Annotated in this window: 43 protein-coding genes and 1 other annotated feature (2 of these 44 cut by a window edge); of the genes, 29 read left to right on the top strand and 14 right to left on the bottom strand. The window is 35.5% G+C overall.

Annotation, left to right across the window (positions count from 1 at the left end; all coding sequences use genetic code 11):
- The 5 genes from RZ55_RS05940 to RZ55_RS05920 form a co-directional block, all read left to right on the top strand.
- Positions 1-463 carry the 3' portion of a hypothetical protein gene (locus tag RZ55_RS05940; protein WP_057175973.1) on the top strand. 398 nt of this gene lie to the left of the window's left edge, so 463 of the gene's 861 nt are visible here — the last part of the coding sequence; its start codon lies off the left edge, out of view; its stop codon occupies positions 461-463.
- A 15-nt stretch (positions 464-478) separates the two neighbouring features.
- Positions 479-1,363 (top strand): beta-1,6-N-acetylglucosaminyltransferase, encoded by an 885-nt coding sequence (locus tag RZ55_RS05935; protein WP_057175972.1) that lies wholly within the window; start codon positions 479-481, stop codon positions 1,361-1,363.
- 59 nt (positions 1,364-1,422) lie between these two features.
- Positions 1,423-2,529, top strand: a complete 1,107-nt coding sequence (locus tag RZ55_RS05930) for an O-antigen ligase family protein (protein ID WP_143444208.1) — start codon at positions 1,423-1,425, stop codon at positions 2,527-2,529.
- A 68-nt stretch (positions 2,530-2,597) separates the two neighbouring features.
- Positions 2,598-3,815 (top strand): MFS transporter, encoded by a 1,218-nt coding sequence (locus RZ55_RS05925; RefSeq protein WP_057175970.1) that lies wholly within the window; start codon positions 2,598-2,600, stop codon positions 3,813-3,815.
- Between the two features lie 36 nt (positions 3,816-3,851).
- Positions 3,852-5,261: an oligosaccharide flippase family protein gene (locus tag RZ55_RS05920; RefSeq protein ID WP_057175969.1), complete on the top strand. Its 1,410-nt coding sequence runs from the start codon at positions 3,852-3,854 to the stop codon at positions 5,259-5,261.
- A 175-nt stretch (positions 5,262-5,436) separates the two neighbouring features.
- Here the strand turns inward: RZ55_RS05920 and RZ55_RS05915 are convergent, their stop codons facing one another.
- Positions 5,437-5,784, bottom strand: a complete 348-nt coding sequence (locus RZ55_RS05915; protein WP_053792079.1) for a hypothetical protein — start codon at positions 5,782-5,784, stop codon at positions 5,437-5,439.
- A gap of 402 nt (positions 5,785-6,186) precedes the next feature.
- On the opposite strand from RZ55_RS05915, the gene RZ55_RS05910 reads away from it, so the two are divergent.
- From RZ55_RS05910 to RZ55_RS05875, 8 genes are all read left to right on the top strand, one after another.
- Positions 6,187-7,824, top strand: a complete 1,638-nt coding sequence (locus tag RZ55_RS05910; RefSeq protein ID WP_057175968.1) for a peptide ABC transporter substrate-binding protein — start codon at positions 6,187-6,189, stop codon at positions 7,822-7,824.
- Positions 7,825-7,879: 55 nt separating this feature from the next.
- Positions 7,880-8,116: a binding site (T-box leader), on the top strand.
- Positions 8,117-8,292: 176 nt separating this feature from the next.
- Positions 8,293-9,093: a 2-keto-4-pentenoate hydratase gene (locus RZ55_RS05905; protein ID WP_057175967.1), complete on the top strand. Its 801-nt coding sequence runs from the start codon at positions 8,293-8,295 to the stop codon at positions 9,091-9,093.
- 244 nt (positions 9,094-9,337) lie between these two features.
- Positions 9,338-16,048: a glycoside hydrolase family 70 protein gene (locus tag RZ55_RS05900; RefSeq protein ID WP_057175966.1), complete on the top strand. Its 6,711-nt coding sequence runs from the start codon at positions 9,338-9,340 to the stop codon at positions 16,046-16,048.
- 195 nt (positions 16,049-16,243) lie between these two features.
- The gene (locus tag RZ55_RS05895; RefSeq protein ID WP_057175965.1) at positions 16,244-19,663 is read left to right on the top strand and encodes a glycoside hydrolase family 70 protein; all 3,420 of its coding nucleotides are present in this window, start codon (positions 16,244-16,246) and stop codon (positions 19,661-19,663) included.
- A gap of 237 nt (positions 19,664-19,900) precedes the next feature.
- Positions 19,901-24,202, top strand: a complete 4,302-nt coding sequence (locus RZ55_RS05890; protein ID WP_057175964.1) for a glycoside hydrolase family 70 protein — start codon at positions 19,901-19,903, stop codon at positions 24,200-24,202.
- Positions 24,203-24,292: 90 nt separating this feature from the next.
- The gene (locus tag RZ55_RS05885; RefSeq protein ID WP_171823260.1) at positions 24,293-25,093 is read left to right on the top strand and encodes a CPBP family intramembrane glutamic endopeptidase; all 801 of its coding nucleotides are present in this window, start codon (positions 24,293-24,295) and stop codon (positions 25,091-25,093) included.
- Between the two features lie 222 nt (positions 25,094-25,315).
- Entirely contained in the window at positions 25,316-26,653 is a 1,338-nt protein-coding gene (locus RZ55_RS05880; RefSeq protein ID WP_053792986.1) for an FAD-dependent oxidoreductase, read from the top strand.
- A gap of 106 nt (positions 26,654-26,759) precedes the next feature.
- Positions 26,760-28,274 carry a hypothetical protein gene (locus RZ55_RS05875; protein ID WP_057175962.1) on the top strand — a complete coding sequence of 505 codons (1,515 nt, stop codon included), beginning with the start codon at positions 26,760-26,762 and terminating at the stop codon, positions 28,272-28,274.
- 47 nt (positions 28,275-28,321) lie between these two features.
- Here RZ55_RS05875 and RZ55_RS05870 read toward each other — a convergent pair whose 3' ends face one another.
- The 7 genes from RZ55_RS05870 to RZ55_RS05840 all read right to left on the bottom strand — a co-directional run bounded on the left by RZ55_RS05870 (position 28,322) and on the right by RZ55_RS05840 (position 36,556).
- Entirely contained in the window at positions 28,322-29,782 is a 1,461-nt protein-coding gene (locus RZ55_RS05870; RefSeq protein ID WP_057175961.1) for an APC family permease, read from the bottom strand.
- 200 nt (positions 29,783-29,982) lie between these two features.
- The gene (locus tag RZ55_RS05865; RefSeq protein ID WP_034532439.1) at positions 29,983-31,305 is read right to left on the bottom strand and encodes an amino acid permease; all 1,323 of its coding nucleotides are present in this window, start codon (positions 31,303-31,305) and stop codon (positions 29,983-29,985) included.
- A gap of 366 nt (positions 31,306-31,671) precedes the next feature.
- Positions 31,672-32,994, bottom strand: a complete 1,323-nt coding sequence (locus RZ55_RS05860; RefSeq protein WP_057176097.1) for an amino acid permease — start codon at positions 32,992-32,994, stop codon at positions 31,672-31,674.
- 362 nt (positions 32,995-33,356) lie between these two features.
- Positions 33,357-33,803 (bottom strand): MarR family winged helix-turn-helix transcriptional regulator, encoded by a 447-nt coding sequence (locus RZ55_RS05855; RefSeq protein WP_057175960.1) that lies wholly within the window; start codon positions 33,801-33,803, stop codon positions 33,357-33,359.
- A 156-nt stretch (positions 33,804-33,959) separates the two neighbouring features.
- Entirely contained in the window at positions 33,960-34,775 is an 816-nt protein-coding gene (locus tag RZ55_RS05850; RefSeq protein ID WP_054483832.1) for an ABC transporter permease, read from the bottom strand.
- A gap of 123 nt (positions 34,776-34,898) precedes the next feature.
- Positions 34,899-35,642 (bottom strand): ABC transporter permease, encoded by a 744-nt coding sequence (locus RZ55_RS05845; RefSeq protein ID WP_054483831.1) that lies wholly within the window; start codon positions 35,640-35,642, stop codon positions 34,899-34,901.
- Positions 35,642-36,556, bottom strand: coding sequence for an ABC transporter ATP-binding protein (locus RZ55_RS05840; RefSeq protein WP_034532392.1), 915 nt, complete (start codon positions 36,554-36,556; stop codon positions 35,642-35,644). The genes RZ55_RS05845 and RZ55_RS05840 overlap by 1 nt, the downstream gene beginning before the upstream one ends.
- Before the next feature lie 240 nt (positions 36,557-36,796).
- Between RZ55_RS05840 and RZ55_RS05835 the strand changes: the two genes are divergently transcribed.
- The gene (locus RZ55_RS05835; protein ID WP_054483829.1) at positions 36,797-37,369 is read left to right on the top strand and encodes a hypothetical protein; all 573 of its coding nucleotides are present in this window, start codon (positions 36,797-36,799) and stop codon (positions 37,367-37,369) included.
- Between the two features lie 110 nt (positions 37,370-37,479).
- Entirely contained in the window at positions 37,480-38,169 is a 690-nt protein-coding gene (gene trhA, locus RZ55_RS05830) for a PAQR family membrane homeostasis protein TrhA (RefSeq protein ID WP_081034524.1), read from the top strand.
- A 37-nt stretch (positions 38,170-38,206) separates the two neighbouring features.
- Here the strand turns inward: trhA and RZ55_RS05825 are convergent, their stop codons facing one another.
- A complete protein-coding gene (locus RZ55_RS05825; protein WP_041153081.1) occupies positions 38,207-38,530 on the bottom strand; it encodes a DMT family transporter in 324 nt (107 codons plus the stop codon).
- A 164-nt stretch (positions 38,531-38,694) separates the two neighbouring features.
- Between RZ55_RS05825 and RZ55_RS05820 the strand changes: the two genes are divergently transcribed.
- Positions 38,695-39,297, top strand: a complete 603-nt coding sequence (locus RZ55_RS05820; protein ID WP_054483828.1) for a nitroreductase family protein — start codon at positions 38,695-38,697, stop codon at positions 39,295-39,297.
- Positions 39,298-39,357: 60 nt separating this feature from the next.
- Here the strand turns inward: RZ55_RS05820 and RZ55_RS07205 are convergent, their stop codons facing one another.
- Positions 39,358-40,665 carry a DUF3290 family protein gene (locus tag RZ55_RS07205; RefSeq protein ID WP_081034523.1) on the bottom strand — a complete coding sequence of 436 codons (1,308 nt, stop codon included), beginning with the start codon at positions 40,663-40,665 and terminating at the stop codon, positions 39,358-39,360.
- Positions 40,666-40,907: 242 nt separating this feature from the next.
- On the opposite strand from RZ55_RS07205, the gene RZ55_RS05810 reads away from it, so the two are divergent.
- From RZ55_RS05810 to RZ55_RS05775, 8 genes are all read left to right on the top strand, one after another.
- Entirely contained in the window at positions 40,908-41,507 is a 600-nt protein-coding gene (locus tag RZ55_RS05810; RefSeq protein ID WP_241772094.1) for a C40 family peptidase, read from the top strand.
- Positions 41,508-41,608: 101 nt separating this feature from the next.
- The gene (locus tag RZ55_RS05805) at positions 41,609-42,094 is read left to right on the top strand and encodes an MGMT family protein (protein WP_057175959.1); all 486 of its coding nucleotides are present in this window, start codon (positions 41,609-41,611) and stop codon (positions 42,092-42,094) included.
- A gap of 27 nt (positions 42,095-42,121) precedes the next feature.
- Complete coding sequence (locus RZ55_RS05800; RefSeq protein ID WP_057175958.1) at positions 42,122-42,589, top strand: PH domain-containing protein; 468 nt, start codon at positions 42,122-42,124, stop codon at positions 42,587-42,589.
- Complete coding sequence (locus tag RZ55_RS05795) at positions 42,579-44,048, top strand: PH domain-containing protein (protein ID WP_057175957.1); 1,470 nt, start codon at positions 42,579-42,581, stop codon at positions 44,046-44,048. The genes RZ55_RS05800 and RZ55_RS05795 overlap by 11 nt, the downstream gene beginning before the upstream one ends.
- 103 nt (positions 44,049-44,151) lie before the next feature.
- On the top strand, positions 44,152-44,496 hold the full coding sequence (locus tag RZ55_RS05790) for an iron-sulfur cluster biosynthesis family protein (RefSeq protein ID WP_034532401.1): 345 nt from the start codon (positions 44,152-44,154) through the stop codon (positions 44,494-44,496).
- 156 nt (positions 44,497-44,652) lie between these two features.
- Positions 44,653-45,303, top strand: coding sequence for an SDR family oxidoreductase (locus RZ55_RS05785; RefSeq protein WP_057175956.1), 651 nt, complete (start codon positions 44,653-44,655; stop codon positions 45,301-45,303).
- Between the two features lie 135 nt (positions 45,304-45,438).
- Complete coding sequence (locus RZ55_RS05780) at positions 45,439-47,061, top strand: ABC-F family ATP-binding cassette domain-containing protein (RefSeq protein ID WP_034532404.1); 1,623 nt, start codon at positions 45,439-45,441, stop codon at positions 47,059-47,061.
- Between the two features lie 173 nt (positions 47,062-47,234).
- A complete protein-coding gene (locus tag RZ55_RS05775; RefSeq protein WP_054483822.1) occupies positions 47,235-48,116 on the top strand; it encodes a C39 family peptidase in 882 nt (293 codons plus the stop codon).
- A 36-nt stretch (positions 48,117-48,152) separates the two neighbouring features.
- On the opposite strand, the gene RZ55_RS05770 is transcribed toward RZ55_RS05775, so the two are convergent.
- The 4 genes from RZ55_RS05770 to RZ55_RS05755 all read right to left on the bottom strand — a co-directional run bounded on the left by RZ55_RS05770 (position 48,153) and on the right by RZ55_RS05755 (position 53,893).
- Positions 48,153-49,958, bottom strand: coding sequence for a M3 family oligoendopeptidase (locus tag RZ55_RS05770; protein ID WP_057175955.1), 1,806 nt, complete (start codon positions 49,956-49,958; stop codon positions 48,153-48,155).
- Positions 49,959-50,045: 87 nt separating this feature from the next.
- On the bottom strand, positions 50,046-51,257 hold the full coding sequence (locus RZ55_RS05765; RefSeq protein ID WP_057175954.1) for a DUF2075 domain-containing protein: 1,212 nt from the start codon (positions 51,255-51,257) through the stop codon (positions 50,046-50,048).
- 14 nt (positions 51,258-51,271) lie between these two features.
- Complete coding sequence (locus RZ55_RS05760; protein WP_057175953.1) at positions 51,272-52,069, bottom strand: methylenetetrahydrofolate reductase; 798 nt, start codon at positions 52,067-52,069, stop codon at positions 51,272-51,274.
- Positions 52,070-52,159: 90 nt separating this feature from the next.
- The gene (locus RZ55_RS05755) at positions 52,160-53,893 is read right to left on the bottom strand and encodes a phospho-sugar mutase (protein WP_057175952.1); all 1,734 of its coding nucleotides are present in this window, start codon (positions 53,891-53,893) and stop codon (positions 52,160-52,162) included.
- Positions 53,894-54,054: 161 nt separating this feature from the next.
- Between RZ55_RS05755 and RZ55_RS05750 the strand changes: the two genes are divergently transcribed.
- The 5 genes from RZ55_RS05750 to RZ55_RS05730 form a co-directional block, all read left to right on the top strand.
- Positions 54,055-54,711 (top strand): NAD(P)H-dependent oxidoreductase, encoded by a 657-nt coding sequence (locus RZ55_RS05750; protein ID WP_054483817.1) that lies wholly within the window; start codon positions 54,055-54,057, stop codon positions 54,709-54,711.
- 272 nt (positions 54,712-54,983) lie between these two features.
- Positions 54,984-55,958, top strand: coding sequence for a beta-ketoacyl-ACP synthase III (locus tag RZ55_RS05745; protein WP_034532414.1), 975 nt, complete (start codon positions 54,984-54,986; stop codon positions 55,956-55,958).
- Positions 55,959-55,996: 38 nt separating this feature from the next.
- Complete coding sequence (locus RZ55_RS05740) at positions 55,997-56,239, top strand: acyl carrier protein (RefSeq protein ID WP_034532415.1); 243 nt, start codon at positions 55,997-55,999, stop codon at positions 56,237-56,239.
- 33 nt (positions 56,240-56,272) lie between these two features.
- Complete coding sequence (gene fabD, locus RZ55_RS05735; RefSeq protein ID WP_034534262.1) at positions 56,273-57,172, top strand: ACP S-malonyltransferase; 900 nt, start codon at positions 56,273-56,275, stop codon at positions 57,170-57,172.
- A 2-nt stretch (positions 57,173-57,174) separates the two neighbouring features.
- Positions 57,175-57,671 carry the 5' portion of an SDR family oxidoreductase gene (locus tag RZ55_RS05730; protein WP_034532417.1) on the top strand. The gene runs 244 nt beyond the window's last position, so only the first 497 of its 741 coding nucleotides appear in the window; the start codon lies at positions 57,175-57,177; its stop codon lies beyond the right edge, outside the window.

The following is a 57,671-nucleotide window of genomic DNA, read 5'->3' as shown; positions in this document are numbered from 1 at the left end:
CTACAAAAGAGTATGGACTGCTTTCCCATTCGTTAAAGTATGCATGTTATTAAACCACTTGTTAGGTGTTGAAAGAATTGCTAGTGAAGATGTCGTAAAGGGATGTCCTTACTTCTCACTACCAAGAGAATATGTAACCGAATTAGATGAACAAAAGGTTGATAACTATCGTCATACCATTAATCCAAAGAACTTCTTTGCGCAAACCGCATTGAAGAACTTAAAGACTAATAATCCTGAATACACAATGAATTCTAACCGCTTTAACTTAATGAAAGCTTACGGTGATTCAGCTAGATATGCGAACTATGTCAAAACTAAAAAGATTAATTGGTTCGATGAAAATGCTTATCAATTCTCTGATGAAGACAAAGACGAATTGGGTAAAGTCGTTAATTCAGACTATGCCTTTGCACACAATGTAACCTACGGTGACGACTTAGCGTCATTATTGAAATATTAAGATTGGGAGGAAACTATGAAACACGCAGTTATGATTATGGGATACGGAGACGGAAAGATTGTTCAAAATACCATCGATGTATTAGATGATCCAGAAATTGATTTTTTCATCCATTGGGATAAGAAATTTGACATTCCAGAATTTAAGAGTGTTCACTCTCAAATCTACTTCGTTAAAAATCGCCGCAAGGTTTATTGGGGTACCGATACCCAAACAATGGTTGAACGCATGATGTTAGAAGAGGTATACAACACTCATCGTTATGATTATGTCCACCTAATTTCATCAAACGACATGCCATTAATGACACCTGATTACTTCAAGTCATACTTCGAAAAGAAACCATATGCGATCGGTTTTCTAGATTACATCGATAGACAAATTTATAACCGTGCCAAGTACTATTACCCAATTCGATATATGAAACTAAAGACCGGTGTTAGATTCTACATGATTATTAAGAATCTGGAATACATCAACACAATCCTAGGTGTGGATAGATTAAAGCACAAGATATTGGAAAAGGGATGTAACTGGTTCTCAATGGACATTAAATACGTCAAAAGAGTGCTTGATTTCAAGGACTTCAATATGTTTAAGAACACATTTACTGGTGATGAGTTCTTTATTCAAACCATCTTACGCGATTTAAAGCCAAAAGGTCTTACTGAAAAGTATGATTATTATTCTGATGATTACAGAATGACCAGATCAAGTGCCATGGCAAGTCGTTATATCGATTGGCTTAATGGTCATGGTAAACCATACGTCTTTACTACCGATGACGTTGATCGTCTAAAGACAGTCGTTAATACCGATTATGCATTTGGTAGAAAGATTGATGATGAAGCGGTCATCACAGACACCTTTAAAGACTACTTAGCTAATAAAGGAGAATAAACGTGGATACGATAGACATAATAAAACAACGATTATATCTTTTTTCGTATATAGTTTTAATGGCTACATCAATGCTATATATGTACAGTGAATTTAATAGTGTTGATCAACTTCCAGAACCTGGATATGTAAAAATGATTTGGTGGGCTGGAATTGCCATTTTTATTGTTTTGCAAGCCACGCTTTTATTGTTAAACATCAACAATCGCCTCAAAATGAGTTGCCTAATCATTTTAGCTGGTTTGTTTTTGCTTGATATGATTGGTTTTAAATCGATTAATTTTCAGATTATTTGCCTGTCATTTTTAATCATGAATAGTGAATCGGTTAGCTTTAAGAAATTTATTAAGGTCGATTTTGTCACCAGACTTGTCTGCATTTCTTCGGTTTTAATAATGTTTTTCTGTGGTATTTTTCCCAGTCAATACGATGTATATGTTCCAAGAGGGGACACTATCAGAAGTTCATTAGGATTTAACCATCCTAATTCATTTGGCGGGTACTGTTTATACATCCTAATTTCATTTTTACTTTTTTTCTATAGTACGGGACGTCTACAAAACTTAAAGAAAATCAGTAACCTATTCTGGTTCTTACTTATGTTTATCACAGGATTCTTTATTGAATTCATATATGCAGATTCAAGAAGTTCACAAGTGGCATTTATCTTAATGGTGCTACTAATTATTCCGCTCGTATTCAACAAGAATATTAAATCTTTTAAGCCATTTTTGGGAATTTTCATCCTATTAATTATGACTTTAACCTCTGTCATGGTGGTCTTCTACTATAATCAATTCAGTACCTTTTTCGTGAAGTTAAACGATTTAACTTCCAACCGTTTATTCCTCCAAAATGAGGCTTTTAAGGTATTCGGTTTTAATCTATTCAACGTTAGCGATTTCGCACAAGGTAATCCAATTTGGGTAGATAACCAATACGTTTATAACCTGATTTCGACTGGTATTATCGGTTCTCTAATTTATACATATATATACGCAAAGTCATTCGTTAACGCACATAAGGCTAATTGCTATATTTTGTATATTGTTTTAATTGCGCTAATCTTCAAGGGTAGCTTTGAATCAACACTAATTGATTACTATGCACTGCTACCAATTATCTGTTCATTCTTCATGGTAAATAAAATTAGCATGAAGCAATAATTGGGTATTATTTTTTCTTTGGGTATATGTTATTATAGACAATTGCTTTAAACAGAGGAGGAATAATTTTGGACGATAATAAACATTGGCGTAAGAATCTTTGGATATTGCTATTCGGTACTTTTCTAACAGGAATTGCCTTTAGTGAAGTTATTCCATTTCAACCGCTATATATTTCTGAATTAGGCGATTTTAGTAAGAGCCAACTTTCACTACTTAGTGGAATTGTGTATGCTTCTTCTTTTATTGTCGTAATTTTTACATCGGCCATGTGGGGACGATTTGCTGATCGTCATGGACGAAAAAGAATGGTGTTACAAACATCATTCGGTTCAGCTGTTACGCTATTCTTAATGGCTTTTTGTACCAATGTCTGGGAACTTCTAATCCTAAAGTGTCTACAAGGATTCTTTGATGGAGTTATCCCTAACTCAATCGCATTGGTTGCAACTAGTACACCTAGAAACAAGACAGGTTACGCATTAAGTTGGTTATCAACTGGTTACACAAGTGGCTTCTTAGTTGGACCTATTTTTGGTGGTTTATTAGTACGATTATTGAGTATTCGTGTTTCATTTATGGTAACGGGATTACTGCTATTTTTGTTCTTTTTACTAACTTACTTCTTCGTAGAAGAACACTTCAAGCCAGATCCAGCTAAGCTAAAAGAAAAGAAGGAATCGTTTGTTAAAATCATCAAGCGCTTTCCAAACACACACTTTGTTGTGTGGATTTTAATTATCTCAATTGCGCTTCAAATTATGAACAACTCAATCAATCCATTGATTACCTTATACGTTAAAGAGTTGATGAATAACTCTGGAAATGTATCTGTTGTATCAGGGATTGTTGCAGCTATGCCAGGTATTGGTATGGTACTTGTTTCTCCTTGGTTCGGAAGAATAGGGGACAGATACGGTACTAACAAGATCCTAACGCTTGGTTTCATCTTGGCAATTCTATTTATCTTCCCTCAAGGATTTGCACCAACAGTTCTATTCTTTGGTGTATTTAGATTCCTAACTGGGGTTTCCAATGCAGCAATTTTTCCATCTGTTCAAACATTGTTGGCAAAGGGAACACCATCAGAATCTACAGGGATGGCATTTAGTCTAAACCAAGGTGCCCAAGCTGTTGGTATTTGTATTGGTTCATTAATGGGAAGTATTATTTCATCTATCTGGGATTACAATGTGGTCTTCTACGTTAGTGCCTTAGTGGTATTAGTCACATTCATCCTAGTTAAGATTAAGGTGCCGGAATTGAGAGATTCAAACGCTGAATAAGTATTTTTCATTAAGAATGTAGGTGTAAAAGTATAAATGAATAAGGGGTTTGTTAAAAATATAATCAATCTAATGATCAGTAACTTAATATCACTGATGATTAGTGTCTTATCATCATTTATTACGCCTGTTATCTTGGGCCATGATGGATATGGTTACTATAAAATATTCTCACTATATACGACGTATGTACCATTGCTTCACATCGGATTTATCGATGGGATTTTAATTCGAAATGCCGGTAAAAGACTAGAGGATATCTCGTTTAAGAAGTTTAGAACATATACATTATTCTTGTTAATATTTGAGTTGTTCTTAAGTATTGTAATGAGTATCTTCGCATGCTTAATCAATATCCCGCAAATTAATCGAGAAATCATTATTGCGATTGCTATATATTCATTCTTATTAAATGCACTAACATACTTTCAGTTCTTCTCTAAGTGTATTATGCGCTTTAGTGAATTGGCATCTATCGCAAGACTTCAATCATTTATCAATCTATTCTTTTTACTATTAGCTTTGTATCTATATAAATTTACAGCTTTCAATGTAAACGTCACTTACTACATGTTTTACATGAACTTTGCTGTGTTTATACTACTTTGCTATTACCTCATTAGATATAAGAAAATTATATTAGGTAAACGAAAAACAATGGCTAGCCAATTTAAAAGCATCCGGGTTTTTTTTAGAGTTGGTTTCGCGATTATGATCTCGTATCAAATTACAATGGTGATGGTTAACGCTGATAATCAATTTATATCAATGTTTTTCAAGGTTAGTGAATATGGTAAATATGCATTTGCTTACTCACTAGCGGCCTTGTTATTAACAGTGTTTAACGCCGTTTCTTCAGTAATGTTACCGTACATGAAAAAGGCGGGGAAATCAGCGGTTGTATCTAATCATGATTCAAACATGGCAGTCATGAACGCAATTGTCTTTTTCGTCATTGCTTCATACTATCCAATTGCTTGGATTGTTAACAACTTTATTGCTAGTTATAGTGAATCTGTTCAATATTTAAGTATCGTTTTTCCAGGAGTCGGAATTACTTGTATTGTTCAGTCTTATATATTCAATGACTACATCATGGCGAAGAAAATTAAGTACTTCTGCTATATCTCATTAGCCAACTTAGTATTTGACTTTGCCGTTTACTACGTTGGATTTAGATTGAGTCATAGTACGCTTAAGATTGCGCTATTATCAATTCCGTTGTTAATGATATGGTATCTAACTCTCGAATGGTTTATGAACGCTGAAGCTGGGGTGAAGTTCATCAAAAACTTCTATTATTTGATGATCATGGCTTTTGCATTCATTGTCATTAGCCACATTAGTAATATCTGGATCAGTTTGATTGCATATGCCATTACGTATGTCGCTGTTACATTAGCGTTTTATTTTAAAACATTTAAAACTATTATTTTAAATTTATAAAGTAGCATTAAAAACTAATCCTAAAATAATCGACGTTTTTTAGGGAATTAATTATCAGATGTTATATTAATTTATGAATAGGTAAGAGAAGATAGATTACTTTATTCCAGGGACTTTGTCCCACGTTTATTAATCCATAATTAAAAAAGAGACCTCCACAGAGGTCTCTTTTCTTTTATTTAACGTCTACATCAGAAGATAGCACGTAAGTATTATCGTTGATCTTGTAGAAGTTTGTTTGTTCATCTTGGACTAACTTGGTAGATGTTAGTTTAGTTCCTTTTTTATATGTGTCTTTCTTCAATGAATCAAGACGAGGAAAACTGTATTGACTGGTTTGATCGTTTTTGACAACTAGTTCATATTTACCATCGTGTTTTTGCTTTGTTACAGCGACGGTTTGGTTAACTGCCTTCAATGTGGAATCAACGTTACTATTCTTGGTAGCAATACTAATAGCAGCGATGATGGCAATGAATAACAAGATAATGACGATTACAATTTTTGAAAATGTACTTTTCATTTTTTTCATTCCTTCTCATGTTTACTTTTCTACTTCATAGTATACAACTTTTATTGATAGGGCAATGAAAAAGTGGTCACTTTTACTTTATATTAAAAATTGATGAGAATTAATCATTGACTTCTCATTTGTAAGCATGTATTATTCAAGATAATCAATCTGTACGAAAGAAGGTTATCCATTTGAAGAACGTAATTTTAATTTCATGTTGTTGTCAAACTGTCGTTAGCACAAATGTGGTAACCTTTTTAATCGTGTAACTCGAGATAGTTTGACAGAAATTAATAAAAATTGAGTTATACGAATAAGAGACCACTGTTTGAGGCTAACATTATTGTTAACCTCAGGCAGTGGTCTTTTTCTTTTGATTGAGCACATACAAAGACATAGGAGTGAAAAAATATGAAAAAGTTATTAGTAGCATCAGCAATGACGGCGTTAGCAGGGGTAACGCTAGCAGCATGTGGTAATAATTCAGGCAGCAATGATGCCAAGACACAAACATTGAACTTAGCAGCCACATCACAATTAAGTACTTTAGACATCTCAACATCTACAGGATACGGATCAACAGGAAATGCATTTAGTAGTTTTTACAAGCTTGGTGATGATGGGAAACCAACACTAGATTTAGCGCAAAGTGCTAAGACTAGTAAGGATGGTAAGACATGGACATTTAAGCTAAGGGATGCCAAATGGAGTAATGGCAAGGACATCACTGCTAATGACTTCGTATATTCATGGCGTCGAACTGTAAAACCATCAACTAAGGCTGAATACTCATACTTATTCAATGATGTTGAAAACGGTGAAGCTATCACTAACGGTAAGATGAACCCTAATAAGTTAGGGATCAAAGCTCTTAACAAACATACAGTTCAAATTAAGTTAACTAAACCAATCGCATACTTCAAGACCTTAATGGCTTATCCATTATTTGGGCCACAAGACCAAGCTACTGTTAAGAAGTACGGTGATAAGTATGGAACTAATGCTAAGTACATGGTTTACTCAGGACCATTCTCAATTGAAGGATGGAACGGAACCAATGATACTTGGTCATATGTGAAGAACAATAACTACTGGGATGCTAAGGACATCAAACTAAAGAAGATTAACTACACAGTTGTAGCTAACCCAACCACTAGTTTGAACCTATACAACCAAGGCAAGATTGACGTGACCGCATTATCATCAGAACAATTAAAGAACTACAAGAATAATTCAGAATTGCATGATTACTCATACTCAATGACTACATTCTTACGTTACAACTTTAACGACCCTGATGAACAAAACAGAAAGATTATTAACAACAAAAACATTCGTAAGGCAATCTCTTTAGCAATTGATAGAGACCAACTAAACGAAAGTATTCTAGGTTTCAACACTAAGAAGATTACTGGATTCGTTCCTTATGGATTAGCTAACGATCCAAAGACGGACAAGGATTTTGCCGACCAACAAGGTAACAAAGACTCACTAGCTTACAACAAGAAGTTAGCTAAGCAATACTACGAAAAGGGATTGAAGGAATTAGGCATCAAGAACGTATCATTATCATTAATGGCTTCAACTGACGATGCCAATACCCCAGTTGCGACTCAATACTTGAAGGCACAACTAGAATCAGTTCTTCCTGGTTTCACTTTAAACCTAAGAACCATTCCTGGGAAGTTAGCAAACGATAACTTAACTAAGGGTAACTTTGAAATTTCACTATCATCATGGGGTGGAGACTTCAAAGATCCAATCACCTTCTTACAAATTCCCGAACAAAACACACCTTACAACTTTGGTAAGTATAACGATACTAAGTTCAATGCACTATTAAAGAAGGCCGGCACTACTGATGCAAATGATGCAAGCAAACGTTGGCAAGACCTAATCGATGCAAGTAAGGAACTAAACGATGATCAAGGAATTTCTCCACTATATCAAGTAAGAACTTACTACCTACAAAAGAGCTACGTCAAAGACGTTATTCACAACACTGCTGGTCCACAATGGAACTATACGAAAACTTTTATTAAAAAATAATTAAAAAGCATTGACTTTTCTAATTGAGCTTTTATAATAGGGTCAATTAGATAAATAAATAGCGATTATAAGAACAACTAATCAGAATCGTTTTAAGAGAGTGCTGGGTTGATGTGACAGCATAACGAACCTGATCAAAAGTTATCATTCTTTAGTTAGCCCACTGAAACAACAGTAAGTGGCGCCGGTAGCAACCGTTAAGTTGACAGCGTATCGATTTTTATCCGTACGTAGAGGATAGTCTTTTTAGACTATTAAATTAAAGGTGGTAACACGCGGAAGCGTCCTTAGACCCATATTAAGTATGGGTTTGAGGGCGCTTTTTTTTATTTATCAATCTGGATTAGGAAAGGAAGTGGTGACAATGCAATTACCGATTAGTGAATTAGATGATGGACAGATTAATATTTTATTTTGGATTGCAGCGTCACCAGATAAGGTACGCTGCTAGAAAAGGAGCGTATTATTATGACAACTACAACATTAGAATTAACCGCAACCGAAGAAAGATTAGCAAACGCATTATTTGAAGCTTACAAGACCAAGAAGCCATTAAAGATGGATGAATGGGAAGACATGGTGTCTGACGAAGAGGCATCATACAGAGTTCAAAGAAGACTAATGGAACTAAAAGGTGAGGATCTGGGAGGGTACAAGGTCAGTTTGACCAGCAAACAAACCCAAGACATGTTTGATTCAAATGAACCATTATACGGAGCCCAAGTTAAATCACACTTCGTCCAATCACCGGTATCATTATCACTGAACAGTGAACTAATGGATCCACTTGCAGAAGTAGAACTGGTCTTTAAGGCCAAAGAGCCGTTATTACCAACTGATAGCCTAGAGGACCTGGCCAATAAGACCACTGTATCCTCAGGAGTTGAGGTCCCAGACTCAAGATTTTCTGACTGGTTCCCATCACTGTCTAAGTACATGGTCATGTCAGACGCCGCGGTCGGCGGATACTTAGTCTATGGAGAGGAGTTCGATACCAATAGTTTCTCACTGGAAAACCTAGAGAACGTGACAACTACACTAACCCATGACGGTAAAGAGGTGGCAAATGGAACATCTTCAGAGGTGTTAAGTAATCCACTGAATGCTCTTCAATGGTTGGTCAAAAAACTAGACGAGCAAGATCTAAGACTAGAGGCAGGCCAAAGGGTATCTTCAGGAACCTTCCTGTTACCACCACACCTAACCAAAGGAAAGTGGCGAGCAACCTTTAATCAAGTCTTTAGCGATGTAAACCTAGACGTTAAATAAAAATAAAAGAGAGAATACCTTAGAGGTATTCTCTCTTTTATTGTATTGTTTGTAATATTTGTAATATTTAACTTAATTTCGTTTAAGAAAAAGTAAAGGATATAAATGCTGCGGTAAAAGTATTTTAAAACAAATTAACATCTGAACCTTAAATAAAAATTAAATTTTTCTTAACTTTTTTATGTGTTTTTGTTACAATAATGTTGCAAAAATAATAACTTTATCATTGAATTAGGTGGTATTTATGAACAATAATCAAGAGAAAAAATTACATTATAAGATGTACAAAAGCGGTAAGCAATGGATTGTAGCAGGTATTTTATCAGCTACAATGTCAGTTGTGTTTGCTGAACACGTTGATAATCCAACAGTTTCCGCTAAAGCTGATCAAAATAACGTTACATATACAGGTAGTTACGCATCCAGTAATTCCGATAGCGGAAAAAGTGCGTACTCAGCATCATCATACATAAGTGGAACTGGTTCATTACCAGATTCCGCAAAATCTTCTATTGCATCCAGTGCAAGCTCATCAAATAGCGTAAGCTCTTCTGCTTCTTCATTATCAAGTTCATCAAAAACAGATACATCATCATCTAGCTCCAAAAACTCTGAACAATCAGTGAGTTCAAGTTCTTCATCTCAAAATGAAAGTTCACAAGCTAGCAATTCAAGTGAATCATCAAGCGTAAGTGCTAGTTCATCACAATCATCAAATGCAAGTGACAGTTCAGCGCAATCATCATTTGCATCTGTTTCTTTGAGTGTGCAATTAGCTTCAAATGCTTCAGGAAGTTTGAAAGCACATACAAAAGAAATTGATGGAAAAACATACTTCTATGATTCAAACAACAATCAAGTGAAATCAGCATTGATTGAAGACAATGACACATATTATTATTTTGGCACTGATGGTTACTTAACTACATTCAATTCTAAATTCTCAGATGGATCAATCAATTCATCAGATAAGTTATCTATTTACACTCCTGACGGAAAATCAATCACAAATATTGATGGATTTTTAACTGCTAACTCTTGGTACCGTCCAAAGCAAATTCAAGTTAGCGACACTCAATGGAGAGATTCTACTAACGCAGATTTTCGACCATTGTTAAGTGTATGGTGGCCTAACAAGACTGTTGAAATTAATTACTTAAATTACATGAGTAAAAACGGCTTAGTTAGTGGTCAATTCGACAGTAATAGTTCTGCTAATGACATCAATAACGCAGCTGCCACTGTTAGATTGAACATTGAAAATAAGATTAAAGCTGATAACGGTAGTTTAGACGAAATCAAAGCTTTATTTACTACTTTTGTGAACTCTCAAGATGAATGGAATATTAATAGTGAAGACTATAATTCCGGTGATAGTTTACAAGGTGGGGCTCTTCTATACGGAAACAACAGTCAAACGAAAGATGCCAATTCCAATTACAGATTACTTAATAGAAACCCAACTGAACAAGATGGAAAAGTAGATTATACACACACAACCGATCCAGGTTTTGAATTCTTATTAGCAAATGATGTTGATAATTCCAATCCTGTTGTACAAGCTGAAACGTTAAACTGGTTACATTATTTAATGAATTTCGGTTCAATTGTTAACAATGATAGTTCAGCCAACTTTGACGGTGTACGTGTGGATGCCGTTGATAATATGGACGCTGATGTTTTAAATATTATCAGTCAATACTTTAGAGATGCATACAAGATTAATGCAAATGACGTTAACTCAGACAATCATCTTTCTATTCTAGAAGACTGGAGTGGAAATGATCCATACTATCAAAAAGATCATGGTACAAATCAAATGACCATTGATAGTGGTTACTTGAACTCATTGCGTTCAATTTTAATGTATAACCCTGCAGTAAGATCTGATATGTCCACAATCATTAATGCTGGTGTTGTAAATAGACAAGATGATAATACAACCAACCAAGCAATTCCTAATTATGAAATTGTTAGAGCCCATGATGCCGGTGTTCAAGACATTATTTCACAAATTATCATTGATAATATTGATCCTCACGCATCAGCTTCTAACCCTACATGGGAACAAATGAGAGAAGCGTTCAAGATATATGATGCAGATGAAAATAGTGCTGTTAAGAAATATACACAATACAACATTCCAGCATCATATGCTTTGACTTTAACCAACAAAGACACAACTCCAAGAGTTTATTATGGTGACATGTATACCGATGGTGGTCAATTTATGGCCCAAAAGACACCATATTATGATTCAATTGCCGAAATGCTTAAATCAAGAGTTAAGTATGTTGCCGGTGGTCAACACATGGAAGCTGTTAAGGTTAACAATGGCGAAGATACTATTCTTACGTCCGTTAGATATGGTAAAGATGCATTAAATGCTGATGATTTAGGTGGCAGTTTAACCAGAACATCAGGAATTGCTGTTGTTGAAAGTAACAATCCTACTTTGACTCTTTCTGCTAAAGATAAGGTTGTTATCCACATGGGTGCAGCACACAAGAATCAAGAATACCGTCAGCTATTAACAGCCTCAAATTCAGGTATTGATACTTTTGATAGTGATAGCTCTACTGGCTATGCAGTTGTTCGTACTGATGACAATGGTGACTTAACATTAGATGGAAGTACCATTAAGGGATACTCAACTCCACAAGTATCCGGATATCTATCAATGTGGGTTCCTTTAGGAGCTGCAGATAACCAAGATATTAGAACTGCTCCAAGTTCAACACCAACAACCGATGGCCAATCAATTCATTCTAATGAAGCATCAGACTCAAATGTTATCTTAGAAGCATTTTCTAACTTCCAAGATTTTGCCCAAACGCCTGACCAATATGAAAATGTCGTTATTCAAAAGAATGCAGAAGATTTTAAGAATCTAGGATTTACCTATCTAGAATTGCCACCACAATATCGTTCAACAACTGATGGTTCATTTATTGATTCAGTGGTACAAAATGGTTATTCATTTAACGATAGATATGACCTAGGATTTGGCACACCAACTAAATACGGTACTGCTGAACAACTAATGGACGCCATCAAGGCATTACATGCACAAGGTATTAAAGTGTTAGCAGATATTGTTCCTGATCAAATATATTCATTACCTAACCAACAAATTGTTAATGCAACTAGAACAAATGCTTATGGTAATGCGGATGCTAATTCAGATCTTATTAATAGTTTGTATGATGCATTCAGTAAGGGTTCCGGAACTGACTATCAATATAAGTATGGTGGGGAATTCCTAGAACAACTACAAAAACTATATCCTGATTTATTTACTACAAAACAAATTTCAACAGGTCAACCAATTGATGCTTCTAAGAAACTGAAAGTTTGGACCGCTGAATACCTAAACGGTTCTAACATTCAAGGCCGTGGAGCTGGATATGTATTAAGTAGTACTCCAAATTCAAACTACTTTACTGTCACAGATGACGGAAATACCAACATCAAGACTTCTAATTTACCAAATGAATTATTAGGTAATAATGTCGAATACGGTTTGAAAGTTATTGATGGTAAGAGTAAATATGTATCAACTAGTGGTTACATTGCTAAAAACACCTTTATCCAAGATGATAATGGTAATTGGTACTATGTAGATAATGACGGTGACTTTGCTACTTCTCCACAAGTAATCAATGGGAATAAGTATTTCTTCCTATCAAATGGTGTTAACTTAAGAGATTTTGTTGCGGTTAATAGTGATGGAACAATGAACTACTACCAAAATAATGGTTACATGGCTAAAACTTCAGCATATTACTTCAGTAAGAACATAAATCAAATGCTATACGTAAATGATAATGGAACATTGGATACTGGAATTGTTGATATTCATGGAAATACTCAATATTTTGATGAAAATGGATATCAAATTAAAGGTGACATCGTTAACTTTAATGGTACCAGTATGTATTTTGATGATGGATCTGGAAACTTAGTTACCGATAGATTCATTTCATTCAACAATGGCTGGTATTATGCAGATTCAAATGGTGCCTTGGTAAAAGGATTACAACGTGTAAGACATCAGACCCTTTACTTTGATAACACTGGTATGCAAATCAAGGGCGCAATAGTAACGTTGAACGGTCACAAAATGTACTTTGATGAAAATAGTGGGGAACTATCTCAAGGTAAGTTTGTATTATTCGATGGAAATGTATACTATGCTGACGACAATGGCTACCTTGTTACTGGTTACCAAAACATCAATGGTAAAAATTTATACTTCAATTACGATGGAGTACAAGTTAAAGATCAATTTATTAATGTTTCCGGTGAAAATGTTTACTTCAACGGAAAAGATGGTTCAGAGGTTATGAATGACTTTATTATTCATGATGGTAAAGAATACTATGCCGATAACCAAGGACATCTTGTAACTGGATATCAGTTAATTAATGGTCAACACATGTACTTTAATGAAGATGGATCACAAATCAAGGATGTTATCGTTAATCTGAATGGAAAGCTAATGTACTTTGATAAAGATACAGGATCTCAAGTTAGCAACCGTTTTGTTTTATATAATGGAAACGTATTTTATGCGAATAACGACGGTAATTTAGTAACTGGATATCAACATATTGGTGACCATTACCTATACTTCAATTCTGATGGAACTCAAGTAAAGGGACAATTTGTCAAAATTAACAATGAAGACAAGTACTTCAATGAATCAGACGGATACCAAGTTACAAATAACTTTGTATTTAACGATGGTAATATTTACTATCTAGATGCAGAAGGACTTAAAGTGACTGGATACCAACAAATCGATGGACAAGAAATGTATTTTGATAATAATGGTATTCAAGAAAAAGGTAAGTTTGTAAACATCAACGGTAAGAACCTTTATCTAGACGGACAATCAGGTGCGGTTGTATCTGATAGATTCATTATTAATGATGGAAATGTTTACTACGCTGGGAATGATGGACAACTTGTTAAAGGTGTTCAACATATCCAAAATCATCAATTACTATTTGATCAAAATGGAGTTCAAGAAAAAGGTAAATATGTATTTAATGATGATGGAACCATTTCATACTATGATGCTAAAGATGGTTATTTAGTTACATCTGACATGACTGTAGATGGAAGCACAATTCACTTTAACTCAAATGGCCAAATGAACATGCCTCAATACTTCATAACAATAAATAGCAAGACTTATCATTTGGATGGCAATAACAAGACAACTAAGGGTCTTATTGTTATTAACGGTGATAAATACTTCTTTGATGAAAATGGGGTTATGAAACAAAGCCAAGACGTTGTAGTAGGCGGCATTACTTACCATGCTGACAATGATGGTGTATTGACAACTACTAGCAACGAAACCAATGGATCATCAACTGGTAATGGAACACAAACAAGTTCATCTGCTAATAGCAACGCAGCAAGTGACAAAGCACAAACAAGTTCAAGTGCACAAAGTGGTGCATCAAGTCATGAAGCACAAATAAGTTCAAGTGCACAAAGCAGCTCAGTGAGTCATGAAACACAAACAAGTTCAAGTGCCCAAAGTAGTGCTTCAAGCCATAACGAACAAAGTAGTTCAAGTGCACAAAGTAGCTCAGCAAGCCACGATGAACAAGCAAGCTCAACTGCACAAAGCAGTTCAGCAAGCCACGAAGAACAAGTAAGTTCAAGTGCACAAAGCAGCTCAGCAAGTCATGAAGAACAAACGAGTTCAAATGCCCAAAGTAGCTCAAACGCTCAAAGCAGTTCAGCAAGTCATGAAGCCCAAAGTAGCTCAAACGCCCAAAGTAGCTCAGCAAGCCATGAAGCACAAACAAGTTCAAATGCCCAAAGTAGTTCATCAAGTCATGAAGCACAAAGTAGCTCAAACGCTCAAAGCAGTTCAGCGGGTCATGAAGAACAAAGTAGTTCAAGTGTGCAAAGCAGCTCAGCAAGCCACGAAGAACAAGTAAGCTCAAGTGCCCAAAGCAGTTCAACAAGCCATGAAGCACAAACAAGTTCAAGTGCCCAAAGCAGTTCAGTGAGTCATGAAGCACAAACAAGTTCAAGTGCCCAAAGCAGCTCAGTGAGTCATGAAACACAAACAAGTTCAAGTGCCCAAAGTAGTGCTTCAAGCCATAACGAACAAAGTAGTTCAAGTGCTCAAAGCAGCCCAGCAAGTCATGAAGCACAAGCAAATTCAAGCGCCCCAAATAGCGCAGCTAGTCATGAAGCACAAACCAGCTCATTAAGTCATGGTGAACAAGGTAAAACAATCGCTCATGAGAACGGAAATGGTGTTAGTCAAAACAAACCATCTCAATCTCATGCCAATGACGATTCTGATAAAGTATTGAGTAATAGGGAATTAACAACTAATAATCGATTTTCCAACGATCATAGCGTTAATAATCAAACTACTCAACACGTGAGCGATGTAAATACTCTATCAAGAACTCAAACTCGTGAAAATCAAAAGATTCAAAGCAAGATGTTAACCACTAAGAGTTTGAAACAGGTTAATAAACAAGCTTCTTCACAAGAAAAATTAGTGAAGAAAGAGTTGAAGCAATTAGATAAACTAAAAGCTGAACTTAAGAAACACAGTTCAAAGAAACTCAAAAAAGAATACAATGCTTTGTTACAAAAATATAAGGCTAATAAGAAGTACTACTTAGCGCTTGTTGCTGAAGAAAACACTGTTGAAAAATATTTAAAGAGTGCCAAGAATCTTAAAAAAGATCAAAAGGCATTGAATAGCTTAAACAAAAAGATAGCTAAGGATAAGAAAGAATTAAAACACCATAGTAGTAAGAAGTTGAAGAAGACATATGAAAAAGATATGAAGGACAAAAAGAAACTTACTAAAGCCATTAAGAAGTATAAGGGTGACGAATCTAAGATGAAGAAGTCCATTGTTAATAACTTTAAGAAAGCCTCTTCTATGAAAAATAAGAAAAAATAATCACTTTTTATCTGTTTATATTATTAAAAAAGAGGATACCCAAAAGGGTATTCTCTTTTATTTTGCTTTGCCAAATTACTAAATTGTTTTATTAGATAATAATTAATTATTGATTTTAATTTTGTTTAAAAAAGTATTAAAAATTGATATAATCAAATTAATGTTTTTTAATAATTGTTAAAGCAGGGGGATTACATGAAAGCAGAACATAATAATTTAAAATTACATTTCAAAATGTATAAATCTGGAAAACAATGGGTTATTGCGGGACTAACAACTGTGGTAGCTTCAATTGCTATCTTCAGTGGAAACCAACTATTTAGTGGGAATGTTGTAGCAAAGGCAGACGGGGTAACAACAACCCAAGTTTCTCAAAATAGCAATAGTAGTAATGGAATTTCTACACTTCCAAAAGATGGAAAGTATGTATCTAGTGATAATGGAAAAACATGGAAGTATGTTTCTCAAAACAATGCTGCAAAAGGATTATATAGTGATGGTTCAAACATTTTCTACTTTAATGAAAGTGATGGAACTCAAGTAAAAGGTAACATTATTAGTGTTGGAAAAAACACTTATTATTTCGATAGCAAAACTGGTCAAGGAACAAAAATATCAGATTATACTGGTGGAAAGTACACTAACCCAAGTACTGATAATAAAGCTGCTTGGACCTACCAAGATAAGAGCAATAACACTGTAAAGGGTGTTGCAACAATTGGAGATTCAGTTCAATATTACGATGAAAAAGATGGATTTCAGCTAAAAGGTGGATCTATTAACTTAGGAAACACAAATTATTATGTAGATTCAAACCAAGGAAATGTAACTAGTAAAGTAAATAGAGTTGTTTCTTCTAATGACGGGACTTTAAAAGGATTAAACGTCGTAAATGGTAATTTACAGTACCTTGATTATAAAACTGGAAAACAAGTAAAGAATAAACAAGTAGCAGTTAATGGTGTTACATACTACTTTGATGATAATGGAAATGGTTCATATTTATTTACCAATTTAGGTAAATCTGTTCGTACTAATTTTGATAAATATAATGCTGTTAATGGTGTAAATAAATCTAATTTCACAAACACAGTTGATGGATTCTTAACAGCAGATTCATGGTATCGTCCTAAACAAGTTTTGGCTAACGGTAAGAAATGGCGTAAGTCTACTTCTAAAGATTTTAGACCATTAGTAACAGTAGCATGGCCAAACAAAGATGTTCAGGTTAATTATTTAGCTTTAATGCAAATGAACGGTTTGTTATCTAATAAGGAAAAGTACACTGTTTTCTCTGATCAACAAACATTAAATGCTGCTGCTCAAAAAGCCCAAGTTAATATTGAGAAACGCATTAGTAAAAAGAAAAGTACTAAATGGTTAGACAAGTTGTTATTCCAAGGTACAACTACTGAACCATCATTTATAAAGAGACAATATGTTTGGAGTTCTGCATCTGAATATCCTGGACAAGGGGATGCTCAATGGTTCCAAGGAGGATACTTGAAGTATGGTAATAATCGTTTAACTCCAAAAACTAATTCAAAGTATCGTCAAATTGGTAATGCTTTTGACTTTTTATTAGCAAATGATGTTGATAACTCTAACCCATCAGTTCAAGCTGAAGATATTAATTGGCTACATTATTTAACTCACTTTGGTTCAATAACTGCTAAAGATCCTAAAGCTAATTTCGATAGTATCAGAATTGATGCTGTGGACTTTATCAGTAATGATATAGTTCAAAGAAGTAATGATTACCTAAGGGATTTATACAAACTTACAAAGAATGATAGCAATGCTGATAAGCATATTTCATTGGTTGAAGGTAGTCTAGAAGCGGCAACAAGTTATTCACATTCAGATTCTCTAATTGAATCTCCTTATAGAAATGATATTGATGGACTATTAGGAAACTCAGGAAATTCTGCAGACTTAAGTAAATTAATTAAAGAGTATGATTCTGGAATCATTATTTCAGATCATTCAGGAACTACTAACAATAGTTCTATTCCAACTTATTCTATTGTTCATGCCCATGATAAGGGAGTTCAAGAAAGAGTTGGACAAGCAATTATGGATAATTCTGGTATAACTGATTGGGCAAACTTTACTCCTAAGCAATTAAGAGATGGATTGAAGTTATACTATGATGATCAAAGAAAAACTGTTAAGAAATACAATGACTATAACGTTCCAAGTGCCTATGCAATAATGCTAACTAACAACAACACTGTTCCTCGTATCTACTATGGTGATATGTATCAAGATGATGGACAATTCATGCAAAAAAAGAGTCTATATTATGATGACATCGTTAGTTTGATGCTGGCTAGAACCAAATATGTTGCCGGTGGTCAAAGTATGAGCATGGATTCAAATGGATTCCTAACAAGTGTTCGTTATGGAAAAGGTGCTAATAATGTTAATTCACAAGGTACATCTGAAACTAGAAATGAAGGAATTGGAGTAATTGTTGGTAACGACACTAATAAAGTTCTTAATGATGGACAAACAGTTACTTTAAATATGGGTGCAGCTCATAAGAACCAACAATATCGTCCTGTTTTATTAACAACCAAAGATGGAATCAAGACATATTCTTCTGATAAAAATGCGCCTGTTGTAGAAACTGATTCAAATGGGGTTCTTACATTTAGCAATAAAGATGTTAATGGACAAAGTGACACAAGTGTAAGGGGAACATTAAATCCACAAGTTTCCGGATATTTAGCTGTATGGGTACCTGTTGGTGCTAAGAATGGACAAGATGCTAGAACAAAACCATCAAAGAAAGCCAGAAATGATGGTAAAGTACTTCATTTAAATGATGCTTTAGCTTCTAACTTGATTTTTGAAGGATTCTCAAACTTTCAACCTATGCCAAAAAATAAGAGTCAATACACTAACGTTGTAATTGCCAAAAATGCTAAAACATTTAAAAAATGGGGTATTACAAGTTTTGAAATGGCACCTCAATATCGTTCTACCAACGATAAGAGTTTTGTCGATTCAACTATAAAAAACGGGTATGCATTCTCAGACAGATATGATTTAGGTTTCGGTAAGCCAACCAAATACGGTACAGATAAAGATTTAAGAAAGGCCATTAAGTCCCTACATGCTCAAGGCATGCAAGTTATGGCTGATGTTGTATATAATCAACTATATAACCTTCCTGGTAAAGAAGTAGTATCTACTTCTCGAGCTAGTGCTTATGGTAATAATGTTGATGTTCCATTTGGAAACCAATTATATGTTGTAAATACTATTGGTGGTGGAAAGTATCAAACTAAGTTTGGTGGAAAATACCTTAAAGAACTAAAGAAGAAATATCCTAGTTTATTTAAGGCAAAAACATATAAATACTATTACAAAGACAATCAAAAAGATGGCTCAGTTAAATTAGCTCTTACTTCAAGCAAGAGATCAAGCATTCCAGCAAACAAACCTATTAAGGAATGGTCTGCTAAATATATGAACGGTACAAATGTATTGGGATTAGGAATGGGATATGTCTTAAAAGATTGGAATAATGGTAAATACTTTAAGATTAATGGGACAAAGACTTCGTTACCAAGTTCTATTTATTACAAAAGTACAAAAAATAAGTAATTGATTTATTTGAACAAGAAAAAATAACTAATTAAAAAGCATTGCATAGGTGATTTTTTGAATCTATATGCAATGTTTTTTATACAGTTTGTTTACTAATAAAATTATATTAATATCATTTTAATTAAGTTAAAATATTAAGTTTCTTAAAACAATATTAAAAAGTACTTATTTTTGTGGACAAATTTGATATAATTTTTTTATATCGTATATTGAAAATTGATTTGGAGGAAAATTATGAATTTCAGTAAAAATGATAGAAAATTACATTTTAAAATGTATAAATCTGGAAAACAGTGGATTACTGCCGGTATTTTGACTGGGGCTGTTGTTGTGACATTAACAGGAATCAATAATCAAGTTTCTGCTAAAGCTGATGCGACAACAAATAATAGTACAACAACTAGTAATGCACCAACAGCATCAACTCACAGTGCTTCATCACTGAACTCATCTTCAGCAAGCACAAACTCAACAAATGTAGTGAGTTCTTCCGCTGCAAATTCAGCTACACCATCATCTGCTGTATCTTCTAATTCTAGCAATTTTGCTGTTGAGTCTTCAGCTGTAACTGTAGCTGGATCTAATGATAATTCAGCTACACCATCATCAAATGCATCTAATGATAATTCTTTATCATCAAATGATAAAGAAATTCTATCAAATGCTTCTGCTGACTTTAAGTCTCATACTAAGATTATTGATGGAAAAGTTCATTACTACAATGGTAATGTGGAATTAAAGGGTCAAGTTATAACAGATAATAACGTTACATATTACTTTGGAGCAGACGGTGCTTTAGATAATACAAGTATTAATACATCAAATAGTTTCGAATCTGGAACAATAGCTGCTACAGATAAGACTGCTATATACTCTGCTGATGATAATAACATTACTAATGTTAACGGCTTTATAACTGCTGATTCATGGTATCGTCCAAAACAAATTCAAGTTAGCGATAGTCAATGGAGAGATTCTACCTCTAATGACTTTAGACCACTATTAAGTGTATGGTGGCCATCTCAAAAAGTTCAAATTGATTACTTGAATTACATGAGCAAACAAGGACTAGTTTCAGGTACTTTTAGCTCAAACAATACTTCTGATCAATTAAATGATGCTGCTGCAACAGTTAGATTAAATATTGAAAAAAATATTCAATCTAACAATGGAAATGCAGATAAAATTAAAACTATCTTTAACAACTTTGTTAATTCACAAAGTCAATGGAATATCGGTAGTGAAAACTATGATATGAATGACGGTTTCCAAGGTGGAGCACTAAAATATGGAAATAACAGTCAAACAGTTAACGCAAATTCAAACTACAGATTAATAAATAGAACACCAACACAACAAGATGGAAAAGTTAACTATAAAGTAAGTGGATATGCTGGTTACGAATTCTTATTAGGTAATGATGTTGATAATTCAAATCCAGTTGTTCAAGCTGAAACATTGAACTGGTTACATTACTTAATGAACTTTGGAAGCATTACACAAAATGATAAAAATGCTAACTTTGATGGTGTTCGTGTTGATGCCGCTGATAATATGGACTCAGATATTTTAAATATTATCGGAAAATATTATAGAGATGCATATGCCATCAATAAGAATAACAAGAATGCAAATGATCATATTGCTATCCTTGAAGATTGGAGTCAAAATGATGCCTACTATCTAAAAGACCATGGTGCTGACCAAATGTCTATAGATGGTGGATATCTAACTGCATTGCAATCTAGTTTGATGGCCAAACCTAATGCAAGAAAATCTATTTCAAGATTCATTAATTATGGATTAGTTAATAGAAGAAAAGACTCAGCTGATAACGTAAATATTCCAAACTACCAAATCGTAAGAGCTCATGATAATGGCGTACAAGATGTTATTGCTAAAATCATTAAAGATCATATCGATCCAAACTCAACTGGATATACTCCTTCTTGGTCACAAATCAATAAAGCATTTAAGATTTACAATGCGGACCAAAGAAGTACAAACAAAAAGTATACACAATACAACATTCCGGCAGCTTATGCTTTAATGCTAACTAATAAAGATACAACACCACGTGTTTACTATGGTGATATGTATACTGATAATGGACAATTTATGGCAACTAAGACACCTTACTACAACTCAATTAGTGCAATGCTAGAGGGTAGAGTGAAGTATGTAGCCGGTGGACAAGCTATGAAGACAGTTTCTGTAAATAACGGTAAAAATAGCGTATTAGTATCTGTTCGTTTTGGTAAGGGTGCACAAACCGTAAATTCAAAAGGAACAAAAAATACTAGAAAATCTGGTATTGCTGTTATTGAAAGTAACAATCCAAAACTTAAGCTAGGTAAGAAAGATAAAGTAGTTATCTACATGGGTGCTGCCCACAAGAACCAAGCATATCGTCCATTGGTTAATACTACTAAGAAGGGTATTGCCACATATGCTACTGACAAGAGTGCCAAGAAGAGTGTTATTTACACAGATTCAAAGGGACGCTTAGTTCTTACCGGTTCAGCAATCAAGGGATATGCTAATCCACAAGTATCAGGATACCTATCAATGTGGGTACCAGTTGGAGCATCAGCAAAACAAGATGTTAGAACAGCACCAAGTACTAAAGCAAGCAAGGATGGTAGATCATTCCATTCAAACGCTGCTTTGGATTCAAATGTTATCTTTGAAGCATTTTCTAACTTCCAAAGTATTCCAACTAAACAATCTCAATATTCAAATGTTGTAATTGCTACAAAGGCAAAGATGTTCAGCAATTTAGGATTTACTAACATTGAATTACCACCACAATATCGTTCAACAACAGATGGATCATTCTTGGATTCAACAGTTCAAAACGGGTATGCATTTAATGATAGATATGATTTAGGATTTAATACTCCAACTAAGTACGGTACTGCTGAACAATTAGCAACAGCTATTAAAGCTCTACACGCTAAAAACTTGAAAGTATTAGTTGACTTTGTTCCTGACCAACTATATACGCTACCAAATAAACAAGTTGTTTCAGCTACACGTGTTAATACAGTTGGAAAGACTAGTCCTAAGACTAACTTAATTAATGTGCTATATGAAGCAAATAGTGAAGGTTCTGGAACAGATTACCAATACAAGTATGGTGGAGAATTCCTAAGTGATTTACAAAAAATGTACCCTGACTTGTTTACTACTAAACAAATTTCAACAGGTGAAACAATTGATCCATCTAAGAAAATTAAAGTATGGGATGCTCAATACTTGAACGGTACAAACATTCAAGGACGTGGTGCAGAATACGTTCTAAGTAATTCATATGGTTCAGACTACTTTACTGTTAAGACAGCAAGTAATCCAAATATCGCGGCCACAATTTTACCAAAAGAATTATTAGGACAATCTGTAAATTATGGATTACAAACAGTTAATGGAAAACCACAATATGTTACTACAAGTGGATACACTGCTAGAAATTCATTCCTAAGAGATCAATCTGGTAATTGGTACTATGTTGATGAAAATGGAAACTTTGTAACTACACCAACAGTTATTAATGGATATGAATATTACTTCCTACCAAGTGGATTAAACGTAAGAGACGCAATTGTTAAGGAAAAGGATGGATCTTTATCTTATTACCAAGCTAATGGTATCAAAGCTACAGATTCTGGATATTTCGTTAGTGATACAATTGGTCAAATTATTTATATCGATAAAAACGGTAATGTTCATACCGGTATGTTAACTTCAAATGGAAGTAGTCAATATTTTGATGATAATGGTTATCAAGTTAAGAATGCAATGGTATGGGTTAATGGTAAGAAGGAATTCTTTAACAATGGCTCTGGTAGTCTAGTTAAAGACAGTTTCTTCTCATACAACAATAACTGGTACTATGCTAATAAGAAAGGTTATGTTGTTAAGGGACACCAAACTATTAATGGTAAGAAGTACTACTTCTACAACAGTGGTGTTCAAGCTAAGAACAAGATGGTCGTAAACAAAAACAAGACCATTTCTTACTACAATGCACATAATGCACAACTTGTTACCAAGTCATTCAAGTACAAGGGTAAGAAAATTACCATTAAGAAGAGTGCTGTATACGCTCCTAATCAATTAATTGTTACTCCTGCAGGTAAGTTCTTGCTAAATGCAAAGAGCCAAGTTAAGTCAGGTGTTCACAAAATTAAGGGTCACTACTATTCATTTGATGGTACTGGAAGAATGAAAACATCAGGTACTGCTAAAGTTAAATCAGTCACTTACAATGTAAGAAAGAACGGAACTATTAACTTTAATACTGGTAAAGTTGTTAACGCAAAAGACTTAAAAGCTGTTAAGAAACAATTAGCTGCTAAGAAGAAGGCTGTAAAGACTGAAACTAAGAAAGTATCAGCTGCCAAGAAAGCAGTTAAGAGAAACAACTCTAAACAAAACAAAGCAGCTTACAAAAAAGCTTCAAAAACATTGAAAGATTTAAAATCATCAGTAAAGCAATTTAACTCTTACATTACGAAGTTTAATAAGCGTAAGTAACCTAAAAAAAGAATGCCCACTCGGCATTCATTTTTTATGCTATGATGTTTTTATTAAAAAAAGTGAGGGAAAAATATGAGAATAATAAAAATGTGGACCAAAGTATTACTAGTATTAATCGTGATGCTTATTGCGTTGGAAATTGTGTCTAGTTTTGAAACAACTTTTAATATCTACACTACTAGCCACCAATTATTTGGAAAGGTAGAACCTGAGTTCATAGAAGGAATATTTGCTATTCTTTTTTACTTTATTGCTAGACGTTATTTAAAAATAGATATTTTCCACCAAAAAGGTGGATATTCCCATATCTTCAAAGAAGGATGGCTTGGGATTTTCTACATTTTTAGTAATATCTTTTTAGTAGATAATTCTGAAAATTGGAATGTGTTTATGCACCATATGAATGCTTTTAATTTATTGATGATATTTGTAATTGCATTCATTCAGGCATATTCTGTAGGAATGTTTGAAGAAATTTCAGTTCGCGGTATTATCATGGGTATTATGCTTAAGAACTTTAAGAAATATCCAGTAATGAAAAGTATTTTCTTTTCCAGTGTAATTTTTGGATGTCTTCATGCAGCAAACTTTTTTGAAGCTCCATTCTGGGATACTGCAAATCAGATTATTTATGCAGTTGGACTAGGATTCGTTTTTGGAACAATCTATTATGTAACCAAAAACATTTGGGTCTCTATTCTTTTGCATTCCTTGATAGATTATTCTAATTTTGTTTTATCAGTACCTTTAACCAAGTACACTGCAACAAGCTCATACAGCGGTATTAGTCTAGTAACCATTTTAACCTTAGTATTAGGGTTAATATCATCTTACCTATTCCTTATTCGCTACAATCGTAAGCAAGGTAAGAAGGATCTACTATTTTAAACACTTAAGCAACGGAATCATTCCGTTGCTTTTTTATACTTTTGTGAAACTCAGTGAGATGTTACACAAAGTACAAAGGCGCTATAACTACTGTTAATATATCAAATGTTAAATTTATCTTAAGGGCAAATAAAATTATTGTGTTTTTATTCACAATACATATAATTAGAGTTGTAGAGAAAATATAAATGAAAATTTACAGAATAGAGAAGGTATTACAATATGAAAGTTATTGTTATTGGTTGTACACATGCAGGTACATTCGCTGTTAAACAAATTTTAAAAGAACATCCAGACGCAGAAGTTACTGTATACGAAAGAAATGACAACATTTCATTCCTATCATGTGGTATCGCTTTATACCTAGATGGTAAGGTTAAGGATCCTCAAGGTTTATTCTACTCAAATCCTAAGGAACTATCCGATTTAGGTGCAAACGTTAAAATGCTACACAGTGTAAAGTCTGTAGATACTGACGCTAAGACAATCGAAGTTGAAAACTTAGATTCTCACGACGTATTTACTGATAAGTACGACAAGCTAGTTATGACAACAGGTTCACGTCCTGTTCTTCCTCCAATCGAAGGTCGCGATAACAAGAACGTCTTCTTCTGCAAGAACTGGCACGATGCTCAAATCCTATTTGAAAAGGCTAAGGACCACAAACGTATCGCCGTTGTTGGTGCTGGTTACATCGGTGCTGAATTAGCAGAAGCATTTTCAAACCACGGTCACGAAACTACTTTAATCAACAGTGACAGTCACGTACTATCAAAATACTTCGACAAGAAATTCACTGACAAGATTGAAGAACTATACGCTGACCACAACGTAAAACTAGAATTAGGTGTTCGTGTTCAAAAGTTCTCAGGTGATGACGAATTAACATTATCAACTGGTGATCACGACATTAAGGCTGACATGGCTATCCTATGTGTTGGTTTCCAACCAAACACTGAACTATTAACTGGTAAGGTTGATATGATGGATAACGGTGCCATCATCACTAACGAATACATGCAATCATCAAACCCAGACATCTTTGCTGCCGGTGATAGTGCTGCTGTGCACTTCAACCCAAGTGAAACTAACGAATACATTCCACTAGCAACTAACGCTGTTCGTCAAGGTATTCTAGTTGGTCAAAACATCGAAAAGACAACAACTAAGTACATGGGTACTCAATCATCATCTGGTTTACAACTATATGATTACGCAATTGTTTCTACTGGTATGACAGTTGGTATGGCAGAAAGAAAGGGCATGAAAGCAAGCTCAGTAGTTGTTGAAGATAACTACCGTCCAGAATTCATGCCAACAACTGAAAAGGTATTAATGGAACTAGTATACGACCCAAGCACTCGTCGTATCTTAGGTGGATCATTAATGAGTCGTTACGACATTTCTCAATCAGCTAACACATTATCAGTTCTTATCCAAAACAAGAACACAATCGATGACTTAGCTATGGTTGATATGTTATTCCAACCCAACTTTGACCGTCCATTCCACTACCTAAACATTTTGGGTCAAGCTGCTCAAGCGCAAGAAGAAAAGTAAAATTCTTAACTAAATTTGAAAAATTCCCTAAAAAATTTCATTTTAGGGAATTTTTTTATAGCTATTTTAATTTTATTGGATTATTATTACAAGATGAGGTGAGAAAATGAAAAAAATTATAAATAGACTAACCGCTAAAAACATTTTGATGTTAGTGATTAGTTTTGTTTGTATGTTCTTTTTAACAACAGCTTCGCCGTTCTACGCATTTAACAAATCAGTAGACGCGAATACAATGTATACTGTTGGAAAAGGATTACTACACGGATTACTTCCCTACAAGGATTTATTCGATAATAGGGGACCATTAATTTACTTAATTCATTCCGCAAATGCGATCTTTTCATACAACTCTTTTACATTTATCTATGTAATTGAATCATTGTTGTTGTTCCTAGATATCGCGTACATTAACAGAATTCTATCAATGAAATTAAGTGCTAGAACAGCAATGTTCTGCAGTTTCTTATTTATCCCATTGGCATTTACCAGTCGTATCTTCTACTATGGTGACTTACCAGAAGAATACGCTATGACATTTGTATTAATCTTGCTTTACTCATGTATTAAATATAACTGGTTTGATATGCCACGTCGTTACTACATAGTTAATGGATGCTTTGTTGCAATTCTATTTTGGATTAAATATTCATTAGTTATTCCATGGGTAATCTTCTTTATTTATGTTGGTTTAGCATGTCTATTCACTAAACGCTTTAAAAAGTTATTTGTGATCATCTTAGACGCGTTAATCGGATTCTTATCCGTTACATTACCAATCATTATTCTTTATTGGGCCACAGGAGCCTTAAAATTCCTATTTAACGACTACTTCTATCTAAACTTGACACATTACCATGTGCAAAACGCATCGTTCGCATACACGCTATTTAAGATGGAATACCCAACATTTGGTTTTTCTCATCACTTAGTCATTATCCGAACTGTTTACTACCTAATGATTGCACTATTCATTTGTGCAGTTGTTAGATACATGCGTGAAGCAAAGATGCACGATAGTAACAAGGTTCTACTTGTTCTAATCGTCTTCATCGACATTCTAGCAACTTATGAAGTTGGTGGAGCTAGTTTTTCATACTACCTATTCGCGTGTGAACCATTCATCATCTTCTACTTGTTCGAATTAGGATTACTAGTCGATAAGTATCTATATAACAAGAAGTATCTAATCTGGGGATTGTCAGTAATTGCTTTATTAGGAATTTTCGTTACAAACAGAAATTACCGTACAAGCTTACATTACTTAAAACCTAGTCAATCATATCAATATGAATATTCAAAGATCATTAACAAGTCTAAGGATAAGTCATTATTGAACTACCGTTTCCTAGATGTTGGTCTATACACCTACACAGGAACCCATGCTGATAATCGTTTCTTTATCAGAAATAACATCCAATACAAGCCAATGTATGATGCACAACGTGATTACTTACATTCACTAAAATACAAGTTCGTAGTTACTAAGTACCGTAAGGGCTGGAGACTATGGAAGGTTGATACTAGATTCCTAAAGGAACACTACATCAGACTTCGTCATATGAGATTTAACTATCAAGATCATAGTGAAGGTTGGATTGACCTATACGTAAGAAAATAGCACAAAAAAAGAGGACTCAAACGAGTCCTCTTTTTATTTGGTTTTAATTATTCATTATCATTTGATTTAACTTCGACTTGTTGGTTTCTAGTGTTATGATGCATACCATATACGAAGTAGATAACCATACCGATGATGAACCATACAAGCGCATAAATCTTAGCGTCGTTGTCTAGACCCCAGAATACTGCTAGTGATGCTAGGAAGCCTAAAGCAGGCATAACAGGGAAGAGTGGTTCTTTGAATCCAGGCATGTTGATGTCTTTTCCTTCACGTTTTCTAAGTGGGTAAATACCGATTGAAACGAACATGAAGGCGATCAATGTACCAGCTGAAATTAGTTGTGATAGGAAAGTAAATGTTAAGAAGGCACCGATAACAACTGAGATAACAGTCATAGTAATGATTGCATTTAGTGGGAGGTGGCTCTTCTTATTAATCTTACCAAGGAACTTAGGTAGCATACCATCTCTACCGAATGAGTATAGTAGACGTGAACCAGCCATCATCATACCGATTAGGGCAGTGAACATACCAACAACGGCAATGATTTGAACAACTGAAGCAACGATTGGGTGACCAGCTTGACGTAGGGCCCAACCAACTGGTTCTGCGTTACCAGCGTAGTTAGTGTACTTGAACATACCAACTAGAACTAATGATACGGCAACAAATAGTGTAACGGCAATTACTAGAGAACCAATGATACCTCTAGGCATTGTCTTTTGAGGGTTCTTTGCTTCTGCTGAGTTTGCAGCAATTGAATCGAAACCAATGTATGATAGGAAAATTACTGAAACACCAGCATAAATTCCGCTGAAACCACCGAAGCTAGTACCATCGGCATTAACATGGTGAGCAGGAATAAATGGAACGTAGTTGGCGAAGTGAATGGCGGTAGCACCGACAACAATAAATACTAATACAGCAGCTACCTTTAAAATTACTAATACATTTTCAACACGAGAAGTTTGCTTGTCACCACGTGTAATTAAGAACATTACAATCAAAATTACAACAACGGTACAAATATCAACTAATCCGCCTTTGGCACTGACAGGGTTAGCTAAATATGTAGGGAAATTAATTCCAAGTGGTGCAATTAGACCTCGGAAGTTAGCCGATAATCCAGCTGCAACAAAGGAAACAGCGATGAAGTATTCTGCTAGAAGTGCCCATCCGGCTACCCAGCCCCAGAATTCTCCAAAAACAACGTTAATCCATGAATATGCAGAACCGGCAAACGGCATGGCTGAAGCCATTTCTGCGTAAGATAAAGCAACCAACCCAGCAACAATCGCTGCAAGTAAGAAAGAAATAGTTACCGCAGGACCTGCGTTGTTTGCAGCCACGATACCAGGAAGGGTGAAAATAGCAGTAGAAACAATTGTTCCAACTCCTAAAGCTAAGAAATCCTTTGTGGTCAATGATCTGACCAAGTTAGAATCCTTTTGCTCATAGACACTAGGGTCTTCTTTTCGATTCATTCGTTTGAATAGATTCGCCATAAAAATTACCTCTTTTCGTATGTATAAACAAGATGGCATCTTGTTTATTAAAAAATGATTAGAAATTGATTATATTTTAATCGTTTTTGTTAATTTGTCAAATACGGTTTGTAAATAATAGACAAACGTAACTAATATTTTAACATGAAAATAGCCACCCTTGAATAGCAAAAGGGTGGCTAAATTAGTTTTAATATGAATTATTTTGCTTTCTTATTAAATCTAACAAAGTATAGGAATGTCATTAATGCTAAGAAGACGATCCCTACAATCAATGGAATTCTTGTATCATCATTGAAGAACATAAATACTAAAGTAACAAATAGTACTAGTAATGTTAGATAGTTTGAGAAAGGTGCTAGTGGCATCTTGAATGGATGACCAACTAGTTTTTCAGGATGTTGCTTTCTAAACTTAAGTTCCGACATGATAATTACGAACCATGGAACCATACCTGGAAGAACAGATGAACTGTATACGTATACGAATACTTGGTTTGCTCCCTTGTAGAATAGAGGAAGAACTACGTTTAGAATAACTCCCAATAAAATACCAGTAGCAATTGAGATAACAGAGATGTATGGAACACCGTGCTTGTTAATCTTGTTGTATCTGTCAGGTAATTGACCTTGTTGTGCTAATAGGTATGACATACGGCTTGAACTGTAAATTGCTGAGTTAGAACCTGATAGAGCGGCTGTTAAAACAACAAAGTTAATGATTGAAGCCGCAGCAGTAATACCTACTTGTGAGAATGTTTCTACGAAAGGTGAACCAATGTTTGCAATCTTATCCCATGGGTAGATTGAAAGCATTACGAAGATTGATCCGATGTAGAAGATTAAGATACGACCAATAGTGTCTTGGATAGCTTTAACTAGAGTCTTCTTAGGGTTTTCAGCTTCACCAGCAGTAACACCAATTAATTCGATTCCTTGGTAAGAAGCGAATACGATTGATAGTGCGAAGAAGAACCCTTTGAAACCACCAGTAAAGAATCCGTGTGACCATAGGTTAGAAATACCAGTAGGTCCGACTCCATTGAAACCTAAAACAACGATTACTAAACCAACAATGATCATTGCGATAATAGTAACCACTTTAATTAAAGCAAACCAGTATTCCAATTCACCAAAGGCACTAACCGAGATTAAGTTGGCAATACATAAGAATACTACCGCGATAATACCAGGTACCCAAGATGGAATTGATGGCCACCAGAATTGCATGTAAGTACCAATAGCAATCATTTCTGAAATACCAACAACAACCCATTGGAAAATGTTAGACCAAGCGGTCAAGTAACCGAAAACGGGGTGCATGTATTCAGAAGCGAAATGTGAGAAAGAACCACTAATTGGGTTATCGTATAACATTTCACCTAAAGCTCTCATAATTAGGTATAAGAACACACCAGCAATTGCATATGCTAGCAATACAGAAGGACCAGTCCATGCAATTGTGGACTTGGCACCCATAAATAGACCAACCCCGATTGTTCCCCCAAGGGCGATCATTTGCATCTGTCTAGAACTTAATTTACGTTCTAGTTTCTTTTCTTGCTTTTCTTCTGCCAATATATTTCACCATCCTGTAAGAAATTATGTAATAAAAACCCTAGTACTACATTATCTATTGTACTAGGGTTTTTATAAAAATGCATAACCAATACAATATATTTAAATAATCTTTAAATAATCAAAAAAATGCTGATATATTGCATGGGTTTGACTTCACGACGATCTTGCTGACAATCGTTAAAAATTCCCCAGTAAGATTTTTACTTACATAATTCTAATGTTTATTATTTAAGAAATGTTATTACATATTAAAATTAATGTCAAGGAATTTAACAATTGATGAATTTTGTTCAACAATTGTCGAACTTCTTATTTGTTGTTTTGATTGAATTTTACGAAGTATAGAATTGTCATTATTAATAGGAAGAAGATTCCGATAATCAAAGGAATTCTAGTAGAAGGATTAATGAACATGAACACCAAGGTAATTGCTAAGAAGATTAGCGTAATGTAATTACTGATAGGTGATAGTGGCATCTTGAATGGATGGTTCACTAATTCTTCTGGATGTTGCTTTCTGAAACGAATTTGAGATACCAAGATAACAACCCATGGAACCATACCTGGTAGTACAGATGAACTGTAGACGTATACAAAGATTTGGTTTGCTGATGGGAAGAAGATTGGTAGTAAGACGTTTAGGAATAGTCCAATTAAAATCCCAGCTGAGATACTAATTACTGAAACGTATGGGACACCGTGGCGGTTTAACTTCTTGAATACCTTTGGAAGTTGACCTTCTTCAGATAGTAAGAATTCCATACGACTAGCACTATAAATTCCAGAGTTAGATCCAGATAGTGCAGCTGTTACCACAACGAAGTTAATGATTGAAGCAGCTGCGGTGATACCTACTTGTGAGAATGTTTCTACGAAAGGTGAACCGATTTGGCTAATCTTGTTCCAAGGGTAAATACTTAGGATAACGAAAATGGCACCGATGTAGAAGATTAGGATACGACCAATAGTGTCTTGGATGGCCTTCACTAATGTTTGCTTGGGATTTTCAGCTTCACCAGCAGTCACACCAATTAATTCGATTCCTTGATATGATGCAATGACGATTGCTAGGGCAAAGAAGAAACCTTTTAAGCCGTTTGCGAAGAATCCGTGACTCCAAATGTTGGAAATACCAGTAGGGTGAATACCATTAAAACCAAAGACGATGATGACCAAACCAATGATAATCATGGCGATGATGGTAACCACTTTGACTAGGGCAAACCAGTATTCTAATTCACCAAAGGCACTTACTGATACTAAGTTGGCAATACATAGGAAGACAATGGCGATAATTCCTGGCAACCAGGTTGGTAAATGTGGCCACCAGAATTGCATGTATGTACCAATAGCGATTACTTCTGAGATTCCAACAACGATGTATTGGAAGACATTACTCCAAGCGGTTAAATAACCGAAAACGGGGTGTAGGTATTCTGAAGCGAATTGTGAGAATGATCCAGTAACTGGATGAACATACAACATTTCACCTAGCGCACGCATGATTAGGTATAGAAATAATCCTGCAATTGCGTAGTCTAGTAACACGGAAGGACCAGTCCAACCGATTGTGGACTTGGCACCCATGAATAGGCCGACCCCGATAGTTCCACCTAGCGCAATCATCTTCATGTGACGTGCGCTAAGCTTTCTTTCTAACTTATCATTATTTTTTGACAATACTTCCACCTTCTTGAATTTATTTGAGGTGGGGAAACAAAAAAACGCCTCTGACACTTATGTGTCAGGGACGTTAGTATTAACGTGGTTCCACCCATCTTTAGCACTACGGTTAATTCCATAATGCCCTCATATTAGTCATTAAAAATAATATCGATTTAATAGAAGAGAAAAGTGGTAACTATTTGGATGCGATAGATTACTTACAGAAAAATGTAATCCTCTCTGGAAAGCACCATCAAATAGACATGTCTTTTCTTAACAACTAATATTGTACATTCATGAAAGACAGGTGTCAATTAAATAGTGACAAATTATTGATCATTTCCGTTAGTTTTTTCCAAACGGTGTTGTAAATCAACGATGGTGTCCATTGCATCAGCGAATTCATCATCACTGTAGTTTAGACGATTTAAGCAACCTTGAACTGATTCCAAGATGGGTTCTTTGTTGTCCTTACCTAATTGTGTTAAGTGAATTAAGACGCGACGTTCGTCAGTTTTATCACGGTTTCTGGTAATCCAGCCAGCTTTTTCAAGACGCTTTAATAGAGGAGTCAAAGTACCGTTAGAAAGACCTAGCTTTTGGCTTAGGTAGTTAACAGTCACTCCGTCGTTTTCCCATAATGATAATAGTGTAATGTATTGAACGTATGTTAGGTTGAATTTTTCTAGAGGTTCTTGATAGAACTTGTTGAATAGTTGATGTGCACGAGAAATTTGGAAACAAATTTGATCGTTTAGAGTTACTTCTTTTGGCATAATGCAAAACTCCTTTCTTTCGTTCGGTGGATTTTGTCTAGCAAATGATTATATTGTATACAATATTAAAGAATATCACTAAATTGAAATTGGTCAACAAAATAGGCACTGTGATTTTACTCACGGTGCCTATTTGAGTGCAATATATAAAGGATATTATGCAGTTTGTAGTTTTTGCTTTTTATTTTTCTTAGCTTGGCGCTTTGCGATTAGTTCATCATCTGTTTTGAACTTTCTGATGAAGACAAAGATGATAAATCCAATTACGAAGAAGATTCCTGCATAAACAATTGAACCGGCAATGATTTGGTTCAATGTTAGACGGGTCATCATGTGCTTCATACCATCTTGAATTTGTTTTTCAACGAAGAAGAAGTTGAATGGGTTCCAAATTAGTTGACGGTTGTTGTAGATGAAGATCATGAAGATTCCGGCAATAATTTCTGTAATATAGTTTAATGCAACACCGAAAGCGATGGCACCGTACCAAGTCTTACAAAAACCGATAACCATGATTACGAATGATTCAAAAATGAATACGTAAGCAATGTTACCTAATGTTGCCCATTGTAATTCTAATGCTAATTTACCAGCAAACGCACTTTCAGGAAATACTAGGTACTTCATAAAAATGATGGTTAGAACTGAAAGAGCTAATAGGATGAAGTATCCAACCATGCAAGTGATAACCTTTGAGAAGAAGATTGTAATCTTGCTGTGTCTTTCCATGTTTTGTCGAACTTGTTTATTACTGTCGACACCAGCAAATCTGGTTGCAGTAATGATAGTAGCGAGTAACTCGATAACAGGGGTGATTCCACCAAATGTGTTCATTAGCTTGTAACCATCTAAGGTTCTAGTGTCTTTACCAATAACAGCCATTAGGATAGTAACAATAACTAAGAAAAATGCCATTGAAAGAAAAATAAGACGATTTTTCTTGTTCATTTCTTGTTTTAATAAATCAACCAATACGTTGGCCTCCAAATCTTTATTCGAAATTAATCAATAACAAGAGTTTATCACTTTTATGCCGTTCATTCCAATAAAAAAAGCGACTAAACAATAATTAAGTCGCTTTTTTCTACTATATTATTAGACATTACGACGGTTGTAAACAACGTAAGTAATTAATAGGAAGACAATTCCCCAAATGATTGATCCAACTCTCATTTCATTCAATGATAGCTTAGTCATTTCTGACATCATTGGGCTGATTGTTTGTGAGTAAACATTTAAGAATGTTAGGGGAACGTATTTAACCCATGAGTGGTAGTAAATGAAGATACTTAGGAATGGATTAATGATGTTAACTACGAAGTAGAAAACAATTCCGATGGCGATTGCTACGGCGTTACTCTTGAATAGGCAACTAATTAGTAATACAAGAGATAACATTAGGAATAGGTAGAAACTCATACCACTAATTCTGTTACCAAACACATCAAAAGGCATTGAGCGCATCTTGTTGAAGATTACGTTTGCGATGAAAGTTGAAACAAATGAAACAACTAGTAGGTAAACGTACATAACAACGATTGTTACTAGTTTTGATAGGAAAATCTTGCCACGTGAGAATTGACGAGCAAACAAGTACTTAACAGTGTTGTTTGAAAAGTCAGTAGTAAGAATTGAACTAGCAAAGACGATCATAGCAACCAAGACAACGATGATGGCTGATGAGAAGATTGGGCCGTTTGCGTTGATTTGGCTTAATTCTTTAGATGAGTGGTATACAAATCCAGCAAATAGTGCCATTACTAAGGTAACAATACCCCAGCCAATGTAAAACTTACCGTGTAATTGTTTGTATAGTTCTTGTCTGATTAAAGTTAACATTATTTAGCCTCCTTGTTGTTATCACTTGATAGAAGCTTCAATAGTGATTCTTCTAGGTCAGTTTGGTTTCTAGAAACGTTTTCAATTTCAATTCCTGCTTGGTTCAATGCTGATAGACCAGCGTTCATTGCAGTTGAATCGTTGTTATCTTCGATTTCAACAGTCTTGTCGTAAACAGTGGCAGTTAAACCGGCAGCGTCAAGAGCATTCTTAGCAGCGTCAGTGTCTTTAACTTCGAACTTAATAGTCTTAGGACCTTCTGATAAGAATGACTTAGCGTCTGACTTCTTGATTACCTTACCGTGGTTAATTACTACGTAGTAATCAGCTATACGTGATAGTTCATCAAGTAAGTGACTTGAGATAAGGATACTAATGCCACGTTTTGATAGTTTTACAAGTAGGTCACGTAAATCATGAGTTGATTGTGGATCTAGACCGTTCATAGGTTCATCTAGAATTAGTAGCTTAGGGTGGTTAAGCAATGAAATGGCAATCCCTAGACGTTGCTTCATACCTAATGAGTACTTTTTAGCCTTACGATCGGCAAATTCGGTGATTTGAGTTTCTTCCATAATTTCTTGCATTTCTTCGGCGGTGGTAGAACCGTCATTGAAAAGCTTTAGGTTTTGACGACCAGTTAGGTTCAAGTATGGAGCAGGTGATTCAATCATTGAACCAACGTTTTCTAGACTGCTACGTTTATTTTTAGTTAATTCTTTTCCATCAATTTTAATGCTACCTGAGTTGTAATCGGTTAGACCAACAATACTCTTCATAATAGTAGACTTACCAGCACCGTTTGGTCCGATTAGACCAAGAATGGTACCAGGTTCGATATCAAATGAAACATCGAATAGAGCTTGTTTTCTTCCGAAGAACTTGTTTAAACTTTGAACTTCAAGAGTTTTCATAGTGCATCTCCTTATAATAATAGTTAATTACTTATGTAACTAACTGTATACATTTTTCTTTTAAAAGTCAATTATTTTTCATGAAAATTAAGAAAGTCTTAAGAGCTTTCAAATCAGACTTAAAGATAGTTTTGTTTCACGGATGAAATAAAATGTAACATTCCTGTAACATAACTCTAACAAGATAGTAAAACTGGTTCGTTATGTTATTCAAGTAATTTTAAGGAGGGAAAACATTATATGCATTCGAATAATAAGATGATTACCTTTGCAGTATTGGTATCATTATTGATTGCGACATTGTTTTTAATACCACAAACCGCAAAAGCTGATTCAGTTGCTACACCAACTACACCAGCTCAAACAAAGACTGTTCAAGGAACCGCTAAGAAGAAAGCTGCTAAACATGTTAAAAAGGTACGTAAACACAAGAAAGTATCTAAGAAGGCTAGAAAAGTAGCAAGAACTCACAAGAAGGCAGCTAAGAAACACACTGTAAAACGTGTTAAGAAGCATGCCGTAAAGAAGATTGTTAGTTCAAGACGTATCAAGAAACATTCAACTTACAAAGTAAGAAAGCATTTATCAAGAGCAAACGCTGCTGCAAAAGCATGGATTGCTAACCATGAATCAGGTGGTTCATACACCGCTTCAAACGGTTCATGTTACGGTAAATACCAATTATTAATCAGTTACTATGGTGGTAACTTATCTCATAAGAACCAAGAACGTACTGCTAATAACTACGTTAAGAGTCGTTATGGATCATGGGTAAAGGCCAAAGCATTTTGGTTATCACATAACTGGTACTAATGAAAAGAACCCCGAATAGGGTTCTTTTTTTGTAGTCTTTTACATCTAGTATTGAAAACTAGATTACATAGTTATATAATTAAATAAACATTAATTGAGGTACTTTATATATGAACAACGACTTAAAACAAAAGACCACCGATTCAGTTAAGCAAAAGTTTAACTGGATTAAGGATAAAACATACTACCTATTAAACGAAATCTTTAGTGCAATCACACACGGAATTGGGGAACTACTTGCAATCATAGGTGCAATCGCATTGATCATTCACGGTGTTCATGTTGGTGGGGCAATGAGAATTACTAGTTTCGTCATCTACTCAATCACTCTAGTAGTTTTCTACATTGCTTCGACCATGTTTCATAGTCTATATTTCACCCGTGTAGAAAAGTTATTCCAAATCTTTGATCACTCAGCAATCTACCTACTAATTGCTGGAAGCTACACACCATACTGTCTAATCGCAATTGGTGGCTGGCTAGGTTGGGTTATCCTAACTGTAATCTGGATCATGACAGTGCTAGGAATTATCTACAAGTCATTGTGGATGGGTAAATTAAAGACACTTTCTACTATTATCTACGTTGTGATGGGATGGATGTGTTTACTAGGTATCGTCAAACTATATGATTACCTAGGAATTCATGGTTTCCTATTACTACTATTTGGTGGAATCGCATTTACTGTTGGAGCTTTAATCTACAGTTTCCCAAGAATTCCATTTGGCCACGTCATTTGGCACGTTTTTGTAATGATTGGTACCGTCTTGATGTACTTCTCAATTTATTTCTATGTATAAAAAATAACGCTAGGTTAGATATTCTAACTTAGCGTTTTTATTTTGCACTGAATAGGTTTAATAACACGACACCGATAATAATAAAGACGATGCCAATCATGCTCATGACGTTAATTTGTTCCTTGTACACCAAAGATGCGATTGCGGTGGTGGCAAGAATTCCTAGTGCGCTCCAGTTAGCGTAGGCAATGTTTAGCGGAATCTTAACCATCGCAATTGATAAAAAGTAAAAACATAGTGCAAATGAAATTAGCGATCCGATTGTTGGCAGTATCTTAGTAAAACCCATCGACATCTTTAATAGGTTTGTACCGATGAGTTCACCAATAATAGCGAGCGCTAAAAATAAATAATAGAACATATTAATTTACCTCATCGAAAAATAATATTATGCTGATACTTAAATAATATCACTTAACTTTTTATTTGTTCATCAAAAAAATTTGAGCAAAAAGGTTTACTAACTAAAAGTAAGTGATATAATATAAATTAATCAATCAGATATGACAAAAGGAGATACTTAACATGAAAACAGAACTACTAGATTTACAAAAGAACCGTCGTACTATTTACGCTTTAGGCCGTAACGTTGAACAAAGCCAAGATGAATTAGCAAACTTCATCAAAGCTTCAATTAAGGAAGCTCCATCAGCTTTCAACAGTCAATCAACTCGTGCCGTTATTCTATTTAACGACAATCAAGATAAAGTATGGGACATTACTTTAGATAACTTAAAGCCACATTTAAAGGATGAAGATGCATTAAAGGCAACTACTGACAAGATTAACGGCTTTAAGAATGGTTACGCTACTATCCTATTCTTCACTGACATGGATGTTGTTCATGGCCTAGAAAAGAACTTCCCAGCATACGCTGACAACTTCTACGACTGGTCAGAACAAGCTCAAGGTAACGCTCAATACGCTGTATGGACTGGTTTAGCTGAAAACGGTTTAGGTGCTAACCTACAACATTACAACCCACTAATCGATGAAGACGTTGCTAAGGAATTCGATATTCCTGCTAACTGGAGACTACGTGCTGAAATGGTATTCGGTTCAATCGAAGCACCAGCACAATCAAAGGATTACATGAACGACGAAGATCGTTTCAAGGTATTCAAGTAAGAATAATCCCAATAAATAAAAATATAAATAAAAAAGATAGGTCAAACGACCTATCTTTTTTTATTGTTGTTTTGTTCCTTTTGTACCACGTTGGTTAGTAGGCTTCTTGTCATCTTTATTAGATTTATCACCTAAATGACGTTTCTTTGAAAGTTCCTTAAGTTGTTGTAATGCCTTCGCATTCTTAATACTTTCAGGTGTTAGCTTGTGGTTGTGGGAGAAGTTTTCAACACGTTCACCCAATTGATAGTACCAAGGACGAGTCTTGTGAGTAGGATATGGAATGATTACCAAATGATCATCAACATATTGGCCTAGGTAGATTTGAGTAATTTCTTTGTGTGAATCCTTCGCTAATTGTTCAATCCAATCCATGTCGTGGCCCATCTTTTCTAAGACTTCGGCATTAACTGTCCCATCGGTGATGATAGGGTAGCTTAGTGATTCATCACCGAATGTGGTAACAGTAAGTTGCCCATTTTGTTCTAGGACGGCTGACTTAACGTCTTGGAAGTTACTGATACCCTTAGTTCTTAGTTTGAATGCTAAATCGGCAGCTGACATACCATTCTTTAGGGCAGTATCAACGTTAACGATTCCGTTGGTAATAATGTTTTGAGGTTCACCATTGAAAATACGGTGGAATAGCGAGAACTGACGACTAAGGATACGACTAGTAAAGATAACCAATGACCAGATTAACAATACGATGAAGAATTGTAGTGTGGTGATTTGTTGGTTGTAAATCATACCCCCGATGATACCCCCGAGAACGTAGTTTTGAATTTGATCAACCGCGTTAGAAGGAGCCAAGTTTCCTTTACCAGAAATGTTAATTTGAATTACCAATACGACGAATCCGATTAAGAACTTAAATAAGATTACTAAGTATTCCTTGTTCAAATCACCAATTTGAAGTGATGGCTTGTCGTGATAAGTAATATTGGTAGGAATTAGTTGAATTGGTTGAAGTTGATAACTGTTAAAGCTGGAGTTGAAAGTTGCTTGGTAGAACTTATCGCCAACCTTTACAGTCATACCATTAATTAATTGAGGTGAGCTAACGTAAATCTTTGATGTTGAAATATGTTTGCTTCGACTAATGGCCTTAACCATTTCAGTAGTTTGAGAATTTTGCGACGAAGAGTTGCGTTGTTGCAAAATATTACTGAAACCGATACTAATTGATAATATCGCAATCAAAATCATGGTAATAAATATATCACGATATTTTAAGTTGGTTCTATCGCGCATGTATTTAAAACCGTTAAAAATAATCATTAATCCAACAATTACCGCTAAAGCTAATAGTAAATATGTAACGATAGTATTTGGATGGATTAAGTAGTCATATGAATATAAATCCATGAAATCACCTTATTCTTAAAAGTTGTTAAGTACAGTTCTCATTATAGAACGATTTATATTATAAAACCATTGGATGTAACATTTAGGTAACATTTTTTCATGTTTTTGAAATACTTTTGTTCCTGTTATGTAGCATTTTGTAGCTATACTTTAGTCATAAGTTAAGAAAGTATAAAATTTTTAAAAGCGGGGAATAAAGTGCTATGAACAAAACAAAAACGAAAAAAACAATCATGTTAATAATGTTGACTGTTTTGGCGATGGCTACATTGTTTGCAACCGATGTTACCAACGCAAGCGCTAGCAAAGTTCATCATAAGAGAACACATAAGGTATACAAAAAGAAGAAGGCTAAGAAACGTCACGTCGCAAAGAAGCCTAAGCATAAGAAGAAAGCCAAGAAGGTGGCCTACAAGAAACCAGCTGCTAAGAAGAAGGCACGCAAGGTTGTTAAGAAGGCTACACATAAGAAGGCTCGTAAGTCAGGATTCTCAAGTCTATATAGATCAGCTTCAAGTAAGTTAGGTCACCCATATGTATATGGTGCCGTGGGTCCATATAGTTTTGACTGTTCTGGTTTTACCCAATATGCTTACCGTCATGGTGAACACAAATACTTGGCAAGAACAGCCCAAATGCAATACAACACCAACAGACATGTAAGTAGAAAGCATGTTAAGAAGGGTGATCTAGTATTCTTTGGTACTAGCCGCAGTAACATTTACCACGTAGGTATCTACATTGGTCATGACAGAATGATTGATGCACAAAACCGTGGAGTTGTAACAGAAAAGATTCATGTTCCTTGGTGGCATGAAGTTGGCTACGCTCGAGTAGCTTAATACTTTAAAAGACACGACATTGCGTCGTGTCTTTTTTTGTCTAAAACCCAAACTAAGTTATGGTAAGATATTAATAATACTAGAAATTAGGAAGGATACCAATGGAAAAACTATACTGGGATCAAGTCGAATACCAAAAGCAAAAAATCTATTTTACCTGTACCAGAAATGGGATTAACTTCATTAATAACCCCAATACAGGAATTTCCAATATTTATAACTTTTATCCTAAATTAGATGCGGAATTCGTATTTAATCGTAAGGAAACAGAAGAATACAAAATTCAACTTCGCGAATACATCGATGGCACCCGCAAACACTTTGAGGTACCAGTCGATTTATCAACTAGCGAATTAAATGAACAAATCTATCAAAAAATTAATGATATCGATTATGGCGACACCATGGATATCAAAGAGTTCTGTGATACATATGACTTCAAGGAGGCCGATGTTAGGGATGCAGTAGTGACTAATCCATTAATTTTGATTATTCCAACTCATCGCCTTCTAAATGTCGACTATTCAGAAGGCTACCGCAAGCTAGCTGATTTCAACAACTTGTTACTAGATTTAGAGAGAGATTAAAATAGAAACATCGAGGAGAGAATATAAATGAAGAAACTACCTGAGAGTGTCAAAACAGTATGGCTATACTCGGCCATTATTACCATTATCGTCGAAATAATCATCTTTACCGTCGCTACAATCGTCGTGAAACATCTAGACTGGAAGTATGTTGAATACATCTTGCCGGTATTAGGTACCATTTTAGTGGTGTGGGCACTAGTGGACATGGTTTCAATTCCATACCGCTATGCTTTTCATCAATATTCTATCCATGAAGATCGCGTTGAAATCAAAATTGGTTTTATCTTTAGAGAACAAGCCACCGTTCCGATTGCCCGTGTGCAAAACGTTGATATCGAACAAGGTCCAATTCTAAGACATAAGAAACTATACAAGATTAGTATTTATACTTCTGCTGACAGCCATGAAATTGCTGCAGTAACTAAGGAAGAATCAGAAAACATTAAGACCAAAGTGATGAGATTAGCGATGGAGGCCAGAAATGCAAGATAAACATCTAAGTCCACTAAACTTAGTGAATCGTCTTCAAGACATCTTGATAGCGATTTTCTTAGCTTCATTTATCAGTGATCCATTACACATCGATAGCTTTAAATTAGGGATTATATTCGTAATTATTACGATAGTATGGGACATCCTTTCATATCTTTGCTTCACCTATTCGATTGAAGATAAGCAAATTGTGATTAAAAAGGGTGTCATCTTCAAAAAGGTTATCCACGTTCCATTCGCTAGAATTCAATCAATTGAACACAGTCAGTACTTTTTATTTAGACCATTTGACGTTGAAAAACTACAAATTAACAACGCTAGCAAGAGTGGTTCTCATGATCAAATTATTTTAAGTGAGGTTAGGACATATGTTGGTAGGGTTTTAGAAGAAAAGCACAAACAATACCAAAACCAAGATGTTGATGCTAATGATGATGATGTAAAACAACCTGAAGTTGAAAAGGTTGAGGATAAGCCAGAACAAGAGATAACTAAGAAGAAGGGTTATGCTCAATACAAGATTTCTACTAAATACATTGCGCTATATACCTTTACTAGCTTTAGGGTCTTCATTACGATGTTTTTGATTGCCCATATCACCCATGGTGCAGTCCTAGGCTTCGCTATTAGCATCTACCAAAAGGGATTTGGCTCCAACATGATTAGTTTGATTGCTTTTTCAATCATGGCGATTATAATCGCGTTATTATTATCATTTATCTACACGATGTTTCAATTCTATGATTTTACCTTGGTAAAAGAGGGAAAGTATCTTGAATATGAAAAGGGATTATTTACAAGAAACAAGGTGCGACTATCCACCGATAGAATTCAAAGTGTTTTAATCGAACAAAATGTGATGGGCAAACTACTAAAGATTATGACTGTCAAGATTATCATGGCCTCAGATGGTAGTGACGAAGAATCATCACAAGCAGTGGTCTTACCAATTCTAAACGCAGATAAGTACTCTGATATGATGAATGATTTTTTTGAGTGGATACCATTAAAAACGGTCGAAAAATTCAATTCTCGTAAACAATCAATCTGGTTATTCTTCAGGAATTTTGATTGGATATTGTTGGTCATACCAATCGTGATTTACTTTGTCGGATGGACAACATTAGTATATTCGTTAGTTGTAATCGGTGTTTTTACTTTCTTTTACACTATGGGTAATGCATACTTTAAGTACTGGGTTACTTCAATTGGATTAACAGGAAAGACTAAGGATGATTACCTGATTGTATCCAATGGATTCTTATTCAAACAAAGAACCTACTATGTTGGATGGCATGAAATTCAAAGCATGCATTTTGAATCTAGCGTATTCATGAAGAGAAATAACCTAGCTCACATCGTTATCCGCATTAGAAAAGGAAATTCTGCGCAAACTGCAGGAGTTCATTATATTGATTATGACAGTGCTAAAAAGATTTATGATTGGTATCGCCAATAAAAAAATAGCGTAAAATTTAATTAAATCGTGTACAAACTATTGACACAAGATTTTATTCGAGTATTATAGATACTTGTAATATAAATGAAGGGGGTTCATTTTTATGAAACTAACTATTACAGATGCAGCAAAAGAAAAGATTCAAAACAAAGTTCAAGGCGACGCAAAGTTCTTCTTGAGCTTAGATGATGGTGTTGGAAACTACTCTGACGCAGGTTCATGTGCGATTGATACATCTTTTGACTTGATTGCAGTTGACCCTGATTTAGAAGACAAAGATTTTAACGCAAGTATGGATTCTGATTTAGGACCTATCTACTACAAAGACTACAGTGGATCATTCCTAGAACAAAACTTGAAATTCGACGTTATGTACAATGCATTAATCCTATCTGGTGACTCAGGTATGATTGATGGTAACGTTCCTGTTATTGACAAGAGAAAATAAAGACAATTAATTAAAGACAAAACGCTTAATAAAAGACAATTATGGTAAAAGACGACTATCCTAGATGGTCGTCTTTTTTTGAGCAAATCGTTTTATGAACATGGCCATTCTTGATAGAATTACTAGTAATAAGTAAGTGAGGAAAGGATGAATATAATGAGTAACGTTTTAGTAATCGGGGCCCATGGCCACGTAGGTATTCATATGGTAGAAAAGATAGGTAAAACAGGGGATAATGTTTTTGCCGGAGTCAGAAGTGACAAGCAATTCGCCGAATACAAGGATATGGCAAACGTTTCACCGGTTATCTTTGATTTGAATGGCACAATTGAAGACATGGCCAATGTTTACACTGATAACGCCATTGATAAGATTGTCTTCTCAGCTGGTTCAGGTGGTGCTACCGGAGATGATCAAACATTGATTATCGATTTAGACGGTGCCGTAAAGTCAATGCTAGCCGCTAAGCAAGCTGGCATTACTCGCTACGTCATGGTCAGTGCTATGGGTGCTGACGACAGAAGCTTCTGGGCAGATTCTGGTTTGCATGGTTACTACATCGCAAAGCACTATGCAGACGTTGAACTAAGAAATAGTGGCCTAGAATACACCATTGTTAGACCATCAGCTTTAACTAACGATGAAGAAACAGGTAAGGTCGATGTAATCGAAAAACGAGTAGCTGGCATGAACATTCCTAGAAGAGATGTTGCTAACTTCGTCGTGGCTGTATTACACGATGACAAGACCATTAACCACATTTATGAAATCACAAGCGGAAGTAGCGACATTAACACCGTTCTATAATAATTAACTTGTCTAAGTAGTTTTCATATGATATGGTTATCTGAGTTATTAATAGAATCAATAAATAAAAACGCCCTTGATTCAATTGAGAAACAAGGGCCCTTTTTATCTTAATTGATTGGATGGAGGTATGAAATGATAACTGTAACTAATATGGGATTACATTTTTCTGGTAAAAAACTATATGAAGATGTAAACCTAAAATTCACACCTGGTAACTGTTATGGGGTTATCGGGGCCAATGGTGCTGGTAAATCAACTTTTCTAAAAATGCTAGAAGGAAAGATTGAACCCACTAGTGGTAGTATCTCAATCGGTAAGAATGAACGAATTTCTAGTTTAAACCAAGATCACTATGGCTTTGAAGATTGCGAAGTTCTAGATACTGTAATTCAAGGACACGAAAAGCTATACAAAATCATGAAGGAAAAAGATGCCTTATACGCTAAGGAAGACTTTTCTGATGAAGATGGTGTTAAGGCTGCTGAATTAGAAGGTGAATTCGCCGAAATGGACGGATGGAACGCCGAAGCCGATGCATCACAATTGCTACAAAGCGTGGGAATTGATGAATCACTACACTACGAAAAGATGAGTGAACTTTCTGAAGGACAAAAGGTGAAGGTCTTATTAGCTCAAGCTTTATTCGGTAACCCAGATATCCTACTTCTTGATGAACCTACCAATGGTTTGGATAATCATACCATTGAATGGCTACAAGACTTCTTGGCTGATTACGAAAACATTGCCATTGTTGTATCCCATGATAGATACTTCTTAAACCAAGTATGTACCATGATGTGTGACGTTGACTTTAAGAAGATTTCACTATACGTTGGTAACTACGACTTCTGGTTGAAATCAAGTCAACTAGCAGCTAAGATGCGCCAAGACGCCAATGCTAAGAAGGAAGACCAAATCAAAGAATTGAAAGAATTTATCGCTCGATTCTCTGCTAACGCTTCTAAGTCAAAACAAGCTACTTCTAGAAAGAAACAATTAGACAAGATTACTTTAGATGATATCCAACCATCATCACGTAAATACCCATTCATCAAGTTTGAAAAAGAACGTGATTTAGGAAACGACTTAGTTTCTGTAAAGGGTGTTTCAAAGACAATTGATGGTAAAAAAATCTTAGATAACATCACATTTACTCTACGTCCAGGTGAAAAGACTGCCATCATTAGTAGAAGCGACGTTGCTACTACTGTATTAATGCAAATCTTAGCCGGCAAGATGGAACCAGATGAAGGTGAAGTAGTATGGGGTCAAACTACTCGTACTAGTTACATGCCAAAGAACATCAACTCTGATTTCGAAGACGATTCATTAACTATCATTGATTGGTTAAGACAATTCGCTTCTAAAGAAGAAAGTGATGATCCATTCCTACGTAGTTTCCTAGGTAGAATGTTATTCTCTGGTGATAATATCCAAAAACAAATCAAGGTATTATCAGGGGGAGAAAAGGTTCGTTGTATGTTATCCAAGATGATGCTACAAAAGGGTAACGTATTGATGCTAGATGATCCTACTAACCACTTAGACATGGAATCAATTACTGCACTAAACGATGCTTTAATTCCATTCGATGGATCTTTAATCTTTACTTCTCACGATAGAGAGTTTGTTCAAACTATCGCTGATCACATTATTGAAGTGTCTGATAAAGGGATGGTTCAAAGAGCTGACACCCACTATGATGATTTCGTAAATCATCCAGACGTTCAAAAACAAGTCGAAGAATTATACTAATATAGTAAAAAAGACGTGATTATTTTAATAATCACGTCTTTTTTTAATAAAATATCAAAAATGTTACCAAAATGTTAAAACTTATTTACAGAACAGTTTATTCTAAGCATTTGAAATTAGTTTGTATTATATTATTAATATAAATAATAATTTATGGATGGAGTGGAGACATAATGAAGAAAATATTATCTGCACTTGGTGTGGTAATGTTTTTAGGTGTAGTTATCGTCGCATTGGGCGTAGCTCATTCTGATACATCAAACGCAGAAAGTCAGAACTATACCATTAGTTCAGCGCGAAACTATAATGCAAGAATCGTTAACAAAAATAACGTAGATACTTACGTTTCTCCTTACAAAGAAGGAGTTAAGGTGATGAAGAAAATCAATCTTCAAAACCAACTTGTTCAACTAACTCAAGTAGCTAAATTAAAGAAAGCTGTTTACTACAAGATTAGTTACCAAGGAATCAACCAAGGATGGATTAGCTCAAGAGACTTGAGCAAGACTAGTGTCTACGAAATTCCTTTCGTATATACAAGTCAACACTTCCCATTCGATGCACCAAACGGTTGTGAGGGTACTGCCTTAAAGATGGCTCTTTCAACTAAAAGCATTGGTTTAAACAAGGGGATTAAGTACTTCTTAGATAGAATGCCAAGATCTACCAATCAAAACTACGGTTTCGTAGGAAACCCATTCGCTAAGAACAACACCAGTCAAGACTGGACAATTTTCCCAAGAGCTTTAGCTAAGTATGGTCGTACTTACAGAAAGACTGTTTACAATTTCAGTGGTGCATCAAAGAACCAAATCATCAATGAAATTAAACATGGTAACCCAGTGATCGCATACACTGGATACCGTATGAGAAAACCCACAGGACACACTCTAGTGGTTGTTGGATACAAGAACGGATTCTTCAAGATGGCAGATCCGTCATCATGGAGATACCAATTCAAGACCGGTAAGAGTAATCCAGTATTCTGGGTTTCAACTTCTCAATTCATGAGTTTATACAACTACGAAGGTAAGATGGCCGTTGTAGTTCGTTAATTAAAAAAGAAGTACTCGATGTGAGTGCTTCTTTTTTTATACATATTTTTCTGTTAGTTTGATGAATTCATCAACATCTTTTTTGATTAGTTTAACTCCGGCTTCCCAGAAGTCTGGTTTGGTCAAATCAACACCGAGGTGTTTGCTTGCTAACTCTTCGGTAGTCATGTTAGCGGTATCTCTTAGTAATGAAATGTATTGATCCTCGAAGTCATCGGTAGTTTGCGCCTTGGCGTAAATTCCTAGACTGAATAGGTAACCGAATGTGTATGGGAAGTTGTAGAAAGGAATGTCGTCGATGTAGAAATGCATCTTACTTGCCCAGAAGTGAGGTGAGTAGGTAGATAGTGATTCACCGTATGCATCCTTTTGGGCTTGGAGCATTAAGTCGTTAATTTCATTAGCGGTTAGAACACCGTCTTGTCTTCTTTCGTAGAAACGAGTTTCAAATAGGAAACGAGCACGAATGTTTAAAAACATTGCGACAGGATTATCCATCTTAGCGTTTAGTAGGCTAATTCTTTCTTCGTCGGTCTTTGCTTCCTTGACGTTAGCGTCTGAAACGATTAGTTCACCGAATGTTGATGCGGTTTCAGCAACGTTCATTGCGTAGTCTTGGCGGAAGTAAGGTAGATCGTTCATCACGCTACTGTGGAAGGCATGACCTAGTTCGTGGGCGATGGTTGATGCATCGTTTGGTGAACCGGTGAATGTTAGAAAAATTCTAGCTTCGCCAGTTTCTGGTAGGTCTTGCATGTATCCGCCGGGTTCCTTGCCTGGACGGTTTTCTGCTTCAATCCATCTGTTTTCAAACGCTTTTTGAGCTAGTTTAGCCATTTTAGGTGAGAAACTGTTGAATTGTTTAATGATGAATTCGGCAGCTTCATCATAGGTGAATGTCTTTGATTTTTCGTTGCCCATGTTGATTGGGGCAGCGACATCTTCCCAGCCAATCTTGTCCTTGCCGATTAATTGGGCCTTGCGATTTAAGAACTTAATCAAGACGTCCTTGTTGTCGTCAACGACTTTCCACATGGTATCAAGGGTTTCCTTTGACATGCGGTTAAGTTCTAATGGGTACTTCAAGAAGTCGTCAGTACCATGGAATTTGTAGTCTAGAAGGCGACTACCTGATAGGTGATTTAAGGTGTCAGCAAATAGGTTTTGCTTGTCTTCAAAGGCAGCTTCCCATTTTGGCATCAAGTCTTGACGGTACTTGGCATCGGCATTACCTAAGATTTCGTTATCGGCTTGACCAGCTGATAGTGTTTTATGGTTGCCGTCCTCGTCTCTAAAGTCAACATTAACGCCAGCAATTAATGTGCTGTAATGGTTGGACCATGAGCTTAGACCTTCTAGGTTCATTTCTGAAATAATGGTTTCTTGGGTGTCATCCAATAGTTCTTTTCCGAAGTGTCTGTTTTCCTTCAAAGAAAAGGCGATAGTATCTAGACCAGGTTGTTTGATTAGTTCGTTGAAACGGTCGTCTGATAAATCGGCTAGCTTCTTTTGAAGTAGTTGGGCGATTTGGGCCGCTTTAACGTCTAATGATTGAACCTTATCAATCATTGGTGGAACTTCTTCATTGTTTACATCATCGGAATGCTTACCGTTTATGTACATTGAAGCTTGAATAATTCCGGCCTGAATTTTTTGTAAGAAGTCGGTTAGTGCTGAAAATCTAGAGAATTGCGCGTCATCGTCATCGAAATCGTAGTCATTGATGGCTTTACGAAATGTTTCGATGGATTCGCCGATGACAGCTAATTTATCAGTTAATTCTTTACCATGTAATCCCCCGGCAAAGATTGAATCTAAATCCCAGTTAAGCGAGTATTTCATATTTTCCCCTCCAAAAAACTTAATTGAAACAATTATATCAGTTTATGCAAAAAAGCCACCCGGAAATGATTATCTGAGTGGCTTTTTTTATAACTTTTTGTAGTCGTCTAAGAGACGTTTGCGTAGTTCTTGGTTATGAACGAAGATGTATAAACCTTTCACACCACGTTTTAATAAGACGTTGGCTGAGTTTAATACCAATTGTTCCTTAATCTTTTCAAACTCGACAGGATCAGCCATGTCCTTGCGTTTCTTGAGAGATTCCACATCGGTGAACTTACTCATTTCCACGTGGACGTTATCACCATCCAAGTAGATTGGTGGCCCTAGGATGACTCCAACGTAGTTCAAATCAAAGCCTTGGCATGTGAACATGGAACCGACCTCGTTAACGGTTTCTGGAATTTCTGCCCATGGAGTTTGCGTGTAGTTATATTGATCCCACGGCATCTTGAAGTCTGGTTCAGTTACATAGTGTTTACCACCATCTAGTGTTGATGGATATCCAGAAGTAGAAACGATGCGAGAAAGGCCGACTTCCTGGTTTCTAGCAAAGATAGCCTTTCGCATTTCCTCAGCATTATCAAAGATACGAAAATCGTAATCTTTTTTTGCGTCAGCGGGAAGCGGGGTTAGCTTACCATCAGTAAAGGTGTTAATCCACTTAACTAGTGAATCACTGGCGGTCATTCTGAATTGATGAGTAAGATGGTATTCACCGTTGGTATATGGGTCAATGATGTGGTGTAATCTTTCCAAGTTCCAAAACGATTTGGTTCTAAGGACTTGGCGATGGTCAAATACCAAAATGGTGATTTGAGAACGTTTGATGATTTCAGATAGTTGGTTGTCGTAATAGAAATTATTGTAGTGATCACCACGTGATAATAATAGATGGGCTTCATCAATAATTGTGATATCCACATCTTGATGGTTCTTATCGTTTTGGTTAATAAAGGAAGTGGGGCGATTAAAGTTCTTCTTTAAGACATTGTCCTGACTTCCGGCCATCTTCTTGTAAACCTTTAAGATTTCGGGATGGTTAACCAAGAAATAGTTATTAGTTTGATATAACGGACTGCTTTTTTCATGCACCATTTGTTGAATGTCGTAGAATAACTTACTTAAAATAACGGACTTACCAGTTCCGGCATCACCGTAGATGGTAAAGACAGCATGGGTATCGTCATTTAAGTGGTCGATGGCAAATTGTTTGATTTGTTCGACTAGGCGAGATTGTTCGTCAGTAAGTTGCTTGGTTGGTGCAAGCTTATTGTCAGCAGCATTACTGTTTTCCATTGGATGACGCTCCTTTATAGGTTTTGCTTGATGCTTTCAAATACTCGATCGGATACCATCCAATCATTGTGCGTATATAGATGAATTCCGTTGACATCATGTTGATATAAATCGTTGATTTGGTTAACGGCATAGTCGATACCATTTTCAAGTAGATTATCATCTTTTTCGAATAATTCGGGCATCTTGACGTCGTTGTGTGCTAGGTAATGTCTCTTAAAGGAGTCTGTGATGGGCATGATTCCAATGCGAATTGGGATGTTGATGCCGTATTCTCGGGACTTATCTAGAAACTTATAAATGCGTTTATTATCAAAACACATTAATGATATTAGGCTATCGACTCCGGAATTCACCTTTTCTTTTAAATACTCGATGTCTTCTGTAAGTGAGTCAGCGAGTACGTGAATGTCTGGATAACAACCAGCGAAAACATTAATTTTCGAATCCGTGTCTAGTTGATTCACATATTTGATCAAATCACTAGCGTAATTGAAATCATCCTCGATATGCATGTTGTGATGGATGTTTCCACGAACTAATAAGAAGTTACGAATGTTTAAGTCCATTAATTCATTAAAAGCTTTTTTGATTTGTTCTTTTGTATGCGTTAATCCGGTTAAGTGGATGATAACAGGAATGTGTAAATCCGTTTGAATGTATCTGGCACATTGGACCATTTCTTCATATGAGTAGCGACTAAGATTGCTAATTGAAACAAAATCAGGTTGCCATTTATGCAAATAATGTTTCATTTGTCGCAAATCGCCTGGATTGGCCTCAATTTCAACAGAGAATGTTTGCTTTCTCATGGAAATTTCCTTTCGACTTGAATTTATATTAACATTCTATCACGAAACACAAAAAAGCGTTATTAACATTATGTTAATAACGCTTTTTGGTTAGACGAGTTGTTCAATTAATTGATCGACGGCATTTTCATATGTCTTTAGTTTGTTGTTAACAGCATCAGCAGAATCATCAACAGTTCCTAAGTAGAACTTAATCTTTGGTTCTGTTCCTGAAGGACGGATGGCAAACCATGTACCATCATCAAGCCAATATTTTAATACGTTAGCTTCTGGTAGTTCAATTGTTTCAGTAGAACCATCAGCGTTAGTCTTGGTAGAAGTTTGGAAGTCTTCTAGCGATTCGACTTTTTGGTTGTTGAATTCGTTTAATGGGTTTGAACGTAGTTCGTTCATGATGTTTGCCATCTTCTCTTTTCCTTCAATACCACTAAAGGTCTTTGAGATGGTCTTTTCTTCATGATAACCGTATTTCTTGTAGATTGATTGAAGACCATCGTATAATGTTTGGCCTTTTTGCTTGTAGTAAGCAGCAACTTCAGCAAGTAATACAGTTGATTGGATAGCATCCTTATCACGAACGAAAGGCTTAATTAGGTAACCAAAGCTTTCTTCAAAACCAAATAGGAAAGTGTGATCTTTGTTTTCTTCGAAGTCCTTAATCTTTTCAGCGATGTACTTGAATCCAGTAAGAACGTTTTGCATTTCAACACCGTAGTTGTTAGCAATCTTAGTTGCTAGTTCGGTAGATACGATTGATTTAACGACGGTTCCATCAGCTGGTAGGTCGTTGGCGTTCTTCTTGGCAGTTAGGATGTAATCCAATAGCACTGAGGCGATTTGGTTACCGGTCATTAGTTCGTATGAACCATCTGGTTGCCTTACGGCAGCACCTAAACGGTCAGCATCAGGGTCGGTGGCAATTAAAACGTCGGCGTTTTCTTCGTTACCTAATTTGATAGCATAGTTAAATGCTTCTGGGAATTCTGGATTAGGGAAGTCCACTGTTGGAAATTCTGGATCAGCAATTGCTTGTTCCTTAACTAATGAATAGTTCTTAAAACCAACATTATCTAAAGCACGACGACAGATGATTTTACCTGTACCGTGAAGAGGTGTGTAAACGAATTTTAATTCCTTACCAACTTCTCTAATTAGGTCGTGGTTAACGTTAACTGTCTTGACGTTTGCTAGGTAGGCATCATCAACGTCTTCACCAACAACTGATAGAAGTTGTTTATCTCTTAAGTCTTTTACGTCAGCAACGTCGATTGCAAATACATCTTCGGCTTTTCTGACGTAGTCGGTAATCATGTCAGAAGCCTTTGGTGGCATTTGACCACCATCTTGACCGTAGATTTTGTATCCATTATATTGCATTGGATTATGACTGGCAGTAATCATAACACCGGCAAAAGTATTTAGGTGTCTAATTGCAAATGATAATTCAGGAGTAGGTCGAATATCATCAAACACGTAAGATTTGATGTTGTGTTGTCCTAATACTCGAGCAGCTTCATATGCGAATTCTTTTGAGTGATATCTTGAATCAAAACTAATGGCAACACCACGTTTTTTTGATTCTTCATCTAATGTATCCATGTAAGATGCTAGACCTTCGGTAGCTTGTCTAACGGTGTAGATATTCATTCTGTTGATACCAGCACCAATTAATCCACGCATACCGGCAGTACCAAATGACATGTTAGTACCAAAAGCATCGTTAATTTCTTCATTATTATTAGCGATTTTTGCTAGGTCATGTTTTACGGATTCATTTAGGTTGGGTTGATTAACCCATTTTTGATATAAGTCTTGTGCGTTCATAATAAAGTCTCCAATAAACTTATTTAAATTACATTTTAAGTATAGTTAAATCAGCATAGCGCGTCAATTTTATTACGCTTATGTTAAGTGTATATTGTTGAACTTAAATAAATCTTTATGTTAAGTTACATCTACTATATACGTAAAAGAGGTAGATAATAATGGATAAAAACGAAGAAATTATTAAAACTGCTCACCGTCGTTACGCTACAAAGAAGTTCGACGCTGATAAGAAGATTTCTGACAAGGATTGGGACACAATTATGGAAGTTGGCAGACTTTCACCTAGTGCCTTTGGTTTTTCACCATGGAAGTTCCTTTTAATTGAAAATGAAGATGTAAAAAAAGACATCTATGAAGATGCCTGGGGTGCTCAAAATAGTCTAAATGGTGCTAGCCACTTCTTAATTATTTTGGCTAAGAAGGGTATTACTGCCACAAGTAAGTATGTTCAACACATTACTGAAGATGTTAGTGGTCACCACTTTGCACCTGACTCACCATTCTCAAAGAAGTTCGATGACTTCCAAAAGACCCAATTTGATTTAACTGATGACAGAAAGCAATTCGACTGGGCATGCAAACAAACTTACATTGCATTAGCTAACATGATGACTGCTGCAGCTGAATTAGATATCGACAGTTGTGCGATTGAAGGATTCAACCGTTCAAAGATTGAAGATATCCTAACTGAAAAGGGTATCTTAGATCCTAAAGAATGGGGTGTTTCAGTAATGGCTGGTTTCGGTTACCGTGATCAAGACATCACTCCAAAGAAACGCCAACCAATGGATGAAGTTTACAAAGTAATCAAATAATAAATAATAAAAAGCCACCTATTATAGGTGGCTTTTTAATTTTATAAGAAACACCAATGTTTAATGAGTTACATAATATATAATGCGTAACTTTTAAAAATATGGATGGAAAGTATACCTAAACCGTTGATATATCAATGTTTCTTCGTTAACAAGACGTCGATATGAGTTATTATCAGTTGAAAAAAAGGGGAAATTAATTAAAAATAAATGAGTGGTATTTTATGGATACTATCGAGAAAGTAAACTAAATTCAGTTTAGAGGAGATATCATGAGCAGTTTTTCAATTTTAGCTACTGCTAAAGCTGTTCCTGAAAAGATAGTTACCAATGACGATTTAGCTAAAATCATGGATACTTCTGATGAATGGATCAGTAAAAGAACCGGGATTAAGCAACGCCGAATCGCCACTAAGGAAACTAACACTTCTTTAAGTGCTGAGGTTGCTTCGCAATTACTTAAGAACGGAAACGTTGATGCGAATGATATTGATTTTATCATTGTAGCTACGATGTCTGGAGACTACCATATGCCATCAACTGCTTCTGCAGTTCAAGGTATTGTTGGTGCTAAGAATGCTGTTGCATTTGATATCAGTGCTGCGTGCTCTGGATTTGTTTTCGCTACTCATATTATGCACTCGTTATTTGAACTAAAGCCTAACGCTTTAGGGATGGTAATTGGTTCAGAAAAAATGAGTAACTTGATTAACTGGGAGGACAGAACCACCGCCGTATTATTCGGGGATGGTGCTGGTGGAATGCTAGTTTCGAACCAAGGTGATGGAGAAGTATTATCCAGTAACTTGAAGAATTATGGAGATAGAAGAGAAGCTCTTCTTGCTGGTCATATATTGGGAAATGAAACATTTGGACCACGAGATGATGACGACACAGATCGTTATTTGCATATGGATGGTAGAGAAGTATTTAACTTCGCAACCAAGAATGTTCCATTATCAATTAAAGAAGCAGCAGAAAAAGCTGGGATTGAGTTAAGTGACATAAATCACTTTGTGTTACATCAAGCTAACGCTCGAATTATTAAATCAGTAGCCCGTAAATTAGGCGTTAGTAAGGACAAATTCCCTATCAATATTAATCTTTATGGGAACACCTCTGCAGCTAGTGAACCTATTTTGTTGTCAGAAATGATGGAAAATGGTTTAATAGCTAAGGGAGATATTATCGCCCTTTCTGGTTTCGGTGGTGGCCTAACCACAGGAACTATTATTTTAAGGTATTAATTTATTATTTTAATTTTATATATGGAGTGAATTATATTATGGCAGACAAGAACGCAATTTTTGACAAGGTAAAAGAAATCGTTGTAGATCAATCAGACGTTAAGGCTGAAGACATCAAGATGGACACTAACTTCAAAGAAGAACTAGACCTAGACAGTTTAGACTTATTTGAAATCATCGATGCTCTAGAAGACGAATACGACATCGAAATTGACAGTGACAACGACATCGCAACTGTACAACAATTAGTTGACTACGTTGCTGGTAAAGTTGAAGAATAATAATTAGTTTTAATTAACTAGGAGTGTTTAAGTTTGAATATTTGTTATCTATTTAGTGGCCAAGGTAGTCAATTTAAGGAAATGGGACAGGATTTGTATAAGTCAAACCCTGTGTACAAACGTACAATTGACGAGGCCTCAGAAACATTGAATTTAAACTTAGCTGATCCGGAAATTTTTGATAATCCTAATAATACTCAAATCGCTATTTTGACGATGAGTGTAGCTATTCATCGTATTTTAGAAGACAAAATAGAGAAACCTGTTGCAATGATGGGATTGAGTTTAGGCGAGTATAGTGCTTTAGTTGCTGCTAAAGCACTATCTTTTAAATCAGGGCTAAAGCTAGTACACGATCGCTCACATTACATGGATGAAGCAGGTAAGCAAAATCCAGGTTCTATGGCTGCTGTATTGGGTCTTAGCCCTGATTTTGTGAAGAGCGTTTGTGATGAAATTGATGACGTTTACCCAGCTAACTACAACAACAAGTCACAAGTTGTTATTGGTGGTACTAAAGAAGGGGTTCAAAACGCCATGGAAGTATTGAAGGAAAAGGGTGCAAAACGTGTGGTTCCACTACAAGTTGCTGTCGCTTCACATACTCCATTGATGCAACCTGCGTCAGATCAATTAGCTAAACGTCTTGAAAGTGTCGAATTTGATGAACCTCAAGTAGATGTAATCAGTAATACTACCGTAAAACCATTTGCTAAGGACACCATCAAGGAAACATTAGTTAACCAACTAATCAATCCAACACACTTCATGCAAGATGTTGCTTCATTAGAAGACAAAAACATTGACGCTTTTATCGAAATCGGTCCAGGAAATACGCTAAGTAAGCTTGCTAAAAAGACATTAAAGGCTGATACATACAATGTAGAAAGTGTTGAAACTCTAGATGCCTTATTAGATAAGTTAGGAGAATAATTATGGAAAATAACGAAAAACAAGTAATTCTAATCACTGGTGCAACTAAGGGATTAGGTTTAGCTGACGCAGTTCGTCTAGCTAAGGATGAAAACAATATCGTAATCGCTAACTCACACCGTCAATTGAATGAAGAAGAATTGAAAGCTTTCCAAGCTAACTTCGATTCAGAAATTGATGTATTGGTTGGAGACGTTGCTTCAGAAGATGACGCTAAAGCAATGATTGACAGTGTTATTGAAAAATACGGCAAACTAGACGTATTGGTTAACAATGCCGGTATTACCCAAGACACTCTATTAACTAGAATGAAGGGTGATTCATTCAAACAAGTATTAGACACTAACTTGTTTGGTGTATTTAACATGACTAAGTTTGCTATGAAGAAGATGCAAAGAGCTCGTAAGGGTTGCATTATCAACCTTTCAAGTATTGCAGGTCTACACGGTAACTTAGGTCAAGCTAACTATTCATCTACTAAGGCCGGTATCGTAGGTTT

Source organism: Apilactobacillus kunkeei (genome assembly GCF_001421115.1).
GTDB classification, from domain to species: Bacteria; Bacillota; Bacilli; order Lactobacillales; family Lactobacillaceae; genus Apilactobacillus; species Apilactobacillus kunkeei_F.
The sequence above is the reverse complement of the archived record's forward strand: the minus strand, read 5'-3'. Positions and strand labels throughout refer to the sequence as shown.

Coding starts and splice junctions, on each gene's coding strand:
- RZ55_RS05935 (WP_057175972.1), top strand. CDS start 479: ATGAAACACGCAGTTATGATTATGGGATACGGAGACGGAAAGATTGTT.
- RZ55_RS05930 (WP_143444208.1), top strand. CDS start 1,423: ATGGCTACATCAATGCTATATATGTACAGTGAATTTAATAGTGTTGAT.
- RZ55_RS05920 (WP_057175969.1), top strand. CDS start 3,852: ATGAATAAGGGGTTTGTTAAAAATATAATCAATCTAATGATCAGTAAC.
- RZ55_RS05915 (WP_053792079.1), bottom strand. CDS start 5,784: ATGAAAAGTACATTTTCAAAAATTGTAATCGTCATTATCTTGTTATTC.
- RZ55_RS05910 (WP_057175968.1), top strand. CDS start 6,187: ATGAAAAAGTTATTAGTAGCATCAGCAATGACGGCGTTAGCAGGGGTA.
- RZ55_RS05905 (WP_057175967.1), top strand. CDS start 8,293: ATGACAACTACAACATTAGAATTAACCGCAACCGAAGAAAGATTAGCA.
- RZ55_RS05900 (WP_057175966.1), top strand. CDS start 9,338: ATGAACAATAATCAAGAGAAAAAATTACATTATAAGATGTACAAAAGC.
- RZ55_RS05895 (WP_057175965.1), top strand. CDS start 16,244: ATGAAAGCAGAACATAATAATTTAAAATTACATTTCAAAATGTATAAA.
- RZ55_RS05890 (WP_057175964.1), top strand. CDS start 19,901: ATGAATTTCAGTAAAAATGATAGAAAATTACATTTTAAAATGTATAAA.
- RZ55_RS05885 (WP_171823260.1), top strand. CDS start 24,293: ATGTGGACCAAAGTATTACTAGTATTAATCGTGATGCTTATTGCGTTG.
- RZ55_RS05880 (WP_053792986.1), top strand. CDS start 25,316: ATGAAAGTTATTGTTATTGGTTGTACACATGCAGGTACATTCGCTGTT.
- RZ55_RS05875 (WP_057175962.1), top strand. CDS start 26,760: ATGAAAAAAATTATAAATAGACTAACCGCTAAAAACATTTTGATGTTA.
- RZ55_RS05870 (WP_057175961.1), bottom strand. CDS start 29,782: ATGGCGAATCTATTCAAACGAATGAATCGAAAAGAAGACCCTAGTGTC.
- RZ55_RS05865 (WP_034532439.1), bottom strand. CDS start 31,305: ATGCAAATGATCGCCCTTGGGGGAACAATCGGGGTTGGTCTATTTATG.
- RZ55_RS05860 (WP_057176097.1), bottom strand. CDS start 32,994: ATGAAGATGATTGCGCTAGGTGGAACTATCGGGGTCGGCCTATTCATG.
- RZ55_RS05855 (WP_057175960.1), bottom strand. CDS start 33,803: ATGCCAAAAGAAGTAACTCTAAACGATCAAATTTGTTTCCAAATTTCT.
- RZ55_RS05845 (WP_054483831.1), bottom strand. CDS start 35,642: ATGTTAACTTTAATCAGACAAGAACTATACAAACAATTACACGGTAAG.
- RZ55_RS05840 (WP_034532392.1), bottom strand. CDS start 36,556: ATGAAAACTCTTGAAGTTCAAAGTTTAAACAAGTTCTTCGGAAGAAAA.
- RZ55_RS05835 (WP_054483829.1), top strand. CDS start 36,797: ATGCATTCGAATAATAAGATGATTACCTTTGCAGTATTGGTATCATTA.
- trhA (WP_081034524.1), top strand. CDS start 37,480: ATGAACAACGACTTAAAACAAAAGACCACCGATTCAGTTAAGCAAAAG.
- RZ55_RS05825 (WP_041153081.1), bottom strand. CDS start 38,530: ATGTTCTATTATTTATTTTTAGCGCTCGCTATTATTGGTGAACTCATC.
- RZ55_RS05820 (WP_054483828.1), top strand. CDS start 38,695: ATGAAAACAGAACTACTAGATTTACAAAAGAACCGTCGTACTATTTAC.
- RZ55_RS07205 (WP_081034523.1), bottom strand. CDS start 40,665: ATGGATTTATATTCATATGACTACTTAATCCATCCAAATACTATCGTT.
- RZ55_RS05810 (WP_241772094.1), top strand. CDS start 40,908: ATGTTGACTGTTTTGGCGATGGCTACATTGTTTGCAACCGATGTTACC.
- RZ55_RS05805 (WP_057175959.1), top strand. CDS start 41,609: ATGGAAAAACTATACTGGGATCAAGTCGAATACCAAAAGCAAAAAATC.
- RZ55_RS05800 (WP_057175958.1), top strand. CDS start 42,122: ATGAAGAAACTACCTGAGAGTGTCAAAACAGTATGGCTATACTCGGCC.
- RZ55_RS05795 (WP_057175957.1), top strand. CDS start 42,579: ATGCAAGATAAACATCTAAGTCCACTAAACTTAGTGAATCGTCTTCAA.
- RZ55_RS05790 (WP_034532401.1), top strand. CDS start 44,152: ATGAAACTAACTATTACAGATGCAGCAAAAGAAAAGATTCAAAACAAA.
- RZ55_RS05785 (WP_057175956.1), top strand. CDS start 44,653: ATGAGTAACGTTTTAGTAATCGGGGCCCATGGCCACGTAGGTATTCAT.
- RZ55_RS05780 (WP_034532404.1), top strand. CDS start 45,439: ATGATAACTGTAACTAATATGGGATTACATTTTTCTGGTAAAAAACTA.
- RZ55_RS05775 (WP_054483822.1), top strand. CDS start 47,235: ATGAAGAAAATATTATCTGCACTTGGTGTGGTAATGTTTTTAGGTGTA.
- RZ55_RS05770 (WP_057175955.1), bottom strand. CDS start 49,958: ATGAAATACTCGCTTAACTGGGATTTAGATTCAATCTTTGCCGGGGGA.
- RZ55_RS05765 (WP_057175954.1), bottom strand. CDS start 51,257: ATGGAAAACAGTAATGCTGCTGACAATAAGCTTGCACCAACCAAGCAA.
- RZ55_RS05760 (WP_057175953.1), bottom strand. CDS start 52,069: ATGAGAAAGCAAACATTCTCTGTTGAAATTGAGGCCAATCCAGGCGAT.
- RZ55_RS05755 (WP_057175952.1), bottom strand. CDS start 53,893: ATGAACGCACAAGACTTATATCAAAAATGGGTTAATCAACCCAACCTA.
- RZ55_RS05750 (WP_054483817.1), top strand. CDS start 54,055: ATGGATAAAAACGAAGAAATTATTAAAACTGCTCACCGTCGTTACGCT.
- RZ55_RS05745 (WP_034532414.1), top strand. CDS start 54,984: ATGAGCAGTTTTTCAATTTTAGCTACTGCTAAAGCTGTTCCTGAAAAG.
- RZ55_RS05740 (WP_034532415.1), top strand. CDS start 55,997: ATGGCAGACAAGAACGCAATTTTTGACAAGGTAAAAGAAATCGTTGTA.